Source organism: Bacillus salipaludis, from assembly GCF_004358205.1.
The window spans coordinates 461,374-519,044 of sequence record NZ_SMYO01000001.1 but is presented as its reverse complement, the minus strand read 5'-3'; the positions used below and the strand labels follow the sequence as shown (position 1 = coordinate 519,044).

51 protein-coding genes and 1 pseudogene (2 of these 52 only partly in view) are annotated in these 57,671 nt (G+C 37.6%); 35 read left to right on the top strand and 17 right to left on the bottom strand.

The annotated features are described in order from the left end of the window. The 4 genes from ltrA to E2K98_RS02450 all read left to right on the top strand — a co-directional run. On the top strand, positions 1-689 hold the 3' portion of the coding sequence (ltrA, locus tag E2K98_RS02465) for a group II intron reverse transcriptase/maturase (protein WP_133332702.1). 640 nt of this gene lie to the left of the window's left edge; the window shows 689 of its 1,329 coding nt (coding positions 641-1,329); its start codon lies beyond the left edge, outside the window; its stop codon occupies positions 687-689. Positions 690-1,372: 683 nt separating this feature from the next. After that, a complete protein-coding gene (locus E2K98_RS02460) occupies positions 1,373-2,734 on the top strand; it encodes a nucleobase:cation symporter-2 family protein (RefSeq protein WP_133332701.1) in 1,362 nt (453 codons plus the stop codon). A gap of 477 nt (positions 2,735-3,211) precedes the next feature. After that, positions 3,212-3,454 (top strand): RHS repeat-associated core domain-containing protein, encoded by a 243-nt coding sequence (locus E2K98_RS02455; protein ID WP_133332700.1) that lies wholly within the window; start codon positions 3,212-3,214, stop codon positions 3,452-3,454. A 335-nt stretch (positions 3,455-3,789) separates the two neighbouring features. Next, the gene (locus tag E2K98_RS02450; protein ID WP_133332699.1) at positions 3,790-4,449 is read left to right on the top strand and encodes a cysteine hydrolase family protein; all 660 of its coding nucleotides are present in this window, start codon (positions 3,790-3,792) and stop codon (positions 4,447-4,449) included. A 1,208-nt stretch (positions 4,450-5,657) separates the two neighbouring features. Here the strand turns inward: E2K98_RS02450 and E2K98_RS30710 are convergent. Continuing rightward, the gene (locus E2K98_RS30710) at positions 5,658-5,816 is read right to left on the bottom strand and encodes a hypothetical protein (RefSeq protein WP_165976148.1); all 159 of its coding nucleotides are present in this window, start codon (positions 5,814-5,816) and stop codon (positions 5,658-5,660) included. Positions 5,817-5,857: 41 nt separating this feature from the next. Between E2K98_RS30710 and E2K98_RS02445 the strand changes: the two genes are divergently transcribed. The 3 genes from E2K98_RS02445 to E2K98_RS02435 all read left to right on the top strand — a co-directional run bounded on the left by E2K98_RS02445 (position 5,858) and on the right by E2K98_RS02435 (position 9,003). Next, positions 5,858-6,043 carry a hypothetical protein gene (locus tag E2K98_RS02445; RefSeq protein WP_133332698.1) on the top strand — a complete coding sequence of 62 codons (186 nt, stop codon included), beginning with the start codon at positions 5,858-5,860 and terminating at the stop codon, positions 6,041-6,043. 367 nt (positions 6,044-6,410) lie between these two features. Then, positions 6,411-7,739 carry a nucleobase:cation symporter-2 family protein gene (locus E2K98_RS02440; RefSeq protein ID WP_133332697.1) on the top strand — a complete coding sequence of 443 codons (1,329 nt, stop codon included), beginning with the start codon at positions 6,411-6,413 and terminating at the stop codon, positions 7,737-7,739. 31 nt (positions 7,740-7,770) lie between these two features. Continuing rightward, a complete protein-coding gene (locus tag E2K98_RS02435) occupies positions 7,771-9,003 on the top strand; it encodes a PucR family transcriptional regulator (RefSeq protein ID WP_133332696.1) in 1,233 nt (410 codons plus the stop codon). 34 nt (positions 9,004-9,037) lie between these two features. Here the strand turns inward: E2K98_RS02435 and E2K98_RS02430 are convergent, their stop codons facing one another. After that, positions 9,038-9,766 carry a PucR family transcriptional regulator gene (locus E2K98_RS02430; RefSeq protein WP_133332695.1) on the bottom strand — a complete coding sequence of 243 codons (729 nt, stop codon included), beginning with the start codon at positions 9,764-9,766 and terminating at the stop codon, positions 9,038-9,040. 208 nt (positions 9,767-9,974) lie between these two features. Between E2K98_RS02430 and uraD the strand changes: the two genes are divergently transcribed. The 8 genes from uraD (at position 9,975) to E2K98_RS02390 (ending at position 17,554) form a co-directional block, all read left to right on the top strand. Continuing rightward, a complete protein-coding gene (gene uraD, locus E2K98_RS31565; protein WP_133332694.1) occupies positions 9,975-10,475 on the top strand; it encodes a 2-oxo-4-hydroxy-4-carboxy-5-ureidoimidazoline decarboxylase in 501 nt (166 codons plus the stop codon). A gap of 108 nt (positions 10,476-10,583) precedes the next feature. Next, positions 10,584-11,555 carry a factor-independent urate hydroxylase gene (gene pucL / locus E2K98_RS31560; protein WP_133332693.1) on the top strand — a complete coding sequence of 324 codons (972 nt, stop codon included), beginning with the start codon at positions 10,584-10,586 and terminating at the stop codon, positions 11,553-11,555. Next, complete coding sequence (gene uraH / locus E2K98_RS02415; RefSeq protein ID WP_026574601.1) at positions 11,552-11,905, top strand: hydroxyisourate hydrolase; 354 nt, start codon at positions 11,552-11,554, stop codon at positions 11,903-11,905. Before pucL ends, uraH begins: the two co-directional genes overlap by 4 nt. Positions 11,906-11,947: 42 nt before the next feature. Then, on the top strand, positions 11,948-12,466 hold the full coding sequence (gene tpx / locus E2K98_RS02410) for a thiol peroxidase (RefSeq protein ID WP_133332692.1): 519 nt from the start codon (positions 11,948-11,950) through the stop codon (positions 12,464-12,466). 221 nt (positions 12,467-12,687) lie between these two features. After that, positions 12,688-14,052, top strand: coding sequence for a glutamyl-tRNA reductase (hemA, locus tag E2K98_RS02405; RefSeq protein ID WP_235824698.1), 1,365 nt, complete (start codon positions 12,688-12,690; stop codon positions 14,050-14,052). Between the two features lie 72 nt (positions 14,053-14,124). Next, on the top strand, positions 14,125-14,415 hold the full coding sequence (locus E2K98_RS02400) for an IDEAL domain-containing protein (RefSeq protein WP_133332690.1): 291 nt from the start codon (positions 14,125-14,127) through the stop codon (positions 14,413-14,415). A gap of 199 nt (positions 14,416-14,614) precedes the next feature. Continuing rightward, positions 14,615-16,798 (top strand): catalase/peroxidase HPI, encoded by a 2,184-nt coding sequence (gene katG / locus E2K98_RS02395; protein WP_133332780.1) that lies wholly within the window; start codon positions 14,615-14,617, stop codon positions 16,796-16,798. 330 nt (positions 16,799-17,128) lie between these two features. After that, positions 17,129-17,554, top strand: a complete 426-nt coding sequence (locus tag E2K98_RS02390) for a Fur family transcriptional regulator (protein WP_235824689.1) — start codon at positions 17,129-17,131, stop codon at positions 17,552-17,554. Here E2K98_RS02390 and E2K98_RS02385 read toward each other — a convergent pair. Together E2K98_RS02385 and E2K98_RS31555 are read right to left on the bottom strand one after the other, a co-directional pair. Beyond that, positions 17,551-17,988: a hypothetical protein gene (locus E2K98_RS02385; RefSeq protein ID WP_133332689.1), complete on the bottom strand. Its 438-nt coding sequence runs from the start codon at positions 17,986-17,988 to the stop codon at positions 17,551-17,553. The genes E2K98_RS02390 and E2K98_RS02385 overlap by 4 nt on opposite strands. Positions 17,989-18,878: 890 nt before the next feature. After that, the gene (locus E2K98_RS31555; protein ID WP_235824697.1) at positions 18,879-19,058 is read right to left on the bottom strand and encodes a tyrosine-type recombinase/integrase; all 180 of its coding nucleotides are present in this window, start codon (positions 19,056-19,058) and stop codon (positions 18,879-18,881) included. A gap of 691 nt (positions 19,059-19,749) precedes the next feature. Between E2K98_RS31555 and E2K98_RS02375 the strand changes: the two genes are divergently transcribed. Beyond that, on the top strand, positions 19,750-22,932 hold the full coding sequence (locus E2K98_RS02375; protein ID WP_133332688.1) for a SpoIID/LytB domain-containing protein: 3,183 nt from the start codon (positions 19,750-19,752) through the stop codon (positions 22,930-22,932). 283 nt (positions 22,933-23,215) lie between these two features. Here E2K98_RS02375 and E2K98_RS02370 read toward each other — a convergent pair whose 3' ends face one another. Further along, entirely contained in the window at positions 23,216-23,959 is a 744-nt protein-coding gene (locus E2K98_RS02370; protein WP_133332687.1) for an SDR family NAD(P)-dependent oxidoreductase, read from the bottom strand. Positions 23,960-24,158: 199 nt separating this feature from the next. Here E2K98_RS02370 and E2K98_RS02365 point away from each other — a divergent pair, with 199 nt between their 5' ends. Continuing rightward, entirely contained in the window at positions 24,159-24,764 is a 606-nt protein-coding gene (locus E2K98_RS02365) for a TetR/AcrR family transcriptional regulator (RefSeq protein WP_133332686.1), read from the top strand. Between the two features lie 265 nt (positions 24,765-25,029). On the opposite strand, the gene E2K98_RS31405 is transcribed toward E2K98_RS02365, so the two are convergent. Beyond that, positions 25,030-25,311 (bottom strand): hypothetical protein, encoded by a 282-nt coding sequence (locus E2K98_RS31405; RefSeq protein WP_208025307.1) that lies wholly within the window; start codon positions 25,309-25,311, stop codon positions 25,030-25,032. 401 nt (positions 25,312-25,712) lie between these two features. Next, positions 25,713-25,838, bottom strand: a pseudogene (locus E2K98_RS02355) (excalibur calcium-binding domain-containing protein); the annotation flags it as partial. Between the two features lie 258 nt (positions 25,839-26,096). Here E2K98_RS02355 and E2K98_RS02350 point away from each other — a divergent pair. From E2K98_RS02350 to murI, 5 genes are all read left to right on the top strand, one after another. Next, positions 26,097-26,525, top strand: coding sequence for a MarR family winged helix-turn-helix transcriptional regulator (locus E2K98_RS02350; protein ID WP_133332685.1), 429 nt, complete (start codon positions 26,097-26,099; stop codon positions 26,523-26,525). Positions 26,526-26,730: 205 nt separating this feature from the next. After that, positions 26,731-28,365, top strand: coding sequence for an MFS transporter (locus E2K98_RS02345; RefSeq protein ID WP_235824688.1), 1,635 nt, complete (start codon positions 26,731-26,733; stop codon positions 28,363-28,365). A 41-nt stretch (positions 28,366-28,406) separates the two neighbouring features. Then, positions 28,407-29,042 (top strand): HlyD family secretion protein, encoded by a 636-nt coding sequence (locus E2K98_RS02340; RefSeq protein WP_133332684.1) that lies wholly within the window; start codon positions 28,407-28,409, stop codon positions 29,040-29,042. A gap of 91 nt (positions 29,043-29,133) precedes the next feature. Continuing rightward, on the top strand, positions 29,134-29,805 hold the full coding sequence (locus E2K98_RS02335; RefSeq protein ID WP_235824687.1) for a LysR substrate-binding domain-containing protein: 672 nt from the start codon (positions 29,134-29,136) through the stop codon (positions 29,803-29,805). A 39-nt stretch (positions 29,806-29,844) separates the two neighbouring features. Then, positions 29,845-30,642 carry a glutamate racemase gene (murI, locus tag E2K98_RS02330; RefSeq protein ID WP_133332682.1) on the top strand — a complete coding sequence of 266 codons (798 nt, stop codon included), beginning with the start codon at positions 29,845-29,847 and terminating at the stop codon, positions 30,640-30,642. 198 nt (positions 30,643-30,840) lie between these two features. On the opposite strand, the gene E2K98_RS02325 is transcribed toward murI, so the two are convergent. The 5 genes from E2K98_RS02325 to E2K98_RS02305 form a co-directional block, all read right to left on the bottom strand. Beyond that, positions 30,841-31,176 carry a L,D-transpeptidase gene (locus tag E2K98_RS02325; RefSeq protein ID WP_133332681.1) on the bottom strand — a complete coding sequence of 112 codons (336 nt, stop codon included), beginning with the start codon at positions 31,174-31,176 and terminating at the stop codon, positions 30,841-30,843. Positions 31,177-31,531: 355 nt separating this feature from the next. Further along, entirely contained in the window at positions 31,532-32,779 is a 1,248-nt protein-coding gene (locus E2K98_RS02320; protein WP_133332680.1) for an NAD(P)-dependent malic enzyme, read from the bottom strand. 138 nt (positions 32,780-32,917) lie between these two features. Next, a complete protein-coding gene (locus E2K98_RS02315) occupies positions 32,918-33,424 on the bottom strand; it encodes an acyl-CoA thioesterase (protein WP_165976147.1) in 507 nt (168 codons plus the stop codon). A gap of 177 nt (positions 33,425-33,601) precedes the next feature. Further along, positions 33,602-34,852 (bottom strand): 2-oxoglutarate dehydrogenase complex dihydrolipoyllysine-residue succinyltransferase, encoded by a 1,251-nt coding sequence (gene odhB / locus E2K98_RS02310; RefSeq protein ID WP_133332678.1) that lies wholly within the window; start codon positions 34,850-34,852, stop codon positions 33,602-33,604. An 80-nt stretch (positions 34,853-34,932) separates the two neighbouring features. Then, a complete protein-coding gene (locus tag E2K98_RS02305; RefSeq protein WP_133332677.1) occupies positions 34,933-37,824 on the bottom strand; it encodes a 2-oxoglutarate dehydrogenase E1 component in 2,892 nt (963 codons plus the stop codon). Positions 37,825-37,986: 162 nt separating this feature from the next. On the opposite strand from E2K98_RS02305, the gene E2K98_RS02300 reads away from it, so the two are divergent. The 7 genes from E2K98_RS02300 (at position 37,987) to E2K98_RS02270 (ending at position 44,593) form a co-directional block, all read left to right on the top strand. After that, entirely contained in the window at positions 37,987-38,886 is a 900-nt protein-coding gene (locus tag E2K98_RS02300; protein WP_133332676.1) for a LysR family transcriptional regulator, read from the top strand. 373 nt (positions 38,887-39,259) lie between these two features. Beyond that, the gene (locus E2K98_RS31550; protein WP_328591953.1) at positions 39,260-39,409 is read left to right on the top strand and encodes a hypothetical protein; all 150 of its coding nucleotides are present in this window, start codon (positions 39,260-39,262) and stop codon (positions 39,407-39,409) included. Positions 39,410-40,038: 629 nt separating this feature from the next. Next, entirely contained in the window at positions 40,039-40,500 is a 462-nt protein-coding gene (locus E2K98_RS02290) for a hypothetical protein (RefSeq protein WP_133332675.1), read from the top strand. Positions 40,501-40,746: 246 nt separating this feature from the next. Next, positions 40,747-41,637 (top strand): ubiquinol oxidase subunit II, encoded by an 891-nt coding sequence (locus E2K98_RS02285; protein WP_235824686.1) that lies wholly within the window; start codon positions 40,747-40,749, stop codon positions 41,635-41,637. Positions 41,638-41,658: 21 nt separating this feature from the next. Beyond that, positions 41,659-43,662, top strand: coding sequence for a cbb3-type cytochrome c oxidase subunit I (locus E2K98_RS02280; RefSeq protein WP_133332673.1), 2,004 nt, complete (start codon positions 41,659-41,661; stop codon positions 43,660-43,662). A gap of 4 nt (positions 43,663-43,666) precedes the next feature. Continuing rightward, on the top strand, positions 43,667-44,278 hold the full coding sequence (gene cyoC / locus E2K98_RS02275) for a cytochrome o ubiquinol oxidase subunit III (RefSeq protein WP_133332672.1): 612 nt from the start codon (positions 43,667-43,669) through the stop codon (positions 44,276-44,278). Positions 44,279-44,314: 36 nt separating this feature from the next. After that, positions 44,315-44,593 carry a cytochrome o ubiquinol oxidase subunit IV gene (locus E2K98_RS02270; protein ID WP_133332777.1) on the top strand — a complete coding sequence of 93 codons (279 nt, stop codon included), beginning with the start codon at positions 44,315-44,317 and terminating at the stop codon, positions 44,591-44,593. A gap of 488 nt (positions 44,594-45,081) precedes the next feature. Here the strand turns inward: E2K98_RS02270 and E2K98_RS02265 are convergent, their stop codons facing one another. From E2K98_RS02265 to E2K98_RS02255, 3 genes are all read right to left on the bottom strand, one after another. Then, positions 45,082-45,327 (bottom strand): hypothetical protein, encoded by a 246-nt coding sequence (locus tag E2K98_RS02265; protein WP_026574613.1) that lies wholly within the window; start codon positions 45,325-45,327, stop codon positions 45,082-45,084. Positions 45,328-45,353: 26 nt separating this feature from the next. Next, positions 45,354-45,794 carry a hypothetical protein gene (locus E2K98_RS02260; RefSeq protein WP_133332671.1) on the bottom strand — a complete coding sequence of 147 codons (441 nt, stop codon included), beginning with the start codon at positions 45,792-45,794 and terminating at the stop codon, positions 45,354-45,356. 351 nt (positions 45,795-46,145) lie between these two features. Then, the gene (locus E2K98_RS02255) at positions 46,146-46,730 is read right to left on the bottom strand and encodes a TetR/AcrR family transcriptional regulator (protein ID WP_133332670.1); all 585 of its coding nucleotides are present in this window, start codon (positions 46,728-46,730) and stop codon (positions 46,146-46,148) included. 276 nt (positions 46,731-47,006) lie between these two features. On the opposite strand from E2K98_RS02255, the gene E2K98_RS02250 reads away from it, so the two are divergent. Next, positions 47,007-48,461 (top strand): DHA2 family efflux MFS transporter permease subunit, encoded by a 1,455-nt coding sequence (locus tag E2K98_RS02250; RefSeq protein ID WP_235824685.1) that lies wholly within the window; start codon positions 47,007-47,009, stop codon positions 48,459-48,461. A 248-nt stretch (positions 48,462-48,709) separates the two neighbouring features. Here E2K98_RS02250 and E2K98_RS02245 read toward each other — a convergent pair whose 3' ends face one another. Then, entirely contained in the window at positions 48,710-49,585 is an 876-nt protein-coding gene (locus E2K98_RS02245) for an AraC family transcriptional regulator (protein ID WP_235824695.1), read from the bottom strand. A 202-nt stretch (positions 49,586-49,787) separates the two neighbouring features. Here E2K98_RS02245 and E2K98_RS02240 point away from each other — a divergent pair, with 202 nt between their 5' ends. The 5 genes from E2K98_RS02240 (at position 49,788) to E2K98_RS02220 (ending at position 56,950) form a co-directional block, all read left to right on the top strand. Beyond that, positions 49,788-51,038 (top strand): Zn-dependent hydrolase, encoded by a 1,251-nt coding sequence (locus E2K98_RS02240; RefSeq protein ID WP_133332667.1) that lies wholly within the window; start codon positions 49,788-49,790, stop codon positions 51,036-51,038. 102 nt (positions 51,039-51,140) lie between these two features. Further along, on the top strand, positions 51,141-52,367 hold the full coding sequence (dpaL, locus tag E2K98_RS02235) for a diaminopropionate ammonia-lyase (protein WP_133332666.1): 1,227 nt from the start codon (positions 51,141-51,143) through the stop codon (positions 52,365-52,367). 40 nt (positions 52,368-52,407) lie between these two features. Continuing rightward, a complete protein-coding gene (locus E2K98_RS02230; RefSeq protein ID WP_208025306.1) occupies positions 52,408-53,571 on the top strand; it encodes a M20 aminoacylase family protein in 1,164 nt (387 codons plus the stop codon). A 246-nt stretch (positions 53,572-53,817) separates the two neighbouring features. Continuing rightward, complete coding sequence (locus E2K98_RS02225) at positions 53,818-55,893, top strand: sigma-70 family RNA polymerase sigma factor (RefSeq protein WP_133332664.1); 2,076 nt, start codon at positions 53,818-53,820, stop codon at positions 55,891-55,893. 256 nt (positions 55,894-56,149) lie between these two features. Next, a complete protein-coding gene (locus tag E2K98_RS02220; RefSeq protein WP_133332663.1) occupies positions 56,150-56,950 on the top strand; it encodes a carbon-nitrogen hydrolase family protein in 801 nt (266 codons plus the stop codon). 66 nt (positions 56,951-57,016) lie between these two features. Here the strand turns inward: E2K98_RS02220 and E2K98_RS02215 are convergent, their stop codons facing one another. Continuing rightward, positions 57,017-57,671, bottom strand: partial view of a PucR family transcriptional regulator gene (locus E2K98_RS02215; RefSeq protein ID WP_133332662.1) — the 3' portion only. Its footprint extends 521 nt past the window's final position; only the last 655 of its 1,176 coding nucleotides appear in the window; its start codon lies off the right edge, out of view — the gene reads right to left on this strand; it ends in the stop codon at positions 57,017-57,019.

Sequence of the window (57,671 nt, the reverse complement as noted above, 5' to 3'; positions counted from 1 at the left end):
TAATATCTCCGATATTAGCCAATGTATACCTCCATTATGTCCTTGACCTATGGTTTGAGAAAAGGGTTAGGAAACAGTGCATGGGACAAGCCTACATAGTGAGATATGCAGACGATTTTGTTTGTTGTTTTCAATATAAATGTGAAGCCGAGCAATTCTTCCATTCTTTAAAGTTGAGATTAAAGAAATTTAATCTAGAAATAGCTGAGGATAAAACCAAAATCATACCCTTCGGGCGGTTTGCGGAGCAAAATGCAAATCAACAGGGAAGAAGTAAACCTGCAACTTTTGATTTCCTTGGATTTACACACTATTGCGGTAGGAGTAAACAAGGGAAATTTCGAGTAAAACGGAGAACAAGCAGGAAGAAAGTCCAAGCTAAACTAAAAGAAATTAAAGAATGGTTGAAAATTAACAGAAATAAAGACATTCATATGATTATGGATAGATTTAAACGCTCACTAGTAGGTTATTACAACTACTATTGCATCACAGATAATACCCAAAGTGTAAACAAATTCAGAGACAAAATCGGATACCTACTGTTTAAATGGCTCAATAGAAGAAGTCAAAGGAAATCATTTACTTGGGATAAATTCACACTCTTTCTTAATAAATATCCATTACCATACGCAAGAGTTAAGGTTAATATATACGACTTAAGAAAAGAAATTAGCTATATTTTGTAAATGATGACTAGGAGGAGCCGTGTGCGTTAATAGCGCAAGCACGGTTCTGTGAGGGGGGAGGAGTACAATCTACCGCAAGGTAGAAAGGCTCCCTTCTACTCGACTAGTGGAGTAAGATAATCTGTGCTCCTTAGGAGTTCAAAGCAAAAAATTAGCCCTCAATGAGAACTTCTGCTAGGTATAACCTTGAAAATAAAATCCCAATAGAATACTTCATAAGATTAAAAAAGGTCACAATAAACCTGAGAATTAAGCCTTGAAATAACAAATTAAAACACACTGTGAATTCATATGTGAAAACCAGAGTGTTTTATGTTGTTATTTGATTGTTTGCACTTCTAAAGTAAACCCGTTAAAATTCTACAGCGTTTTTTAAAATAATTATCAAAAAATTATAAAAGTTAATAATGTTGAAAATTATTTAAAATTCCCATATAATGTTCACATCATCGTATTTATCTACCTCACAGATTTAAATACTAGGCAAAGTAGAAAACGGTTTTTTTTAAAATAAATAGGAAACAGCGTTTCGTAATAAACAACAACTGCGATGATGCAATTAATGCCTATTTACTCCCTTAGATATTTACACAATGAGAAACATTTAGATCAAATTTACTATCTGCTACTCTGTTTTTTTGCCAAGAAAAATCTATCTTTTCTAATATTTAAGGAGGAAAATAATGAAAACGAAATCATCTATTGATGTAAACGCTGTCTTCAACGAAAAACTCCCGCTGGTAAAGTTATTGCCCCTCGGACTTCAGCATCTCCTTACAATGGTAGGATCCTTTATGGTTCCAGTTATTGTCGGTAGTTCAATTGGGCTCGACGCAAAAACCATTGCCTATTTGGTTTCCGCTATTTTACTTTCAAGTGGATTAGCCATCCTTATTCAGGTTTTTGGAATCGGTAAAGGAATTGGTTCTAGACTACCATTTGTAATGGGTTCATCGTTTATCACGCTTGGCCCAATGATCATCATTGGCAAACAATATGGACTTCCTACTCTTTTTGGCTCAATTATAGCGTCTGGAATTATTATTGTCCTTCTCTCATTTTTCTTTGATAAAATTCTATTATTATTTCCAAAGGTTGTTACAGGAACTTTCATTACCATTATGGGAATTACTCTTGCACCGACCGCCTTTAAAGATTTTGCAGGTGGTGAAGGAACTCCTGGTTACGGTTCTCCTATAAACATCATTATTGGATTAATTGTTTTACTCACCATTGTTTTGCTTCATAAGTATGGAAAAGGAATTATTAAAACATTGTCCATGCTGCTCGGAGTTGCGATCGGAACAGTAATTGCTGGATTTATGGGAATGATTAATACAAGCCCGGTATCATCAGCAAATTGGGTCCAAGTCATCACCCCATTCCACTTTGGAGTGCCAGTCTTCAAGGTAAGCGCTATTATTACGATGACCATTTTCTGTATTATTAACCTTATTCAATGTTTCGGTTCCTTCTCAGTATTAGATGAGGCTTGTGAAACTGAATCATCTGAAAAGACAATTGTAAGCGGATTAAGAGGGCAAGCAATCACTCAAGTATTATCGGGTTTGTTTAACTCTGTACCTCATGCATTCTTAAATGAAAACATTGGCGTTATGGCCCTAAGCGGTGTGAAAAGCCGTTATGTATCAATCACAACTGGATGCTCTCTTGTCATCCTAAGCTTTTTACCAAAATTTGCAGCTGCTATTACCATCATTCCGGCATGTGTCCGCGGCGGTGCGATGCTTGCAATTTTTGGTATGGTAACAGCAGCTGGGATTTCAATTCTTTCAAAAGTTGATTTCCATAAGACTCATGCAACACTTATCATCGGTACGAGCATGTCTGTTGGCGTAGGTTCAAACTTCCAGCCTGATGTATTTGCTCATATGCCAGCCATGCTTCAGATGTTGCTAAGCAATGGCCTATTCTCAGCAAGTATCATTGCAATCGTATTGAATCTATGTCTCAATTTCCAAACTATGTTTAAGTTGCCGCGTTTACAATCAGAGGAACAAGAGCTGATCCGAGAAAGCCCTTAAAAAACAAGGCCCTATTGCAATGGGGCCTTGTTTTTTAAAAATCCTTCTCGGTTAGGCCGAATAGGGGTAAGTCCGAGATAAGTCCAAAAATCGCCATATAGGAGTAATACCAGCGTCCGTGATACCAGGGACAAACGAATGTAAATAAATGGTAATCCGATATCGGAACAAAACCCTTTGCTTGTAATGCTAATTTGCACATAATTGAGTGATTTTTAACCTTCAAAATGGGCAAGTTCCGATTCCTAATTCAAATTCGGAACATCGTTAAATCGTTGTGGTTACAAGGTTTTGAATGCTACTTTGCCCCTGGTGACAGCTACGCAGGGCCTGGGCCATTGGGACAAGCCAAAAGCTTTCCTAAGAAACAGATAGCAATGGAACGCTGTTAGAAAATTATACGTATGATCAAAAAGGAAATAATTTAGTTTCCACCATCATGTGGACGAGTGAACAAGGTTTTACGTTTATTATCATTTGAATGGACATGGAGATGTCGCTTATTTATCAGATGGAAACGGTAAGGTGTTAGTACAATATACGTATGATGCTTGGGGAAACATCACAATCAGTACGGGAACATTGGCAGATCGAAACCCATACCACTACGCTGGATATCGTTGGGATAACGCGATTGGGATGTATTATTGGAATACCCGTTATTACAATCCTTCAACCATGCGGTTTATTAGCAAAGATCCGATTGACGGGATAAAATAGAAGAAACTCGTCAAAAAAATCTTTGCTTATCCAGAGCAAAAGGCTTCTATTTCAACAAACGGTCCAGAATGTTGAAGAACGTTATCAATAAAATTGGATATTTATGTTGAATTATCAGAGTAAAGATTGTGAATGTTTTCACTTAGATTAACGGGCAGAATTAGTTTAAGTACATTTCTTCACAAAGCTTTTTTATCGATTCAAATGTTTTCTGGTTTACCTGCTTATTGACAGATTAGATTTTTTTGGGGAGGGAATGGATTCGCACCATAACCGAGGTAATAGACCTAATTTGCATGTTGTAATATTGATAGCATCGAATAGGAATAATAAGCATGGTAAAGGGGGTGAAAAGGTTGGAAAAATTAAATGAGAACTTGGAACGGAAAAACACGACCGTCATCGTTGTGGATATGCAAAACGATTACTGCCATCCTGATGGAGCAATTGCCAAAAGCGGAAGCGACGTCAGCGCGGTCAAAAAAATACTGCCGAGCTTGCGCAGCTTATTAGATGGGGCAAGAGAGCACTCTGTTCCAATCATTTTTTTGCAGACGAATCATGAGAAGGCGACTGATTCTGAGGTTTGGCTTTCCCGCTTTCCGGATGGTGTCAACCCGATTTGCCAGACGGGGAGTTGGGGAGCGGAATTTTACGAAGTTGCACCGCAGCCGAATGACATCATTGTGAAGAAGCATCGTTACAGTGGATTCGTTCATACTAGGCTGGAGTCCATATTGCGAACTCTTAAAATCGAAACCTTGATTTTAACAGGCGTCAGCACGAATCTTTGTGTGGAATCAACTGCCAGAGACGGGTTTATGCTGGATTATCGAATTGTGCTCATGAAAGATGCCTGCGCTGCTTTTTCGCAGGAAGAACACGATATGACCTTAAAAACCGTAGATACCTATTTTGGAATGGTGGCAGATACGGAACAGGTTGTTTCCTTTTGGCGGATGCACGCTCCCCAATCCCCCCAGTTTTTGACCTAAACGGTTGATGGACAAAAAAACGACCATGCTTATTTTGACAAACCCGAACAATAAAAACAGTGGTAGCCTAGGATGAGAAAATAAAGTTCTAGCCTGTCGCTGTTTTATTGATTATTGATGCATCCCTTTTTCCTTTTGAACAAACGGGTTTCCAATATTAAATAGTATAAGAATATTATTAGTAGGCGATACCTACACGCTATTTTATATTAGCGCGTGCTTTTATCTGTTTAAAAGTAAATTCTGCTGTATCCGGTACGGATATTTCAGCTGCACCCTCCGGCAAAAAATTTCGGTCTATTCGATATTTACCTACCCTTAGGATTAATTTATTTTGTTTCATCGTTTGCTGCTTTAAATTTTTTCCTCGCTAAAAATTTGAAAATAACTCCTTACTTCATCTAATGTGAGTGAGGATAGACCTCTGGGGGAATATCCTTAATTCGATCACACATCATAATTCCTTCCGTTATAAGCCAATTAAAGAAATTACAAAAATCTCTTACATAATTAAATAAGGTAATAGAAGAGCCAATATCTTTTTTAGCATCTACATACCGCCTGTAATTTCCAAACAAACATGAAATTCGAAAGAGAAGGGTAAATGGATTTTGGTTTTCACTTTATAACAGCTAATAGATTGATAGACCTGAGCCAGTATCCCTTGCTTTCTTGTTCCGTAATTTTTAGCTCTATTTAGGTGCTTCTTTTGAAACTGTTTACCCGAATACGATCGTTGTTAGGTTTAACGCAATCCATAGCCTGACTTTTACTTTTCGTCACTCATATATCCTATTCTGTATTAGATTACGACTTTGAACTAAGGAAAAGAAGGTGAATCCTTTTCATTATTGTGTCAACTGACTGAAAGTACTAGCGGACTTTTGTTCAATTTACGGTAAATTTGATTCATAATTAGTAATCTCTGTAAAGTTAATTTCATGAGTTTATAAAAATTAAAAACCTAAACTTTACAAAGTTATTCAAGGAAAGTTGAAAGGAAACTTTCTGAAGTGTACGAAAAAACACTTTAACTTTTTGTAATAATTATTAAATAATAATCAGAAAAATCTTGAAATTAGGGATTTTTGGTGCTAATATTATAAATATATTTTGGAACAATGTTCCTTAATAGGCAACAAATAGCGTATCATTACATTTTGGGAAGGGGGAAGTAAATTGTCCTACATTAAAAGACAAATTGTTGGTCAGAGGATTTCAAATAGAATGAATAAATTAACGGCAATCTCTGTGCCTTCAATCGGTGTAACTTGATTGTCTTTTACAAAGGAGTTTCGTGAAGGCAAGGAATTAGTTAGTAAATGGATGACGGAAGCAGGCATGACGGTACGAATTGAATCCTGCATAGGGTTTTCAGCATCCTGGGTTTGGTTATCCGGGAAGTGAAGTGAATGTATTAGAATTAACAGAGCATTTACAGGTATTATTAGAAATTGGTTATATCAGTGAGGGCTCACAAAATGTTGTTGTCTTTGAAGTAAAACCGGTGGAAATGAAAATTCGGATGTGGAAGGTGCACAATCCAAACGGCTTTTGTCCAAGCCTGGGCAAGAGTTTAATGCATTGTTCTTAGATTTATTCTTAATAAAAAACGATTGTGAATTATAAAAAAGGGAGGAATTTTGGCAAGCTACGCAGAATGATAAATTAAATCTTTTTTTGACAGCGTTTCCACGGGCATCTCAAAAATAATGTAAATTTTTGATTAAAAGGGAGTAAATATGTCTATCTATGAAGCTGTTGTATATAAAGATAAAGAATTAATGTCAAAGGTGAATTCTTAAATCAATCTCAAATGTGATTCATAGTTTTGATTTTGTTGCCAAAATAATTCTGAATATTATTTATATTCCGTAAGTAGTTTGTTGTTTAATGAATAGTTGCCCCGGCTTTGTGAAAAATGCAACTCCAATATTTTCTTATATCAAGGAGGAACATGGATGGGAAAATTAAGCTTCGGTAAAACAATTGCGTTAGGATTTCAGCATGTTTGTGTTATGTATGGCGGTGCTATAGCAGTCCCATTAATTGTAGCCCATTCACTTGGATTGACACAACAACAGCTTGTTTATCTTATTTCGTTTGATTTATTGTCATGCGGTATTGCGACTTTAATCCAAGTAATTGGTTTTGGGAGTATCGCCGGTATTCGATTACCCGCTTTAATGGCCGTATCCTTTATCGTTCTTGATCCTGCCATAGCAATTGGCAAGGCATATTCGATAACAGGTGTATTCGGGGCAGTTATGGTTTCAGGAATAGTAATTGCCCTTTGTGCCCCGTTTATTGGTAAGTTGGCAAAGTTTTTCCCTCCTATTGTTTCGGGTTCTGTGATTCTGATAATTGGTATTACCTTAATGCCTGTTGCGATGGCTAATGCTGCTGGCGGTCAAGGAGCTGAAAATTTTGGGGATCCAAAGAATCTGCTCATCGCTGCATTTACCTTACTCTGCTTTTTAATTTTCAACACATTTTTTAAGGGATTTTTAAAGTCAATTTCTGTCTTAATTTCGATGATCATTGGTACAGTGGCAGCTAGTTTCTTTGGAATGGTGAATTTTTCAACAGTAAGTACAGCAAAATGGTTTAACATTGTCACGCCATTTTATTTTGGAACACCTACATTCCACCTTTCTGCCATTATTACAATGGTTATTATCTCCTTTATTATTGCGATTGAAAGTATTGGCGTATTTATGGCACTTGGTGAATTTTCAGAAAAGAAAATTGGCGAAGCCGACATTAAAAAAGGGCTGCGTGCAGAAGGAATTGGCGCATTTATTAGTAGTATCCTAAATTCCTTCAACCATTCGACTTTTTCACAGAATGTCGGGTTAGTTATGCTTACGAAAGTAACAAATTTAAGTGTTTTGGTTGCTTCCGGGATTATCCTTGTATTTTTAGGTCTAGTCCCAAAAGTAGGAGCTCTCACCACTATGATTCCTGCTCCTGTTCTTGGTGGGGCCATGATCCCGATGTTTGGCATGCTAATTGCAGCTGCATTAAAAATTATTGGGAAAGCGGATATGTCTTTGCCATCTAATCAAATTACAATTGCTATTGGCGTTGGTATCGCATTAGCAATAAAAGGTGTCCCCACTGCCTTTACTCATCTTCCACAAACTCTTCATTTATTAATTGGGGATGGCGTTGTAGTTGGTGCATTAGTTCTTGTTATATTAAACGCATTGTTAAATGGTAGTTTGCAAGAAGGGCATTTTCATGGATTCGAGAAAGTAGAAGCAGAAGCCATATTGGATGCTGAATAGAACAGGTTTTTATAAAATGGAGGCGTGAACAATGTCATTTCTGGTATCTGATTTTTTAAAGCTGCAGGTAATTGGTAGCAGCCGTATTGTAGCAGGGGATCGAGGGGGAAATAACAGCATCCGTTCTGTGAGCATTATGGATGCTCCCGATACATCATGGTTAAAACGAGGGGATTTGCTGCTAACTACCGGGTATGTATTTAAAGATCACAAGGATACTCAGATTAAATTGCTCAATGACCTCGCCGGGAAACATTGTGCCGGTTTGGCTATTAAAGTAAAAAGGTTTTTTTCTGAAATTCCAGCAGTTATGTTACAGGAGGCAGATCGCTTAGGTCTGCCTTTAATAGAATTATCGTCTGATATTGTTTTATCTGATCTGCTTCTTTCGGTAACGAAAGAGATTGTGAATTATGAAGATTTGTCTAATAAGAAAAATTCTTTAGTCTCACTAATAATGGGCCATCCACTCGAGCATGGAGATCTAGAATTAATCTCCCATCAATATAAGTTCATGCCTAACTCCAATTATATTGCGATGATGATATCAGTTAATCCCTATAATGGAGATAAATCGGTTATTAGTCAAACCACCTTTGCTCAAATGGCAAACGAGATTGGAAACAAAGTAAATGCAAAGTTGCTAATGATTCCTAACAATAAAGATTTTGCAGTGATTTTAAATCCTCTTAATCTAAAAAAACCGCTAGAACTTGCCGCTATTGCAAGAAAAACTGCAAGACTTCTGGGAAATCAAATTCAAAAGAAATTTCCCAAACAAGTGATTCAAATCGGAATAGGTTCACCATGTATACAACTCTCGAGAATACATAAAAGCTATAAGGAAGCTAAGGAAGCTGTTCATTTTGGAAAAACAAATTCAGACTACAGGAATTTGGCCATTTATGAATACGCTGATTATGCACCTGAAGGTTTATTTCAGCAGTTATCAGATGACGTGTTAAAAAACTATGTTAAAAGTACACTGGAAGTGCTAACTACATATGACCAAGAAAATAACTCGAATCTGCTGCAGACCTTAGAGGCATTCCTGGAAAGCGGCGGCAAGCTGGCAGAAACTGCGAATGTTCTTTTTGTACATCGAAACACGGTGAAATTTAGGATTTTACGAATTGAGGAATTATTGGGTAATGATCTAAATGAAAGCAAGACGGCATTTCGCCTCCAATTAGGGTTGCGAATTGCAAGGATGCTCGACTTGCTGCCTTGTTCAAATGAAGTTGAAATAAAGTCAATGATTTAAAGATTTTTAGGGCCGGAATGATTCCCGGCCCTTTTTATTTTTGTCCGGAATATTGGTAACTCCATAAGGCCAACTGTAATTTGAAATTATTCTCTCCATTGTTAAAATCCATACCAAGAAGTTCTTTAATTTTTGGCAAACGCTGGTGTACGGTGTTGCGGTGAATACCCAGTGTATGAGCCGTTTCTGTCGGTTTTAGACAGCTATTCAGGTATACCGATAGTGTTTTGATGAAATCCGAATGATTCAACTGATCATATTCAATTAATGGAGACAGTAAGTGAGTATAATAATTTTCTAGAACATCTTTTGGAATATATCGCAGTAACGAATAGATTTCAATTTCTTTTTCCTCTTCCATCGTCTCTTCGGACTGAACTGCTAATATTCTCCTTAGTACTGCAAGAACTAAATCAGCTATCGATTGTTCATCTGGAATTTGAAAGATGGGAAAAGAATATTCATCCGCAATAGAAATCATCTCAGAAGGCAGTGAGCGTTGTAAATGGTTGGTTTTGATTCCCAGTCCTGCACACTTCCGTCTTGCTAGATCCTGAACCAATTTAATTAATGAAGCTTCTTCATTTTTGAAAACATACCCCGTAGTTAAGACCAAATCTCCTTCTTTAAGCCAATGAATAACGTCAGGGGCGTCGAAACTATTAACTGATGTTATATAGTTGGAAATTCCATTAAAACCTGCAGCGATCTTACAAGTGTTTAATGGAGGGCTGCTTAATGCTTCTGCTAAAGTCAACTTCATGGTTCCACTTCCTTTTATAAGAAGTTTCTAATTATCAATAGTTTACCTTATAGTGTGCTCAGAGCACAATGGAAAGTAGTCAGATTTGTCAGGTTCGGCTAATGACCATAATAATAAATCCTATTAAAATTAAATTAATCCTTAATAACTATTAAATGAGTAGTTTATTAGGAGAGAGGGGGTCTCTAAATAGAAAGGAATGAAAAATATGAGCAGGAAGCTGGCAAAAATGAATGAACTTGATCAAGCTGCTTTTACCGAAGCTCTTGGGTGGGTTTTTGAACATTCACCGTGGGTAGCGGAAAAGGCTTGGGTAAATCAACCGTTTCATTCTATATCTGAACTGCATAGGACGATGGTTCATGTGGTTCAGGAGGCTGATCTAAATGAAAAACTTGCTCTCTTGAGGGCACACCCTGATTTGGCAGGGCGAGTTCAAATGGCAGATGCATCAGTTAAAGAACAAGCGGGTGCAGGCCTTCATCAGCTTTCAAGAGAAGAACATGAGGAATTTCTTTTACTCAATAAGACATATACAGATAAATTCGAATTTCCTTTCATCATGGCAGTAAAAGGCCAAAACAAAGAATCCATAAAGCAGATGTTGAAAAAACGGCTGCAAAATGGACCTGAGGCTGAACTTAAAGAAGCTCTGGAACAAATCTATAAAATAGCTTTGTTTCGCTTAGAGGATTTTCTTAACGCCTAGCTTAGAGGTAATAACAAAATGCCAGAGCTTTCTTCCATTCTTTTGTAAATGAACGGGCTACCGTTGATTTAGATTTTAAATGATTTAAAAATAGAAGGAGGAGTTTTTATGAGTTCAAAGGAAAGAGTTATGTATTATGGTAAAGGTGATGTATTTGTTTTCCGGACCTATCAAACCCCGCTTGAAGGTATTAAATCAATTCCTGAGTCAGGCTTTACTGGCCGCAATAACGTTATTTTTGGAATGAATGCTAAGATTGCTCTTGAAGGGGATTTTGAGGAATCATTTACGAAAGCGGACAACAGCCGTGTTGTTGCTACTGATTCTATGAAAAACTTTATTTTGCGCCAAGCAGCACAGTACCATGGACCGACTTTTGAGGGATTTTTAGCATTTGTTTGTAATCGCTTCCTTAATACTTATGCACACCTTACTGCTGTTGAAATTACTGCCGATGAAGTTCCCTTTGAAACTGTAAATGTTGCCGGACAAGATCAATTGGAGGCAAGTCCGCTGGTTTACAGACATTCAAGAAATGAATTAATAACGACTACTGTAAAGGTACAACGGACTGAGAAAGGAAATAAAATTGTAAAGCAAGAAAGCGGTATTAGGAATCTTCACTTGATTAAAGTATCCGGCAGTTCATTCTACGGTTTTATTCATGATGAATATACTACCTTGCCGGAAGCAAAGGATCGTCCGCTTTATATCTATTTAGATATCCATTATCGTTACAACAATAACGAGGATGCAGTTTCAGACAATCCGGCTGTTTATGTTCCAGCTGAACAAGTTCGTGATATTACTGCTTCTGTTTTCCATGAGGCAGAAACAAAATCCATCCAAGATTTAATATACCGTGTAGGTTTACGTATTCTTCAACGCTTCCCGCAGCTTGCAGAAGTACAGTTTTTATCTAATAACCGTACATGGGAAACGATTGTTGAAGTTCCAGATTCTAATGGTGCTGTATTTACAGAGCCAAGGCCTCCGTACGGTTTCCAAGGTTTTGTTGTAGACCGTCAAGACCTTGAGAATGAAGGATTAGAAGTTTCTCCGGAAAAGGTAGAGGCATGAGCGGCAGATTAACCACCCATGTTTTAGATTTGGCAAAGGGTATGCCAGTAAAAGGATTAAAGATTGATCTCTGGAAACTTGAACCGGAGCGTACTTTTATCAAGTCAGTAAATACGAATAGTGATGGCAGGGTGGATTCCCCCTTATTAAACGATAATCAACTAACAACCGGGGAGTATGAATTACTATTTTATGTGGCTGATTATTTTCGATCTCAAGGTGTCGATGTACCCGAGCTGCCCTTCCTTGATAAAGTCCCATTAAGGTTCGGTGTTGCTGACCCGGACAGTCATTATCATGTCCCGCTGTTAGTTGCACCAGGCGGATATAGTACCTATCGCGGCAGTTGATTAATAAATCTTCTTTACGGTTTGAAATGGAGGACAAAGTTTATGATAACAGAACGCACTCGAAGAGCCACATTAGCAGGTAATCCCGTTACACTTATTGGACCAGAAATTAAAGTCGGTGATAAGGCACCAGACTTTGAGGTTTTGGCGAACGACAGGTCAAAGGTAACTCTTTCAGATTCAAATCATATGGTACGACTGATTAGTGTCGTCCCATCCCTTGATACCGCTGTATGCGACCAGCAGACTAGACGCTTTAATGAAGAAGCGGCAAATCTTGGTGAAAACGTCGTCGTATTAACAATAAGTGCGGATCTCCCGTTTGCCCAGAGCAGATGGTGCGGTGCACAAGGAATACAAAATGTCCAAACGTTATCTGATCATCAAAGTATGTCATTTGGCAGTGCATATGGGACCTACATGAAGGAGCATCGTTTGGACAGCAGGGCTGTCTTTGTTGTAGATTCCCAAAATATTGTGACCTATGTGGAATACCTTTCTGAAGTAACGAATCATCCAAATTATGAAGCGGCTTTAACAGCGGTCAAAGCTGCAAAATAGACTTTAGTAACAATACTTCTCAATTAAATTACGAAGAAACACTTGGAGTAAAATTTATAATTTTAATAGTTATCTATTGAAAATTAACTGAATTTACCAAAAAGTTATAAAATTTATGAGTGCGGTAAATATGATTCTAAGTTTACCGCACTTCCTTCCAATATTTATGATCTTATCTTTTTCCGGAATGGTTTAAAAATGGAGTGGTACATGTGGAAATAATGGTTTTAGGCATGAATCATAGCACAGCACCTGTAAAAATTAGGGAGAAATTTAAAATACAAAAAGAGTCTTATTCCAATTTTATTGAATCTCTGTATCGAACTGAGGGTCTTAAAGAGTGTGTAATTTTGTCAACCTGTAATCGAACTGAAATTTATGCAGTTGTAGATGAAACACATATGGTTAAGCATAAAATCATCCAATTTCTTACCGATTCTTTTGAGGCAAACAAATTACAGATTACAAATAATTTATATTTAAAAGAAAATGATGAAGCTGTAAAGCATTTATTCCGCGTTATCTGTGGTCTTGATTCTATGGTTCTAGGAGAAACTCAAATTTTAGGACAAGTTAAAGAAGCTTATACTAGAAGCCACAGTCATCAAGCAACAGGTACTATATTTAATAAATTATTTAACCAAGCCATTACATTTGCTAAACATGTTCATTCCGAAACGGATATCGGCAGAAATGCTGTTTCTGTTAGTTATGCTGCAATAGAGTTAGGAAAAAAAATTATTGGTTCTTTACATTCCAAGACTGCTGTTATTTTAGGTGCAGGTGAGATGGCAGAATTAACGGTAAAACATCTTCACGCAAATGGAGCAGGTAAAATAATTGTTGTGAATCGAACATATGAACGAGCTAAGAAATTGGCAGAGAAATTTGGTGCTGGCACCAAAACAATGGACCGAATTCACGATGTACTAATCGAAGCTGATATTATTATAAGTTCGATTGATATGAAAGAACCTATCATCACTGCAAAAGATATGGAAACTATTAACCTAAAAAGAACACAACGCCCTTTATTCATGATTGATATTTCTGTTCCAAGAAATATTGATCCGAAAATTAATAACCTGGATCATGTTTTCTTATACGATATCGACGATTTGGAAAGTATTGTTGAAACCAATCTAGAAAAAAGAGCTCAAGAACGTGAAAAAATCAACGATATGATAGATCAGGAATTGCTGACCTTTAAGACGTGGTTAAGCACATTGGTCATTACACCTATTATGGCTGCCCTTCGTTCAAAATCATTAGGAATCTATGAAGAGGCTATCAGTCAAATTGAAAATAAGTTACCAGGTTTAACTGAAAGGGAACGAAAAATTATTCGTAAATATTCAAAAAGCATCGTTACCCAAATGATGCATTCACCATTAATTGGAATGAAACAGATGGTTGCTACTAATTCAAACCAAAAAGAAATTTCAGACCTTATTATTCAACTTTTTTCTTTAGAGGAAGAAGTAGACGAACAATATAATGCGAGAAAATTTAATTCAAAGCCAAACCACCTAATTAATGTATTACATCCTTCTACTACCTTTGGGAATATTCCTGTCCACTCTTGAATAAATGTGGAATAAGGATGATATATATAAGAAAAAGATGATCATATAAAAAGGTATTAGGGGTGATTTGCAATGGAAAAGAAAAAACCGTATAAAAGCACTTCATATAGTGAGATTATGAAATCGCTTAATTCATCAAAGAAAACTCAAGATGTGAATTCAAATCTTGATATGTATATACAAATGGTCTTGGATGAAGCAATGGTCACCCGGCAAATTACGCTCCTAGAGGAAAAGATTAATGATGCTCTTACATCAATGGATAAGCCTTTATTTCTGGAATTGTCCGCTACGTATGAAAAATTAAGACACCAACAACAAAGCTTAATTGAAAAAGGTAGGCATATATTAAATAAACTATGAATATTGCTACTTTAAACTATCATAAGTATTATTTATAATTTAAATAGTTAACTGAATTATCTGAAATGAAAATAAATTAAATTTATTATATATTAATATTGATTTTTAAATGATTTTAATTTTTAATAGTTATATAGCATATTTTAATCGCTATCAAAAATATTACGGGGTGAAAAAAATGACTAAAGGGGAAAAAAATATGGACACGAAAGACACTACTAACATTGGAAAGTGCCCGTTTCATCATGGCGGTGCAACTTCTAACAAATCTAGTAATATGCCAAATAGAGACTGGTGGCCAAACCAGTTGAATTTGAAAATTCTGCATCAGCATGACAGAAAATCTAACCCTATGGGAGAAGAATTTAATTATGCAGAGGAATTTAAAAAATTAGATTATGATGCTCTTAAGCAGGATCTTAAAGTGCTTATGACAAACAGCCAAGATTGGTGGCCGGCTGACTATGGACATTATGGTCCATTCTTTATCCGTATGGCTTGGCACTCAGCAGGTACATATCGAACAGGTGACGGCCGTGGTGGTGCTGGAACTGGCAATCAGCGTTTTGCTCCACTGAACAGCTGGGCTGACAACGGTAACCTTGATAAAGCCCGTCGACTGCTATGGCCGATTAAGCAGAAGTATGGCAACAAGATCTCTTGGGCTGACTTAATGATTCTAACTGGGAATGTTGCGATCGAATCAATGGGCGGCAAGACATTTGGTTTTGGAGGCGGACGTGCCGACATTTGGCATCCAGAAGAAGATATCTACTGGGGTTCTGAAACAGAAATGCTAGGTGATAACCGTTACACAGGTGATCGTGAGCTTGAGAACCCACTTGCTGCTGTTCAGATGGGTCTAATTTATGTAAACCCTGAAGGACCAAACGGTAAACCAGATCCGCTTGCAAGTGCTCGTGACATACGTGAGACCTTTGCGCGTATGGCAATGAACGATGAAGAAACAGTTGCACTAGTTGCTGGCGGTCATACTTTTGGTAAGGCACATGGTGCAGGAGATGCTGCTCATGTTGGTCCAGAACCAGAAGCTGCTCCTATTGAAGCACAAGGTTTAGGTTGGTTAAGCACACATGGATCAGGTAAAGGTCATGACACCATCACGAGTGGTATTGAAGGTGCTTGGACTGCTAATCCGACACAGTGGGATAATGGGTACTTTGATCTATTGTTTGGATATGAATGGTGGCTTACAAAGAGTCCTGCAGGTGCATTTCAGTGGCTTGCAGTAAATCCTGATGAGAAGGATCTTGCACCGGATGCAGAAGATTCATCAAAACGAGTTCCGACGATGATGACCACTGCCGATATGGCTTTACGTTTTGATCCAATATACGAAAAGATTTCTCGTCGTTTCCATGAGAATCCGGAAGAATTTGCAGATGCATTTGCCCGTGCATGGTTCAAACTAACACACCGTGACATGGGTCCAGCTTCAAGATATCTTGGCCCGGAAGTTCCAGAAGAAGAGCTTATCTGGCAAGATCCTGTACCATCCGTTGATTATGAATTAACGTATAATGAAGTAGAAAAGATTAAAACGATGATCCTGGATTCAGGTCTTACAATTACCGAGTTAGTCACAACGGCTTGGGCTTCAGCAAGTACCTTCCGTGGCTCAGATAATCGTGGCGGCGCAAATGGTTCTCGCATCCGTCTTGCTCCACAAAAGGATTGGGAAGTGAATCAACCGGAACAACTTACAAAAGTGCTTAGTGTACTAGAGGACATTCAAAGTCATCTAGATAAAAAAGTCAGCTTGGCCGACTTGATTGTACTAGGCGGTAGTGCTGCAGTAGAGAAAGCTGCTCAAGATGCAGGTTTTGACGTAACGGTTCCTTTTGCTTCTGGACGCGGCGATGCAACACAAGAGCAAACTGATATTGAAAGTTTTGCAGTCTTAGAGCCTATCGCGGATGGTTTCCGCAACTATCAGAAGAAGCAGTATAGTGTAAGTGCAGAAGAGATTCTAGTAGACAAGGCACAACTACTTAACCTTACTGCACCAGAAATGACTGTACTTGTTGGCGGTATGCGTGTTCTAGGTACAAACTACGGTGGTACAAAACACGGCGTTTTCACTGATAATGTGGGTACACTTACAAACGACTTCTTTGTTAACCTGCTTGACATGGGAGTTGAGTGGAAGCCTGTAGAAGGTGGTATATATGAAGGACGTGACCGCAAGACAGGTGAAGTAGTGCGTACAGCAACTAGAGTTGACCTAGTGTTCGGTTCAAACTCCGTTCTACGTGCCATTGCAGAAGTTTATGCTCAAGAAGATAACAAAGAGAAGTTTGTGCATGACTTTATAGCCGCCTGGGTAAAGGTAATGAATGCAGATCGTTTCGACCTTAATTAACGGCTACGACGGGTATTAATGCAACAAAGCCCAATAAAAGTTAGTAAATATTATCCCTGTTATTCCCAAGGTGACCGACAATTTTAGTCGGTCTCTATTTCGGTGTAAAATCAACATGGAAATTAAATTACCTGTTTTGATCCATACACAAAAAAGAGATCCTAAAACACATATTAGTGCTGTTGTCTAATTTGGATGACAGCATTCGTGTTTTATAAGGGTAATGATTTTGATTGTTATTCTCGATTCTATCGGGCCCTTCTATAAAACTTATAATATTCTCGAATTTACCAACATGGTGAATAAAAAAATGCAATGGAGATGTTGTAGATGATGAATCATCCACGTGTTCAACAAGGTTCTGAGGTATTAAAAAATAATGGATTAAAGCTAACCCCACAGAGATTAGCCATATTAGAGTATATGGCCACTTCTAATTCTCATCCCACCGTAGATGAAATCTGTAAAGATTTAAAGGAATTTTTGCCTAGTTTAACGCCAGCCACGATATATAGTAACTTAAAATGTTTTAAGAAATATAATCTAATAAATGAATTGTCCTTTGGGGAATTTGCTAGTCGCTTTGAATGGGCTACTTCCTTTCATTACCATGTTAGATGTAAATTTTGCGGAAATCTTGCTGACTTTTATTACCCAAAATTAATTCAAGTAGAAGAATTCGCCAGAATTAATTTACAATTTAATGTAACTCATCACTTTTTTGAATTACAAGGAATTTGCCCTAAATGTATTTAAAAAGGGGTGTTTGAAAGTGAACGATCCTTTGTCATGTAGACATTCCATTCAGTAAAGAATATCATTATTTCTTTTGACAATGCTTCTTCAAAAGTAAGCCCTCCACCAAGTGTTATCATCTTCTCGGTGAACAAAAAGCGAAACGTACTTAACGCCCGAATACGAATGTTAATCATGTGAACAGATAATTCTTTGTTGCTGCGTTTTCGATGTTCATCCTCTGAGTATGGTATACGTTCGGTTCGAAGATACTTGATATAACTTCGTATTTTATCCGCTGTAGTTTCGATAACGTCCATAACATCTCCTGAAAGCAATTGACGGAAATACCTCATTACTTCTTGATAACCATTGATTGTTCCTAGTCTTAATCCTTTTTCTTTCTTTGCACGAATGGAAAATTTCGAACGCTTCATCAAGGGAATATAGGACATGTCTATTCTGTGAGACTTCAGATGAGGATATAATACCTCTTTCACCAATAAATTTACGTTTCATACGATTTCTAATTCCACCTCAGATTAGAGCCGAGGAGTACTACGGTACAGAAATCTGTCCTACAGTCATAAAAACTACATCCTACAGACTACAACCGGATAGCACGCAAGATTCCGGTTCTTGAAATTCGGGTTCGAGTCCTGACGAGGGCGTACAACAATGCTTGTGTTTATTGAATTTCCAATGAATACAAGCAGGTGAAGGAAAACAAGGATTCTTATTATTCACTACCGTTTTTCTAACCCATTTTTGCTTAATTGAAGTAGTCACCAGTACTCGATACATGTGGTATGTAGGAACAAGTGATGCCTAAACTTAATTGTTAGAAATCTTTAACATCTTTAAATTCACTTAAAACAAATACAAACTAAATAAACCCTTGTAATATTAGATTGATTTTTGTCAAAATCTTTATTTGATTATAAAAAAAGACCTTTTTTATTGTTAACTTTGAAGATAAAGAAATTGTTTCCCAATAAAAAATTTTATTTATTTTCCGTTCGTTTATCTAGGAGTTCAGCAGCTAATCTCGCTTTTTCCCTCGTTTTATTTATGTTAAGCAAAGAAATGTCCGACGAAGTATGTCCAAGTTGAGACATACTAAATGGAATATTGCCATTGGTTTGTTTAGCAAGGTTCGTCGCGTATGTATGTCGCAGTTATGAGGTGACATCCTTTTGTCAAACGACTTTGTGTATTTATAAACAAGATTTCCTATAGCACGATTCGTAAGGGGTTTCGGTTCTTTTTTGTACAGCTTTAGTTAAACATATTCGTTTTCACAGTTCCCGGCTTTATATCTTTCATTTCTAATAGACAGATACTTTTATAGATCCTCTAAGCTTGAGGGAGTTACAGAAACCGTATCTTTTTTATTACCTTTACGTACTACACTTATCTCTTTAGAAGTGAAATCGATATCTTTAATACGTAAGTTAGATAACTCATTTACTCGAATACCTGTCCCCAAGAATCGAATGGGCGGGATTGGTCTAGGATTATCCATTGTCCGTGAAATCATTCTCCGGCACGATGGGAAAATCGGTGTAGATAATCCAGTAGAAGGGTATACATGTTTCTAGATGAATTACCTTTGATTGAAAGTAAGATGCGGTAAGATTAACCGGCTGGCATTATGGAGTTGATGAATCAAAAGCTAACTCCGATTTTTTTAATATCTTCCACAAGCTTAATTATCATGGTCTCTATTCATTTTAGCTTGATAATCTGGCTAAGTAGAGGGGACTTCGTTTGGATATTTTTTATTAGTTTTGCCAATTTGCAAAAATTTCTGATCCTCTTGTAGACAAGAATTCTCTAATCTAGATTAGTACTAGATGTAGTGGATGTGTACTGTCTTTCTGTCATTGGTTTAGCTGCTGAGGAAGTGCATCCAATGAATCCATTATCCGCGGTAAATCCAGATTTTGACCAAATTTTTAAACGCTAAGTCAGTAACAGTTAAAATGAAAAACTCTTAAAAAAAGAAATCCCCTTCACGCAATATGGAGGGGATTTCTTTGTTACTAGGTCACGCACTTAAAAGATTAAAAGGAAAAGCAAAAGTATGAATCCGAGTCGTCTATTTTGTAATGATATATCTAAGTCTGAAAAATTAGGTTTTTTAGGAAAATTGAGGATATATGCTAGCAAAAGATATATTATTAATCTAAGAAACTATTAGAAAGGGTTTTTATATGAGAAAATTATTAATCTTTTTAATTGTAACCGTTGTCTTTCTTGGCATTGTTCCTAGTTATAAAGATGCGGCAACGATTGCTACAGAGCCACACGTTCAAGTAAAGCTAGTGAAATATTTAGGTAATCAGTCAAGTATTTCATTAAAAATAGTGGGAAACTACTATTTAAATGGGGATTCCACGAATCTATTAACCAGCGATCGAAGTTATACGGTGAAGGTAGAGAGTGAAACGCTTGCCTTATATGATGGAACCACGAGATTAGCCACCGGGAGCGAATTATCGATTACTCCGGTTAATAGTATTGACCATGCAGTGATCAACAATCGTGAATATGCCGGGAGTTTTCTTTTTACAGTGGAAAAAAATCAATATGTAAGACCGATTAACACCATTAATCTTGAAGATTATGTAAAGAGTGTGGTCCCGGATGAAATGCCTGCGCTTTGGCAGATGGAGGCCTTAAAGGCACAGGCAGTATCAGCGCGAACCTATGCGTATTTTCGTTTGAATCAGGTGATCAATGATACTACCACTTTTCAAGTATATGGGGGCGTGACAAGCTTACATCCTAGATCATCTGAGGCAGTTGACGCGACAGAAGGTGAAATCCTAACCTACGATGGGAATATCATTGATGCTGTTTTCTCTGCCTCTAACGGAGGAAAAACGGAAAAACTATTTAATGTCTGGTATCCAAAATCCCTTCCATATTTTAAGGTTCAAGCCGACGAGTACGATACGGCCAATACCTGGGATGCTACCTTGCATAAACAGCAAATGGATGTCACTTCATTGGACCTCAAAAATCCAGACAGCTGGTGGGATTCTAAAAATGAAAAAGATGCTTTGTACGCGAACAACATTAAAAAGTGGATGATGAATAATCTATCAGGATTTAGTGGTAAACAAATCAAAATTGTTTCTATCCCTAAGGTTTACTTTTATTCACCTACCGAAAGCGGTCGATTTACAAAAAGTGATCTTTCACTCGAATTTTTTATAAAAGACGTTTTCAATTCAAATGGGGAGCTTGAACTTCAAACCGCAAGTATTAATAACCAGCTTGCAGACGATATGCGTACCATCATCGGCACAAACGACCCTGCGAAGCCCGGTTCAAGAGACTTGAAGAGTAATTTGTTTTCCATCAACGAAACCAACGATGCTTTTGTGTTTTCAGGCTCCGGGAACGGACATGGTGTTGGTTTAAGTCAATTTGGTGCTAATCGCCGTGCTGCTGCCGGTATCCTGTATAAGGACATTTTATCCTTTTACTATCCAGGCACTCTCTTATCCAAACAATACGCGATCCCACCTGGACCTGCTACAGTAAACGATGTAACAGATAAAGATACTTCTGTGACTGGTATGGCGGAAGCGGGATCAACAGTAGAAGTAAAAGTTAATGGAAACATCATTGGTTCTGCGAAAGCCGGTACAGATGGAAAATTTACAGTGGGCATTCCGGTTCAAGTAGCAGGAACGGAATTGGTCATAACAGCAACTGACATTGCAGGAAATGTAAGTGAAGATGCGAAGATTGTGGTAAAAGATGTCACCTCCCCTGAAAAACCAAAGGTAAATAAAGTAACCGATAAAGATACTTCTGTTACTGGACAAGCAGAGGCTGGAGCCAAAGTAGAAGTGAAGGTAAATAGTTCAGTAAGCGGCTCTGGAATAGCAGAGGAAGATGGCCAATATAAAGTTACTATTCCATCACAAAAAGCTGGTACGGAGTTAGTGATTGTTGCAATAGATGCAGCTGGTAATGTTAGTGAAAAAGCCATTGTAGTCGTTGAGCCCTCCGCACCAACGGGTTTATCGGTTTCATCCAACTCATACAACAGTCTTAAAGCGAGCTGGAAGGGACCAAGTGATATATCGGGGTATGAGATTTGGAGAGCTTTATCTAGTTCAGGACCATACACGAAAGTATCAACCACTACGAAAAATACGTTTACAGATTCATCTCTAAACACTGGCACTACGTATTACTATAAAGTCCGTGCGTATAAAACGGGTACAATAACAGCATACAGTGGTTTTAGTTCGATGGGATCAGCAAAACCAGTCCCTGCTGCACCACTGTCCGTAAAAGCAAGTTCTTCTTCTTACTCTAGTATTAAAACTAGCTGGGCCACAGTTAGTGGGGCGAACGGGTATGAAGTGTATCGATCTACATCAAGTACGGGTACTTATTCACTAGTAGGGATAACACCATCCCCTAGTTATACGAATGGCGGGCTCACCACAAATAAAGCCTACTATTATAAAATTAGAGCTTACCGAACAGTTGGACAAACGAAAGTTTATAGTAACTTTTCATCCATCGTTAGTACAAAACCAGTCCCTGCTGCACCATTGTCGGTGAAAGCAAATTCTTCTTCTTACTCTAGTATTAAAACTAACTGGGCCGCAGTTAGTGGGGCGAACGGGTATGAAGTGTATCGGTCGACATCAAGCACGGGTACTTATTCACTAGTAGGGACAACATCATCCACTAGTTTTACGAATGGCGGGCTCACCACAAATAAAGCCTACTATTATAAAATTAGAGCTTACCGAACAGTTGGACAAACGAAAGTTTATAGTAACTTTTCATCCATCGTTAGTACAAAACCAGTCCCTGCTGCACCACTGTCCGTAAAAGCAAATTCTTCTTCTTACTCTAGTATTAAAACTAGCTGGGCCACAGTTAGTGGGGCGAACGGGTATGAAGTGTATCGATCTACATCAAGTACGGGTACTTATTCACTAGTAGGGACAACACCATCCCCTAGTTATACGAATGGCAGACTCACCACAAATAAAGCCTACTATTATAAAATTAGAGCTTACCGAACAGTTGGACAAACGAAAGTTTATAGTAATTTTTCATCAATCGTTAATACAAAACCAATACCCTCTGTTCCACCTAATTTTAAGGCAACTAGGTTAAGTTCGAAGAGTATCAAGGTAACATGGAATTCTGTATCAGGAGCAAGCGGATATGAAGTTTACAGAGCTACCTCCAGTAAAGGATCATATCGTTTGCTAAAAAGCACCACTTCTTTAAACTATACGAATACAGGACTAGAAAGGGGAAATACCTACTATTATAAACTACGAGCATATAGAATTGTTGGTAAATCCAAAGTATATAGTGGGTGGACAGCCATCAAAAGTGCAAGACCATAACCACCATTTGGGTGTGTGGTCCAAAAAGATTGCTAATTGATACAAAGAAAGAGGCCGGATTCGGCCTCTTTTATTTATTCAGGGTTTTTTTTCTGAAATATCAATTATTCAATTTTTAAAAAGTAGATTTACAACTTTTAGGTGATTAGGAAAAAAGCCCAATTTATAGTTTGCAGAACCATAAATTAGGCCTTAGATTAATAAAAAATTTTAAGCTTAACCACCGTTAATAGGAATAACGGCTTCATTGATGAAGTTAAACTTCTGCATGTTAAATTATTTTTTATTTAGCTGTGTAACCACCGTCTACTAAGATTGTTGTACCAGTTACAAAGTCATTTTCAGCTAAGAAAACTACTGCATGTGCAATTTCCTCTGGTTTTCCTAATCGGCCAATTGGATGCTTATCAACTAAGCCATCGTAAAATTCACCAAGAGCTTCTTTGTTAACTAAACCTGATTCAATAAATCCAGGAGCAACTGCATTTACACGTATATTACGATCCGCATATTCTAAAGCTACTGATTTAGTAATTAAATTGACAGCACCTTTACTTGCTGCATATGGAATAGAAGTTGGTTCTCCAACACTTCCCAAAATGGATGATGTGTTAATAATAGAACCACCGCCAGTTTTAAGCATCTCACGAAGTGCATACTTTATACCATAAAATACGCCATCTTGGTTGACGGAAATGACCCTCTTGTAATCTTCATCAGTTAATTCATGAGTTGGTTTTTGGATTCCAATACCTGCGTTATTAAAGATTACATCTAATTGTCCAAACTGTTTTACCGTTTCAGATACAAGATTTTCAACTGATTTCTCATCGGCAACATTAACTGAGACAAATAATACATCGTCATATTTCTCTTTTAACTCTTTCTCTACTACTTTTCCAGCTTCACTATTGTAATCGCCAATTACCACTTTAGCCCCTTTTTCTAGAAAAGCTTTAACAGTAGCTAATCCAATACCAGAAGCACCACCAGTTACAATTGCAACCTTACCATTTAAATTAGTCATAATCAAAGACCTCCCATAACATTTTTATTACAACTCATTATTAACAGTTAACAGAAGCTGCCTAATGAAAATCTGTACTAATTTGTTCACAATTTAATTTTACTCTTCTGTTCACATTTAACAATCATTAAGATATCATTAAGTGTCTACTAGTTAGACACTTATATAAAATCTGTCTAATTTTGAGGGAGTTTTTTTCATGAATAGTGAACAAAATACCACATCTCAACGACAATATCGGACAAGAGAACATTTAAAGCAAGCATTAATTGAACTCATAAAAGAGAAGGGGTATCACTCCGTTACTGTAAAAAACATTGTCGACTATGCCGCTTATAATCGCAGTACGTTTTATATCCATTATCAAGATAAGATTGAATTGGCTGAATATCTACTCATTTCCATGTTTCAAGGGCTAGAAGCATCAGTAGGAAAACCATATGTACCTGGTCATAAAGTTTTTACGGAAAACCTAAATGCACCATCTTTTAATATTGTTTCTTATATCTATATCAACCGGAATTTTTTTGAACTGATTAACTATGATGACACGCTACCTGGATTACACACCCGGTTCCCTCAAACGATCTTAAAAATCTATAAAGAACAATTTAATTTCCAAACAATAAACAATATACAAGTCAATATGGATTATTTTAAACGGTATACAGCCTATGGCTTTTACGGACTCCTTCAGAATTGGATTCATAATGGCTTCAAAGAAACTCAAGAGGAATTTATCCAAGAAGTTATCGATCTTACGAAAACACATATTTATTCATTTAAGTATATTGGAAGTAATTAAATATGAGTTGTATTCAAAAAAGACAAGAGGAAAATTTTAAATGCAAAAAATGTTTGGCTATGGGTTTAATAGGCTATCAGTGGTATTATATATTTGATTATTTGTGGTTTTAAACGGTTTTCATAAATGCGGGATTTTTCTTGTTAAAATGACAAGAACTCCATAAGGAGTCCTTGTCATGTAGCAATTTATCTAGAAAATTAGGGGTGTTTAAATCATACCAATATTATCCAATGTTAAAAAGAGGAAAATGGATTAGATTTTTCTAGGTAAAATTAACTTGATAATTTAATGCTGAGGATCGATAAGTTATTGAGAGAAAATTATAAATGATGCTATAGTTAAACCAATTTAAGTGAGATTTGTTATATGCTGGAAGTTTGAGGTGTTTTTTTTCTTGGATGGTTTTGTTCAGGTCTTTCGCGTAATCTTTCGCATTTGCATATTCCTCACTAGAAGGGCCTCCAGCACCGCCAATCCACAAAGCAATGATAGCGGTTAATACATACCTCCATCTCTTTTTTAAGAATCCTAATACTGCTTTCATGTTATTTCTCCCCTTTTATCTATTTGAATTACATAATCTAAATAATACCAAAAAATAGTACTGGGTATTTAAAGCTAATTAATTGTACATAAAAAAACTCTTCTTCGAGAGGGGCTTTTTTCCATTCCCAAATTGTCACCAGCATGACACAGACAAAAAAAGTAAATCCCCTTACAATAATGGAAAACAAATGGAAAGGGGACACGATGGAAAAGTTATATGTTATTTACAAGGGCAAAGAATACATCATATTACATCAATATTCTTCTGGTTATTGTGAAATCGTCAAAGAAGGAGACAATAATCATAATGTTAAATTAGTTCATTTCTCCGAAATAATCTTGAAGGAGAAAGTAAATTAGCCCTTCTCAATCGAAAGGGGCTATTTTATTTAATTATCTTTAACATGTATAGTTATCATGATCTATGTCCATTTTTGTTTGATAAGCTGGGTGAGTGGATGGTACCCTATTAGGATATTTCTTCCTTAGCTCTGTACAGTTTGCAAAAATTTCAGTTCCACCAGAAGAAGGATCCGGAGCCAGTAGCCCCCTTAATTTTGGGTATGATGCAAAGTTTTTAGACCGATTTAGTTTTGTTGATTCCCCTTTGGCCAGCGATCTTTACGACCTCTGGCTCAGGTTACCTTGAAGCTGCATGTGGTGGAGCCAAGAGCGGATGACATTACACTTTTCTAAAAGATTTACTATAGTATATTTGTTATTATAAAATTAATTTGACTACAATAAGTACAACAGTTTTACTTTATAAGGGGGAAGGACTTTTTGAATCAGGACTCACTGCAATCTATTGAATATGAAATAGCCTTGTTAGTTCGGCTTACAACAGCATATAGTCCTAAACTAGGTGACTTGGATCGATCAGAGTATCTTATCTTAAGTGAAGTTAATGAAAATGGACCCTTGGCAATTAATGTAATTGCCGAAAAACTAATGTTAAACATATCTACAGCGAGTAGACAGGTTGGTACTTTAGAATCCAAACAATATATTAAGCGTTTTCCAGCTCCCGACAATGGAAGGATAAGTCTTATAGAACTTACGAATAAAGGACAAGAAATCCTCAATATTGTTCAAGAATCTCGTTATAACTTTTATTCAGAAGTACTCCAAAACTGGTCTAGAGTGGAATTAAAACAACTTGAAGATAATTTAATTCGATTAAATAAAGATTTTAAAAATAGAAAAGGATAATTTCATTTAAAAAATGGGGAATATAGAAAAATAAGGGATTGTGACAAGGCGTCACGGTCTTTTTTGTTTTAATAGCTATTATTATATAAAATTTTTACATTGTTTTTTTTTTGAAATATATTGTATAATACAACTTGTATTATACAATATAGTGATAGTAAAAATGTTAATAAACAATTTTTAAAAAATGAAGGGAGGAAATTGGATGAGTCAGCAGATGAATCCGGCAGCTTCCGATATTGAAAAGGTTGCTGTCCCTCAATATTTGATAATATCCATCTTAACGATACTGGCGATTGGTTCACAGTATTTTTCTAATTTGTCTTACATTCTAAACCAAGGTATTATCCAAAATGGACTGAAACTAAGTTCCAATCACTTACTATATCCATCTACATTATCGAATTTGGCATTTGCGTTAGGTGTGCCATTTGGTCCAGTACTTTCAAGGAAATTTGGATTACGACGAAATTACTTACTGTTTATTTTTATTTTTTTATGTGGATCCATCATTTCTACGATCTCTCCTGGTTTAGTCATTCTGATTGTAGGAAGAATCATTCAAGGCCTAAGTGCAGGTATTCTTTTCTTAACCATTCTGCCTGCTAGCCTAAGGTCTTTCCCTAATGCGATCCGAAATACCTTTTTGTTTATGGTTATTACAGGATTATTTGGATCAAGTGCAATTGGAGCTCTATTCGGCTCCATCTCATTACGAACGGATGCATGGCGTTGGTTGTTTTTTCTAAATATAATCGCATCACTATGCTGTTTAATTATTGGTTTTTTCGGTTTACCTAAACATGAAGAGCATGGACATGATCATAGTCATGTCGATAAAACAGGAGTGTTTTTGTTTAGTCTTTTAATGATTGCATTAGCATTTCCACTATGTAACCTTTTAGAAAAAGGATTTACCTCTTTATATGTTTGGCCATTTTTTCTTGCAGGGCTCATATTGTTAATTTTATTTATCTATGTGGACGTAAAAGCAGAGACACCATTGGTTCCATTTAGCACATTAAAGGCTTCCAAACCTATTTCTGGAACCATTATGGCTGTTGCATCTCATATCTCTCTGATCGTTGCGATTGCAGGGATTAACGGATTTTTGCGAAATAATATGAACCTTCCCTTTTTATATCTAAGCCATTTTTATTTTTGGTTCTTTGTGGGAATCTTGTTTACCGCCATATTTAAAACCCTATTTTATGATAAATTAGGTGCCGGCATACTAGGAATTATCGGGTCCATTGCCGTTTTATATGTGAGCCTCAAGTGGATGGTGATTAATTCAGAAACGACTTTACCATCATTGTATTTTCAAGTTGCGTGTCTTGGAGGCGGGATCAGTATGACTCTCGTTTCAGGTGCTCTTGGAACAGCATTAGCCGGTGATATTCATAAGGCATCGATGAGGTCTACAACCTTGCACTCAATCCGAAATTTTATCGGTGCTGTTATATCACCAATAATCGGATGGTTTTTAACCAGACAAAATGCGCAAAATTATGAAGATATTAGAGGGCAGATAGACCCAAATAGTTCTGAGTATAGATGGGAAATGACAAAACTAATTCACTCCTTCACGGGAGAACACTTATCTTTATCAGAGGCAAAAAGTACAGCAGCGTTTGAACTAGTCGTAAATTCTAAAATGACTGCTGTATTAGGGGCCTATCATGATTTGTTTACGATATTACTTGTACTAAGTATCGTCATGCTTGTTGGCTCAATCGGAAAAACTTGGACTGGAAAAGGACGGTCATTGGTTAAGAAACAAAAGAGAATGCGTATACCAGCTCCAAAAGAAAAAGATGGAATGGAGACATCGGCTTAAATAGATTTTAAGTATATAAATTGTAAGGAGAGATTTGAAACATGAGTAAAGGTCGTTTATTACTGATAAATATTATAGGTATGGTTGTCGTTTTGGCATTAATTGCATCAGGTGTATACTTCTACTATGAAAAACAGAATTATGTAAAAACAGAGGATGCTGTTGTATCAGCAGATATTTCACAAGTTGTAGCAACCAATTCTGGCTTGTTGACAAATTGGAATGGTAAAGAGGGTAAGATTGTCTCTGATCAAGAAAAATTGGGCAAAATTTCAAATGGTCAACAAGCACTTCCAGTAGAGAGCTTGGCAACAGGAACTATCATCAAAAATGAAGCTAAGACGAACCAAATGGTACAAGCTGGTCAGGTTTTAGCTCAAACAGCAGATATGAATAGTTTATATATTACCGCCAATATTGAAGAAAATGATTTAAACGATATTGAAGTTGGCGACAGCGTTGATATTACTGTTGACGGTGATTCGGAATCATTATTTAATGGGAAAATCGAAGAAATTGGTTATGCGACAAATTCCGTTTTTTCTGTACTTCCGTCTCAGAACTCAAGCGGCACTTATACAAAAGTAACACAAAAAGTTCCTGTGAAAATTTCTATTGAAAATCCTTCAAGTAAGGTCCTGCCTGGTATGAATGCAGAGGTCAAAATTTCGATATAATACAGCAACCTTAAAAGAAAGATCAGATCTTCAAACAACCCTTTTCTATAGACATAATCGTGGATCTGCATTTACAACCAAAGGAAGCCTGTTGTTAACATATGCGGAAAAGATATTCAATCTTATCGAGGAAACTAAAAATGTGATGATGGATGATCAAACGCCAAGCGGCCCTTTAATTATTGGTTCAATGGAAACAACCGCAGCGGTTCGCTTACCAGTCCTATTTTCAAAGTATCATAAAGACTTTCCAGAGGTAGATTTAACTTTAAAAACAGGTTCTACTGAACAAAATATTCAAGCTGTTCTTCAGTATGAACTTGATGGAGCATTTGTGGCTGGACCTATCAATCACCCAGATCTCATTCAGGAAGAGGTATTCGAAGAGGAACTAGTTCTCATCACGGATACAGCTCATCCACCAATATCTTTAATCAAAGATATTCGAACAAGGACGGTTCTTGTTTTTCATATGGGATGTGCTTATAGGGAAAAGTTTGAACAATGGTTACACCAAGAGAAGATGATACCCAATAAGATAATGGAATTTGGCACTGTGGATGGAATATTAGGCTGTGTATCTGCTGGTCTAGGTATAAGTTTGCTCCCCTGCAGTGTCATTGCAAAACATTTACAAGAAGGAACGCTTAAACAACATTCATTACCGAATCTTTATGGAAAAATGAAAACAATGTTTATTTATCGAAAAAAAACGTACTTGCAACCGTCTTTATTAAAATTTATTGATATGTTAAAAAATTAGATGGACTTATAAAATTAATTGAAAAGAAGAGTGAAAGTAATGAGAATTGGTTTTTTTGATTCAGGCATAGGTGGAATGACTGTATTTCATCAAGCATTGAGGATTTTACCGAATGAGGATTACATATTTTATGCAGATACTTTACACGTTCCATATGGTGAAAAACCAAAAGAAGAGGTAAGGAAATATATTTTTAATGCAGTTGATTTTATGGCTAATCAAGGAATTAAAGCATTAGTCATTGCTTGTAATACTGCAACCAGTATTGCAGTAGATGATCTTCGCCAGAAGTATGATTTCCCTATTTTGGGTATTGAACCAGCGGTAAAACCTGCTGTTCAAAGCTGTGAGGGAAAACGAAAAAAAGTATTAGTGTTGGCAACTAATTTGACTCTCAGAGAGGAAAAGTTTTATAACCTTGTGAGAAGTATAGATCATCACGATATTGTTGAAAGTCTTCCTCTTCCTGGTCTTGTCCAATTCGCTGAGAATTTTGAGTTTAGAGAAGAGATAGTTGTACCATATTTAAAAGAAAAACTATCGTCGTTTGATTTAAAGCAATACGGCACGGTTGTTCTTGGATGTACACATTTCCCATATTTTGAAAGTAGTATTAAGAAAATATTTCCTGAAGAAGTGGACATTATTTCTGGAAGTATTGGAACGGCAAAGAACTTAAAAAGAATTCTAGAAGTAAGGAATCAAATTAACGATGGAAAAGGAGATATTTTATTTTTTAAATCTGGTAATAGAGTAGAAGATAAAGAAACTTTATCTAATTATAATGAGTTATTGGTCAAGTTAGATAGGATAAATTCTTTAACAACGGGTGTTTAAATCAAAATAATCTGTTTCGACATCTTATTTGAAAATAAGTTTGTTAAATTTTATACATAAACAAACGGATGCGTTTCTTCAATAGGTGGAAACGCATTTTCTTATTCTAGTAACGGGTAGATTAACAAAAGGTGAAATCCTCTCTTTTTTATTGCACTTGACCTAAACTAGAAAGTAAAAAGGGTAAAAATTTTAGAGTCATTTATGAATAAAAACCCTCGTACCAATTGGAACTAAAGATGATAATTCTAGAACATCATGATTAAACATTCTAATACATCCATGCGAGACATTCTTACCTATAGAAGATGGATTATTTGTTCCATGTATACCGTAATGAGGTCTTGATAATCCCATCCAAAGTACTCCAAATGGTCCGCCAGGATTAGGATCCTTGTTGATAATCGTGTATGTTCCTGTAGGTGTTGGTGACAATATTTTTCCAACAGCAATTGGGTAAGTTTTTAAAAGCCTGTGACGATCAAAAAGTTTTAGTTGGTGTTTTGATGTTGATACATCTATCCATTTTGCCATGTAGATCAACTCCATTTTTTGAATATTGTATGAAGTAGAACACCGATAAGTTAATTAACAATAATTGGTGGACAGTTAATAAAAAAAACCAATGTAACTTCGCTACTATTTATATAACATTATTAGAAAAAATAAAAATTGCTCACTTAGCCCGTATAAATAACTTCCAATTTTTCCTTTATTTCTTTTTCAAAGCCTTTTTCTTATATGAATTACAGTATATTTTTGAAAACAAAAATAAATTAACTAAATAATTACATTGATTCATCTTTGCTGTTGTTACCATGAAAAAACAAATAAAGCTTACCTTAGTATTCATCAACACAGCGAATAAGGTAAGCTTTGGTTTATAGATTTATAAAAAAGCAGGTTGTTTTTCTTCTACTAGTGTTAATAGACGCTTTTTTACCTCTTCAACATTTACATTTTTTTGTGAAACACCCGTTTCCATTGCAGCATTAGCAACAGCTGCTGCTACATGGGCAGCTACCCGGCGGTCAAATGGATCTGGAATTACATAATCAGCATAAATTTCATCATCTGAAATTAATCCAGCAATTGCATACACGGCTGCCAACTTCATTTCTTCATTGATTTCTCTTGCCTGAACATCTAATGCACCACGGAAAATCCCGGGAAATGCCAAAACGTTATTGACTTGATTTGGGAAATCAGAGCGCCCCGTACCAACTACTAGTGCTCCGGCTTCTTTTGCATCCTCGGGCATGATTTCTGGTACTGGATTGGCCATGGCAAAAATAATTGGATCATGGTTCATGGAACGAACCATTTCTTTCGTCACAGAACCAGCAGCTGATACGCCAATAAATACATCCGCTCCCAGAAGAGCATCCGCTAGTGTCCCTTGTTTTCGTTCTTTATTAGTGATGCGGGCCATTTCTTCTTTGAATAGATTCATTCCGAAAGTACGTCCTTCATATATAGTCCCTTTTGTATCACATAAGATGACATCCTTTACCCCCATATGAAGCAAGAGCTTAACAATAGCTACACCTGCCGCACCGGCACCGTTTATTACAACACGTATATCTTCAATGTCTTTGCCAACGAGTTTAAGAGCATTGATTAATCCTGCAGCGGTTACAATGGCTGTTCCATGCTGGTCATCATGAAAAATGGGAATATCGCACGTTTTTCGTAATAGTTCCTCGATCTCAAAGCATTGCGGTGCTGCGATGTCTTCCAAGTTTACTCCGCCAAAAGTTGGTTCTAATAGTTTAACGACCTCAACAATTTTATCGGTGTCCATCGTATCAAGGCAAATTGGAAATGCATCTACATCGGCAAACGATTTGAATAACAATGCTTTTCCTTCCATAACCGGCATCGCGGCTTTCGGGCCAATATTTCCAAGACCCAAAACGGCTGTTCCGTTCGAAACAACTGCAACGAGATTCCCCTTCATTGTGTAATCAAATACTTTGCTTTCGTCTTCATGTATGTCTAAGCAGGGCTCTGCAACACCTGGTGAATAAGCAAGACTTAAATCGTTTGCATCACTTACTGTGACTTTAGAGTAAACACCAAGCTTTCCTCGTTTTTCTCTGTGCATCTTTAATGCTTCTTCACGTAAAGTTGACATACAATGTTTCTCCTTTTGTTTAAGTTTTTTGGTTATAGAAATAAGAAGAAGGCCTACACTTTTTTATTGCCATCAAAATTGTCAGAACATGATAGATTTCTAAAAACTTAATCATATCGATCATATGATGTGTCAGTACTAGTGCTGATGCATTGTTAAAAACGCTGCTAATTCTTTACTTTTCTGCTTTCTCTCTTTACGTACTCTTGCCCGCTCGGGGGCGGTTTCATGTAATTTTATTTCTTCTTCTGTTTCAGGAATGACTTCCGGAACACGCGCTGGGCGTTTATGCTCATCAAGCGCGACAAATGTTAAGAGGGCAGTTGCTGCGATTTTACGCTTACCGCTTTTTAAGTCTTCCGCTATAATTTTCACAAATACTTCCATTGATGAGGTGCCTGTCCATGTCACATAAGATTCAAAACAGACGGAATCTGTTGTTCGAACTGGATGTAAAAAATCGACTGAATCCGTTGAAGCCGTTACACATTCTCTTCGACTGTGGCGCGCCGCGGAAATGGAGGCAATTTGGTCTAAATCACTCATTAACCGGCCACCAAATAATGTATTGTGATTATTTACATCGTTAGGGAATACACGACTTGTTCGTATTACTCTTGATTCTTTACAATATTTAGCTTCCATTGACAAATCCCCCGAAATATATCAAACTATTGGCGTTTTATTTTTTTATCATTAAAGAGTTATTACCATCACTATTAAATCGTTAATAGGGATAAGAGTGCATTTCTTTGAGGAATTTTTTAGCTCCCCAGGAGGAGAATCCCTACTGAGAAGCTTCTAAAAATCCTTGATTAAAGTTCAGCTTTCTAATAATAAGGATTCTGGATCTTCCAACAACTCTTTTACCATAGCCAGGAAGCCTACAGCTTCTTTCCCATCCACAATTCGATGATCGTAAGATAGGGCAACATACATCATTGGACGGTTTTCAATTCGTTCACTATCAATTGCTACTGGCCTTGTTTGGATCTTATGCATGCCGAGAATTCCTACTTGTGGGCTATTCAAAATCGGTGTGGACATTAAAGAGCCAAAAACCCCACCGTTAGTAATCGTAAATGTTCCACCTTGTAAATCATTTAAAGTAAGGGCGTTTTCACGAGCTTTTGTACCAAGATTACCAATTTCTTGTTCGATTTCGGCAAAATTTTTCTGGCTCGCATTGCGTACAACTGGAACGACCAAACCTTCTGGCGCTGCAACTGCAATTCCGATATCGTAAAACTTCTTGATAATTAATTCATCGCCTTGAATTTCGGCATTTAAAAGTGGGAATTGCTTTAAAGCTGAGACCACGGCTTTTGTAAAGAACGACATAAATCCAAGGCGAACACCATGTTTATTGAAAAAGGCATCTTTCCGCTTATTGCGTAAATCCATAATAGCGGACATGTCAACTTCGTTAAATGTTGTCAACATCGCTGCAGTATGTTGGACTTCTACAAGGCGTTTAGCGATGGTTTGACGCCGGCGGGACATTTTTACTCGTTCTACTGGTTTATCAAACTCTTCATCAATTTTTTGTACAGTGGGTTTTGGACTTGCTTTTTCCAATTTTGGCTCTTCCTTTACCTTAGGTGTATGCGAATAGGCTTTTACATCATCTGGCCTAATTCTTCCTAGCGGGTCATTACTGCTTACTTGGTTTAAATCGATTCCAAGTTCTCTTGCCAATTTTCTTGCAGCCGGTGAAGCAATCGGCCTTGTGGCTTTCGGTAGATCTTTCTCTGGCTGGGCGTTTTGTTGATTTAAAGTTTCTTCTACCGGTTTTTCAGGAGCAGCTGTTAGAACTGGTGGAATGGCTCCCTCCGCTATATACTCTTCGATAATAGCAATTACATCGCCTACTTCTACCGTATCGCCAGGTTCCTTTAATACTTTTGTAACTATACCGGAGTTTTCAGCGTTTAATTCTATATTAACTTTGTCTGTTTCCAGCTCTACTAAACTGTCTCCTTTGTTGACTTTATCACCAAGATTAATAAGCCATTGTGAAATAGTTCCTTCTGAAATGGATTCTGCCAACTCTGGTACTTTAATTTCAATCATGTTTCATATCCTCCTATGTTTTAGGTTAAGTCTCTTATTAAATTAGTATTTTAACTTTGGTATCTAGCTGATAATGATTGTTAGCTTCTAATTAACTCTTTTTCTTGTTTCTTTGTATCTACTAGACTCTGATAGTTCAAAGCTTGTTGGATAATGAGATCTTGTTCCTTCCTATGAACGATTGAATCACCGACTGCAGTACTTGAACGTTCCGGCCGTCCAATGTAACCGAATTTCAGTCTGCCGGAAGTAAGGTCAAAAAGGGTAGGGGCAATATAATGCCAAGCTCCCATATTCTTTGGTTCTTCCTGTACCCAAATGATTTCCTGCAAGTTCGGATAACGCTTTATGATTTCTTCTACTTTTTCCTTCGGAAATGGATACAATTGTTCGATGCGAACGATGTGTAACTCGTCCAAGTTTCGATTTTCTTTACGTGAGTCAATTTCTACAGCTAGATCGATAGCCATCTTTCCTGTAGTTAACACTAATCGCTTTACTTTTTCTGTCCTTTTTCCGAGTTGAGACTGTTCCACAACCGTTTGGAAACTGCCTTTGCTTAAATCAGTACCAGGAGAAGCGACCAGCGGGTGACGAAGCAGACTTTTTGGAGTCATAATGACTAATGGTCGAACAAACTCTGTTCCTAAGATGGATGCCTGACGGCGCAAAATATGAAAGTATTGGCTAGCACTTGTCAAGTTTGCTACCGTCCAGTTGTTTTCTGCTGCTAACTGTAAAAAGCGTTCAAGACGGGCACTAGAGTGCTCGGGCCCTTGGCCTTCATAACCGTGAGGCAACAAAAGGATAAGCCCTGATTTTTGCCCCCATTTTGCTCTTGCTGATGAAACAAATTGATCAAAGAGAGGCTGTGCTGTGTTAGCAAAGTCACCGTATTGTGCTTCCCATATTACAAGTGTTTCAGGGGCGAATACGTTATAGCCATATTCAAAACCTACGACAGCCGCTTCTGACAGCGGGCTATTATGAACTGCAAACGAAGCTCGTGCTTGTGTCAGATGTTGCAAGGGTGAATAAGTTCTGTTTGTTTCAATGTCATGCAAAACAATGTGACGATGAGCGTACGTTCCACGTTCAGAATCTTGTCCCGTTAGACGGATGGGTGTGCCTTCCGTTAACATTGTCGCGAATGCCAGCGCTTCTGCAACCGCCCAATCTACTTTCCCGTTTTCATTAAGTGCTGTTTCACGGCGCTCCAGTATCCGCTTCAATTTTGGATAAACTTGAAAACCTTCCGGCCATTTCAGCAATTCCGTATTTAATTCACGAAGGGTATCAAGCAACACACCTGTCTCTAATAGTGGAATTCCTTTAGCGATAACTCCCGGAACCTCTACATCAGCAGATGGCTCATCTTGCTTCCTCTTTGACGCTTTGTCATACTCGGCTTGAAGCATTTCTTGCACGGTGTGATTGATTTCTTCGACCTCTTTTTGATCGAGAATGCCTTTAATTCGCAACTGTTCGGAATACAATGCTCTTACCGTTGGATGGCTCGCGATTTTTTTGTACACCTGCGGCTGGGTGACCGCTGGATCGTCCATTTCATTGTGGCCAAAACGTCGGTATCCGACTAAATCAATCAAAAAATCCTTTTGGAATCGAGCACGGTATTTATATGCAAGACGAACAGCTGCCAGACAAGCTTCCGGATCATCAGCATTTACATGCACAATCGGGATTTCAAAGCCTTTTGCCAAGTCACTCGCGTATCTCGTAAAACGAGAATCATGACTATCTGTCGTAAATCCGACCATGTTGTTCGCAATGATATGAATGGTTCCTCCGGTTCGATATCCTTTTAATCCACCTAAATTCAGGGTTTCTGCTACAATGCCCTGGCCCGGAAAGGCAGCATCACCATGTACTAGTATCGCGAGCGCTTTCTTAACATCCCGCTTAGGATATCCTGCTTTTTGTCGTTCTTCTTGTGCTGCTCTTGTAAACCCTTCTACAACCGGGTCGACAAATTCAAGATGACTTGGATTATTTGCTAAGGTGATACGTGTGCGAACATTACCGGAACCCTCCACAAATCGATTACGGCCTAAATGGTATTTCACATCTCCTGTCCAACCCTCACTAATGTCGACTAAATCTTCCGACGGTCCCTGTTGTTTGGCAGACGAGTGCTGGAACTCTGAGAAAATCTTGTTGTATGGTTTGTTTAACACATGAGTCAGGACACTTAAGCGACCGCGATGCGCCATTCCAATCAAGACATTGCGGGCTTCATCGCCTACACCTTCGTACACCACTTCATTCAACATAGGTACAAGCATGTCTACACCTTCAATAGAAAACCTCTTTTGACCGACAAAGGTTTTATGTAAAAATTGTTCAAATCCTTCGACCTCTGTCAAACTTTTTAACAGGTTTGTTTGTTCTTTTTTAGATAAGGAGCGATGCAAGGGACCTGTTTCTACTATCTGAGTTAACCATGCTTTTTCGTCCATATGATCAACATGGTTAAATTCGTAGGCTAGTGAAGATGTATAAATATTTTTTAGTTGGGTTATAGCATCCCATGCGGTTTGAACGCCTTCAGGTGCCTCTTCCCAAACAAGCTTAGCAGGAATCTCTTTCAAATCATGGTCACTTAGCCCATATTTTTCTGGATTAAATAAATTATGATTTTGTTCATTCACCTCTAATGGGTTGATGTTTGCTACTAGATGTCCATGTGAACGAATGTCTTCTAGTAGTTTTACAACTTTCATAACTTTCTCTATACTCGCTGATTTACTAGGAACAACAGATTCATGTTCGACGTTCTCTTTCATTTGACTTGTTTCAAGAGACGGTGATCCATATTTAATAAACAGCTCTTTTAATTCTGAATCAACGGTATCTAACCCGTTAATATATAGTTCATATTGTCCTATCACATAGCCAAGGTTTGGACCATTAAATTTCTTCCATGGATTTGGCTGAATTTTCTGTTCTCCCATTAAAAATACCCCCATGATTGAGTTTTTTATGATTTATGAGATTTAAAGAAGTAATTAACAATTGATTAAGGATTAGGATAATGCAATAATGAATTTAAATAAAATTTCAAAAAATTATATTAGTTTATAAAAAATATTTATATCAGATTATTAGGTGGGACAATGGATTACCGTGATTGGGAAATACTGAAGGAACTTTATAATCAAAAAAATCTTACAAAAACAGCTCGATTATTATTTATTACTCAACCAGCTTTAACTAGTCGGTTAAAGCATATGGAGGAAGAACTTGGTGTTAAAATCGTAACCCGTGAAAGGCGTGGAGTGCATTTTACCCCACAAGGAGAATATCTTGTCCAAAGTGCTGAGGAGGCCCTTGCTCATTATCAAAAAATAAAAGAAAATGCTCAAAATATGAGTAATAGCGAAAGTAATAAAGTGGTAGGTACGTTGAGATTGGGGGTATCCAATTTTTTCGCGAATTATGAACTTCCTCATATTTTGAAACTATTTAAAAGGCAATATCCCCATGTGGAGTTCAAGGTGATTACGGGATGGAGCAGAGACGTAACCCAACTTATACACAGTAAGGATGTTCATATCAGTTTTGTTCGGGGAGACTATGGATGGAGGGGATTATCGAAACATCAATTATTTGAAGAAACCATTTGCGTTGCTTCAAAGGATGAGTTTGAAATTATGGATCTTCCCCGTCTCCCTAGAATTGAATATAGAGGGGATTACTTATTAAAATCAGTAATTGATCATTGGTGGGCTGAAAATTATGCGCAAGCGCCTTTTATCAGTATAGAAGTCGACCAAGTTGATACGTGTAGGGAAATGGTTATAAATGGTTTAGGATATGGTATCCTTTCCAGCAGGGTACTTAGCGGGATAGAAGACTTATCCAAAGTCCAATTAACGGATCAAGAAGGAAAGCCTATATTGCGAAGAACGTGGATGTATTATCATAAGGAATCCTTAGAATGGAATGTCGTTAAGGCATTCGTACATTTTATAGAAAATCATGATTGGACATGTTCTAGTGCAAAGATAAAATAAAAGTCAAAATTAAGGACTCTTATGGTTATTTACCTAATAAAAGTCCTATTCAAGCATTGGAAATAACCCGTAAAAGGTTTGGAGATGGATTCTATTTCTGGGGTAAGTGCTCTTACGTCAGCCCTAATTATAGGATCTAGGTATGAACATTTGAAGAAAAAACACAGTCCGCATAATGTTGTTTTATTCTAATCGGTGCTGCAGCACTATGGCTTGGGTGGTATGCAGGCAGTGTTTTATGTGAGAATGACGTAACAAGCTCTTGCTTTTGCGAATACTCAGGTGACATCAGCTGCTGGCGGCTTATGTTGGCTTTTAATAGAATGGAACGTTCCGTAAACGGCGAACATTAGTCGGAGCAGCTACAGGTTTAATCGCTGGTTTCGTAGGTATTAATCCTGCTGAGGAGGTTGTAACCGTTCCTTCAGCCATCATGATTGGTTTGCAATCAGCACCAGTAAGTTATTATGGCATGAATTTTATAAAAGGAAAATTCAAACTTTGGAAATATCCAATGATATAAAATGCAACGTAGAAGGTATAACTGAAAAAAGTATCAGTACAGCAATTAAATATTTTCCTTAAAACAAGCACTTTTTTTAGATGCTTGTTTTTTCTTTCATTGGGGTACCACCACATGCCCATCTAGCTAAACATTAATGAATGTGTAGAATGGAGCCGTTTCTGCAAAGAAAAGTCTCTGCTTCTAAAGAAAAGCATGCAAAATAAGCATGGAATAGGCAATTTTTTCAAAATTAGGTTTCCTTCTTTTGGCACGTGGTATATTGATAGACAACAATAAATTTATCAAATTACAAAATATTTGGTTTAAATTGAGCTATCAGTAAAATTTAGCAACTTAATCGAATATAAATTCGAGCTTGTGAAAATTTGTTCTTAAAGTAATTGGAGGTTAGTTGCTTCAGATGCCGTAGAGGATGAAGGATGCATTTTTAAAAAAACTATTGATTTGTCCCAAATGAAAAATGTGAGTGAATGAGCTAACCAACTGCTTGTACAATTGGGGAATGAAAAGGATTTTTTCCGCATATGGATTATCAATAAAGATCGACATAAAAAGGGGGACTTACATTTCGTTTTTTAGTTCGTGCTGCAGAAAATGGTTTAATTAAGAATTCGAGGGGGAATGGTGTGAAACCATTTGATGAAAACGTATATAAATTTCTAATGCCCTTATTTTTTTCAGGGGTTGTCTTCTTTTTGAGTTTCTACTTCTGTATATTAGGCGTTTCCCTTTATCTTTATTCCCTTCCTATCTATGCATTTTTACTGCTTATCTCTTTATTTCTGTTTTATCAAACCGATAAAAATTTACATGAATTCATGAAAAATGGAATCACAACCTTTACTCACTATACCTTTTATCATCGCTGCATTGGTATTTATTTAATGTTATCGATTGTATTATTTGGGGTATCCATTGCCTATATTCCTTTTTATTACAATGGAGGATTTGTCTTTGTTTGGTACTGTGCCCCTATGTCGATTCTTTGCTTCATTAGTTTTATACAATCTCAAAAACGAATAAAACGTTTAAAAAAGACCCTTGAACATAATGATCATCCAGAAGACATGGATCAACTTAAGTTATAACTTTCACTATTTGAAGTGTCATAAAAGAAAAAGCCCTATCTGACAATAATCGGATAGGGCTTTTTCTTATGGAAATGGTGTTGATTCCTTTTATCCATTCGAATGATGTGGGGAAGGGTGGACATTTTGTCACTATTTTAACCCGAAACCATGTTTTGGAATTATGCAATCAGAGTTGGGTACTCTATTAACTATTCACAAAGTGTTTAAGTTAAATACCACAACAAAATCGAAGGGGAAATGAAAGTGAGAACATGGAGTCAATATTCGATCTTGGGTTTGTTGGGCACATTGCTTCTGGCTGGTTGTGACAAAAGTAAATTCATTGTTCTTGACCCAAAAGGACCCGTCGGCCAAACAGAGTTAGACTTGATTGTAATCTCTGTCATTTTATGTGCAATTGTAATTATTCCAGTCATGGTAATCTTTGTTTACATCATTATTCGTTATAAAGATAGGCCTGGAAACACTGCACCTTATCAACCTGAATGGGCTGACAGTAAAGTCTTGGAAATCGTATGGTGGGGAATTCCTGTTGTGATTGTGGCTATTCTTGGGATTTACACAGCTAAAACAGCCATTAAAGTATCGAAACCCCCTGTTACAGATGTGAAACCGATTGTTGTCCAAGTCACATCATTGGATTGGAAATGGCTGTTCACCTACCCTGATAAAAAGGTTGCGACTGTCAATTATGCGGTCATTCCTGCTGGGGTTCCGGTTCAATTTGTTTTAACCTCCGATGCGCCAATGAATTCATTCTGGGTACCGCAGCTTGGAGGACAAGAATATACGATGCCTGGCATGTCAATGGGATTGTGGCTTCAGGCAAACAAAATAGGGGAATATTTCGGAACCGGGGCCAATTTTACCGGAACAGGATTTGCTCATATGCAGTTTAGGGTCAAAGCTGTAAGTCAAGCGGATTTTAATACATGGGCAGCCGGTTTGAAAAAAAATTCTCCTGTTCTTACAAACGCTGGGTATCAGGAATTGTCCCAACCAGGCAATGTGAAAGAATTAAGTTATTCTTCCTATCCGAACAAATTATACGAAAACATCGTGAACAAAAATGGCGGAACCCTTCATCATCATATTCACAATTACGGTGAAGACACGATCATGCCAAAGAAATAGTAAACAGGAGGAAAGATTTCCATGAATACATCGCATTTTTTTGTGACCGGCGATCCGATGATTTACGGTGCGGATGTCTCCATCATTTTGGCTATCGTAGCGATTATCTTCTCGCTTACCTATTTTAAAAAATGGGGCTGGCTTTGGAGGGAATGGATCACAACGGTTGACCATAAAAAAATCGGGATTATGTATCTTTTATCTGCGCTGCTAATGCTCTTCCGCGGCGGCGTGGATGCCATTTTAATGCGGATTCAGCTGGCTGTGCCGGATAGTAAATTTTTAGCCTCTGACCACTATAATGAAATATTCACAACACATGGGACAATCATGATTTTATTTATGGCCATGCCATTTATGTTTGCTTTATTTAATATCGTCGTTCCATTGCAAATTGGTGCCCGCGACGTCGCTTATCCCTTTTTAAATGCTGTCAGCTTTTGGCTGTTCTTTATTGGCGCCATGCTCTTTAATATCTCGTTTGTGATTGGCGGTTCAGCAAGTTCAGGCTGGTTATCGTATCCGCCTTTATCGGAAACCATGTTTAGTCCGGGTCCCGGGCAAAACTTCTGGATATGGGGAATTCAAATTTCCGGTATCGGAAGTCTGGCCACAGGAATTAACTTTGTCGTCACCATTTTAAAAATGCGGGCTCCCACAATGCGGCTAAGGGATATGCCTTTATTTACATGGTCCGTGTTAGCTTCCTCAATTGCCGTTTTAGGTGTATTCCCGATTCTTACTGTCACATTAGCCATGTTAACGATTGACCGTTTACTTGGCGGGCATTTCTTTACGATGACGGCCGGCGGTAACCCGATGATGTATGTCAACTTGATTTGGATGTGGGGTCATCCTGAGGTGTATATCGTTGTCCTGCCTGCTTTCGGGGTATACTCCGAAATTGTTGCCACATTCTCTAAAAAACGTACCTTTGGCTACAGTTCCATGGTTTATTCCATGATTGCAATCGCTATTGTTTCTTACTATACATGGGTTCATCACTTCTTTACGATGGGAGCCGGAGTAGACGTGAACATCGTCTTTGCTATATGTACGATGATTATCGCGATTCCAACGGGGGTAAAAATATTCAACTGGCTATTTACTATGTACCGCGGCCGAGTCCAATTTTCTCAGCCGATGCTTTGGATGTTTGCGTTTGTACCCTGTTTTCTTGTCGGCGGTGCGACGGGGGTCATGCTGGCGGCAGCACCTGCAGACTATCAATATCACAATAGTTACTTTTTGATTGCCCACTTCCACCAAGTGTTAATCGGTGGGGTTGTGTTCGGTTACCTGGCAGGCATGTACTATTGGTTCCCAAAAATATTTGGATTTGAATTAAATGAAACGCTAGGAAAATGGGGTTTCTGGTTGTGGCAAATAGGTTTCTATGTATGCTTCATGCCGCAATATGCTCTTGGCTTTATGGGGATGACGCGCAGGATTTATACGTATAACCAATCTGCCGGTTGGGATATGGGCTGGGCTCCCCTCAACTTCATCTCTTCGATTGGCGCATTCCTGATGGGGATTGCCTTCGTCATTCAAGTTTGGCAAATTCTATACAGCGTTAAATATGGTAAACGTGATGTAACCGGAGATGCCTGGGACGGTCGGACATTGGAATGGTCGATTCCGTCACCGGCTCCTGCTTATAACTTTGCCATCATCCCTGAAGTAAGGGGAGTAGATGCCTGGTGGTACAAAAAAGAAGAAATGCGGCAGGAAGGATACAAAGAAGAAAAACCGAAATATGAACCCATTCATATGCCGAAAAATTCCGGTATTCCTTTTATCATGTCGTGCTTCTTCTTTATTGCCGGATTTGGCTTTACGTTCGAATGGATGTGGATGGGAATCATCGGATTAATCGGTGTCGCAGCAACTTTATATGCCCGTTCATTCCAATATGATACGGATTATTACATTCCAGTGGAAGAGATTGAACAAACGGAAAAAGCGTTAAGGAGTCACAACCATTCCGTCGATGTTCCAACTGGAGAAACTTTTGGGAGGTAGTTATATGTCACAGAGCGTGACTGCTCATATGTCAGGCCATGGTACCGACCATGGCCATGCAGACCAGGAGGAATTAAAGGTTTTAGGATTTTGGATTTTTCTTGTAACCGACTGTCTCTTATTCGCTACATTTTTCGCTGCTTACGCTGTTTTACATTCCCATACAAATGGCGGTTTTACAGCAAAGGATTTTGATATTCCCGGCTTTATTGCTGAAACTTTCATCTTGTTAGTCAGTTCCTTTACTAGCGGTATTGCGGTCTTAGCCATGCATAAAGGTAAGAAAAAGGCTTTAATTGGCTGGCTGATTGTAACCGCAGTCTTAGGGGCAACGTTCGTAGCCCTTGAGATCAATGAATTTGTAAGTATGGTCGCAGGAGGAGCTAGCCTTACCAAAAGTGCGTTCCTTACATCCTTCTTCTCTCTTGTAGGAACCCATGGAGTGCACGTCTCGTTTGGGATTCTATGGATGATTGGGCTGCTGATTCAGATTGCAAAAAGAGGGATTACACCTGTTACGACGCGGAAAATTTCAATCATTAGTTTATATTGGCATTTTTTGGATGCTGTTTGGATTTTCATCTTTACCGTTGTTTATTTAATGGGGGTGATGTAATTGTCCGCTCATGAACACGCTGAACATACCGGATCAATGAAAGCGTACGTTATCGGTTTTCTTTTATCAATTATTTTGACGATCATCCCACTTTTTCTCGTATTAAACCATTTGATGGGGAAAACAGCGCTTATGGTCAGTATTTTGATTGCAGCTGTTTTACAATTTGTCATCCAGCTTTTCTTCTTCATGCATATTCGTGATGGTGAAGCACCAAGATACAATGCAGCCGCACTCGTTTTAGGGATAATTTTCGTTTTGACCATTGTAATTGGATCTATGTGGGTGATGTCATTTAATTATGTTGTTCAATAATGACAGGAAAGAGCTTTAGCGCGTGGTGAAGGAAAGGAATACGCTGTGCGATGCAGAAATGGGATACAAAGCATGGAAGATAGGAGTGAAAAGATGGATAGTTACGGGCTTTATATCATTTGTGGTTTGTTTGCTCTGACACTTATTTTCATTACCGTTATGTTTACGAAATCTATGAAAGAATAACCTGCATGAAAAAAATGACTATCTTACGGGATAGTCATTTTTTGTGGTTTATGAAAGTTTTCGACTTCGAGAACTGGCTAGCGCAAGAAGCCAAGCACCTTGTGCTTTTATAGGAATGTGTATTATTCATTCATCAACCGATAAAACATAAAGGAGGAGATGCCTAATGCTGCAGCAAATAATCCGACATAGGTAACGGTATAATAATAATACGGATCCATTTTTACCACCTTTCTACTCTGCGATAGTTAAAGAAACCAGCTTCCAATGGCTGTTATCGGTAAGTAAAGGAGAGGTGTCCTTCAGGTATTATTTTTAGGTTTGTAAGAACGATCTCTGCTTTGGGTCGAGCCAAAAATGGCACCCATAATAAAAGTGAATCCCGCACCAACAAAAAAGCCAAGTGCGATGTTAAAGTGGAAATTTTCATCCATTGTCCATGGAACTCCATCGACTGTCCATGGGTGTCCAGTGAGAAATTCATAAAGCAAAAACAGAATTCCGATGGCTACTTCTACGATTGTCAATTTAAGGGTTAATCTTCGCATATAATTGCCTCCATTACAAATTAAGATTATTGTGTTGAAATGACGGAAACACCCAAAATGGGAGCAATTGTTTTGAGGTTTTTCCGATTTTCCTTAATGAGATTTGGAATTTTGGATTGATTCTTGTTGGAAATGGCCTCCGTTAGCTCATCAAATTTTCTGTCCACATTGTCTGCATAGGTTTTGCCTTTTTTCACTGTTAATGGAGGCAAAATAGCGTCGTGAAATTCATCGTAAAGGTTTCGTGAAAGAGTTGTGGCGTTATCATAATCTCCTTTTGCGACATACTTCTCAATGGCAGAAAATCCATAAAGCAAGTCTGAAAAGGGCGCAGTTAAGGAGCGTTGGGAATAACTGATTTTTTGTGTTTGTATCTCGTTCATACTTCTGTTTGGTGAATCTCCACAACCTGCAAGACCTATTGCTGTTAGTGTTCCCATCGTCACCATAAATATTTCTTTTCTCATTCTCTAACCCCTTTTTTAAAAGTCCTGTTTAATAATATTCCCATCAAATAATTTTTTTAATATACCGAAGGAGAGTTGCACAAAATTTATGGAGAGAGACGGTCAGAGAAAAGGGGGTTGGATCAAACCAAGCCGAGTTTTCTTTGCGGAACAAGAAGATGTGCTTGAATTACTGTTTTTGTGGATATGATTGTTTTTTAACGGGGAATATATACGAAGAAAGGCGTATTGTCTAGCTTAGATCAGAGCTAAAACTAAAGCGGTTTTAAGAATGAAATAAAAAAAGCATGGCTATGTTTACGAAAAGACATAGCCATGCTTTTAAATAAATATAAGGCATTTACCTATAGTTTACTCCTTACCCAGTCGAAAAAGTCTAGACAACTGCTTAGCCAGAAATTGCGGTGTATAAGGCATATCGTTACGCAGCCAAGCTACAATCGTACCTATTAAAGCTGATGAACCGTACCAGATAGCAATATCCCTTGGAATGTTATTACTAGTCTCCAATTTGTTGTTAGCCGTTTTCTCAGTTATTGCTTTCGTGAGAATAGTTAACAAGCGCTCTGTAAAGATGGGGGATCGTCTGGAATTAAGAACTACCTTGTAAAATTTGTCATTCTCTGCAATATACTCAAGCAGGGTTTCTAGCTTGACAAAATCGATGTTTTTATCAGAATTTTGGTCATATGTTGTACACCCCATTATCGATTCAATATCCTCAGCCATTTCCTGTGCCATTTTCTCCAGCATGTCCGGAATATCTTTATAATGAAGGTAAAACGTCACACGGTTAATGGTTGCGCGTTCAGCAATCCGATTAACCGTTATTTTATTGATATCGACCTCTTGTAGTAAATCTATTAATGCTTCCTTAATTAATTGACGTGTGCGAAGGATACGAGGATCTATTCGTGGATTTTCTTGGTCTGCCATCTCTAATCACCTTTCCTACTGAATGGAAATTTACAATAATTTAAGTTCTGTCTATTATTTATGACTTACACAACAAAAATGAAATAAATGATAACTAAATTACACATCGTAAGAAATTGTCTGTTGTCAGATCAACCATCTCATTATAAAGTAATTTATACAATGTTAATTATTAAACACATTGTAAAAAAAGTCTATGATGATTTCAGAAGGGATAGGGGAATATTGAATAGTCATCCAAAAATCGTCACAAATTCGTTAAAAAAAGGACCTATAATGTTTATTATGATATTAGGGGCTTTCCTTGCAACCTTAAACCAAACACTCATGAGCGTGGCTACTCCAGAGTTAATGGTTGAATTCAAAATAACAGCAGCAACTGCCCAGTGGTTAACTACGGGTTACATGCTCATAAATGGTGTCTTGATTCCCATAACGGCCTACTTAATGCAGCGGTTTTCCACACGTCAACTCTTTCAAGCTTCCATGTTCGTATTTTTAGCAGGAACCATTGTTTCAGCATTAGCAACTGGCTTTCCTTTACTATTGACCGGACGCATGATACAGGCGGCTGGAGCAGGAATCATTATGCCGTTGCTTACGAACGTCATTCTTACCATTTTTCCTCCTGGAAAAAGAGGAGCAGCCATGGGCATGGTCGGGCTTGCCATCATATTTGCACCAGCCATCGGACCGACTATTGCTGGCTATATTATTGAACACTACAAATGGGAAACCATGTTTTACGGGATGATTCCATTTGCTGTCATCGTTATTGGTCTCGGATTTATTTATCTCCGAAATTTATCTGAGCCAATCAAAACAAAACTTGATATCCTAAGTGTCGTACTCTCCACCATTGGTTTTGGTGCCTTGCTATATGGTTTCAGCCGAGCTGGGAGCCTTGGATGGTCAGACATTGAGGTACTTAGTACAATAGCTGTTGGTATCATAGCCCTTGGACTCTTTTCATGGAAACAGTTGAAATCGCAGAATCCACTGCTTGACTTACGTGCGTTCAAGTACAATATGTTTTCCTTAACAACGATTATTAATATTGCGGTTACTATGGTTATGTATGCAGATATGATGCTACTTCCACTTTACCTACAGAACGTCCGCGGTTATACAGCAATTGAGTCCGGTCTGCTTCTACTTCCAGGAGCGCTAATCATGGGATTCCTTATGCCGGTTACAGGTAAGCTGTTCGATCGCTTTGGTGCAAAATGGCTAACTGTTATAGGAATGATTATTACCATTGCCACGACAATGGGCTTTACCAACTTGACGGACACGACAAGTTATCTGTATTTGGTTCTTATGTCAACGGGGCGCCGAATTGGAATGGCCTTGATGATGATGCCTTTACAGACCGCTGGTTTGAACCAACTGCCCCAGCAATTAAATGCTCATGGAACGGCTATAAGTAATACCGTTCGACAAGTGGCAGGAGCTGTCGGGACTTCGCTTCTCGTTACTGTTATGTCTGACCGGACAAAAACACATCTGCAGGATATGATTCCTTCAGCAGCATCTAAAGGCTTGAATCAAGCACAGGTTATTAAAGAAGCCACCATACAGGGCATTAATGATGCATACCTTGTTATTATTGGGATTGGCGTCATCGGATTACTTCTATCCTTATTTATTAAAAAGGTAAAACAAGCATCCGATTTAGAATTTAAAGCGAGTTTGGAAAAGGCTGCAACAAAAACGTTAAGTACAAACTAATGTTAATTTTGTTTGCGTGAGTTACATTGGTTGTAGAGAAAGTAAAAGACAGTTTCAAATCCTAACATCTTGTGGATTTGAAACTGTCTTTTTGATTACCTTGTTCTCGGTGTTCCATCAATACCTGAAAATCTCCCGGTCATACATATTGATTCAATTCCACGAGTCTTCTTTAAAGATTCAAAGGTTTTCCCTATTTTGGATCCGTAGTATTCATGAACATTTTGTTAGTCGAATCTAGCTCGTTATTATGCATTTTCTTTTTTGTAGGCTAATGGAGTCATGTTCATGGAATCTTTGAATTTATCAATAAAATAGCTTGTACTATTAAAACCAACTTGATAAGCAACTTCAGTAATATTAGAATCACCTTGCTGCAGTAGATATAAGCTCTTTTGAATACGATAATCTATAACATAATTTAATGGTGTACATTTTAAAAACCTCCTGAAATAACGACAGCATTCAGAACGGCTCAGCTGACCAGCCCTGGCAATATCCTCTAATAAAATTTTTTCTGCATAATGCTCATGGATCCAACTTAACATTTGCTTCATTCTTTGACTCTTTACTATTTCAGTCTGAACATATTCCAGCTTAAAACCATTATCGATTAAGTTTTTCCAAATTAATGATAGTTTCATCGTAATATCGATTTCATAGTATTGTTGCTTTTGTTCAATACAGTGATAAATTTCTAAAATGGCATCTAAAATGCTTTTCCCCCAAAGCTCATTTGCATTTACATATAAGTAGGGTAAATTGGTCGCTTGAACATAAGGTTTTACATATGTGGTATAGAGTTCTTGTGATAATACAAAATAAGGAGAAACATTTAAGCAAATATAGATACAATCCGACAGCTCTTTATCCTGTGCCATGTGCAGGCATCCACTATTAATAAAAAGTCCATCTCCTTCTCGAACCACTTTACAATCTTCATTTACTTGAAAAACCGCTTCCCCTTTTACGATCAACACAAATTGAATTTCGTCATGCCAATGAAGTGGAATATAGCCATGTATATTTTGATTAATGGTGGTTTTATAACATGCAATTGGCATAACGACTGTATGGTGTTTGGTTAGTTCTTTTAAACTTCCATCAATCATGAAGTTTTTCATTTGCATAGCCAACACCTCAATATATTTATATTTTTCTATTCAATATTAGTATTAATGGTACAAATACTCAATTATTATAACATTATAATTACATTTTAATAATGTGACTCACCAATGATCAGCCTATTTACTTTATGTTTAAACAAATTTATTAATTTGTTTGTTTCCAAGCTATTTTACATGTTGAAAAGGGGAAATGAGCATGACAGTTATTAATTTAAACCTATCAATCAACTCTGAACGCTTACTTAACCGTATTCAAGAACTTGGCCTAACTGGTCTAGACAATGACAACAAAAGGACGAGATTAGCTGCTTCTGATGCAGAGAAAGCGGGGCGTGATCTCGTAGTCACTTGGATGAAGGAAATAGGATTGGAAGTTGAAATCGACAGAATCGGTAATATCTTTGGTATTTTGTATAGTACTGAAAATAGAAATGAAGCACCAATATTGCTTGGCTCGCACATCGACACAGTTATTAATGCCGGTATGTACGACGGATGCTATGGTGTTCTTTCAGGGCTTGAAGTAATAACCACTTTGCAGGAGACAGGTTTTGTTCCCAATCGTCCAATTGCAGTCGCAGCATTTACCAATGAGGAGGGAGTGCGCTATCAGCCTGACATGATGGGATCTCTTGTGTATGCTGGCGGGCTATCAGTTGAGGATGCTCTTAAATCGGTTGGTACGGATGGCACTTTATTAGGGGTGGAGCTTGAACGTATTGGATATTCCGGTTCAAAGGAGCCGGGCTATTTGAAGCCACACGCTTACATTGAGCTTCATGTCGAACAAGGCCCCATTCTAGAAAAAGTGGGTATTCCAATTGGTGCTGTTGAGAATCTTCAAGGTATTTCTTGGCAGCGTATTACAATTGAAGGTGTTGCCAATCACGCTGGTACTACACCAACTGATATGCGGTGTGATGCAGGACTTGCAGCGGCTCGGGTAATTACCTATTTACGTGATCGTGCGATAGCTTCTAATGGGCAAACTGTTGCAACAGTTGGAACGATTAGTTTTAAGCCAAATGCTGTTAATGTCATTCCATCATTGGCAACGTTCACTGTTGATTTGCGAAATCCAAACGAGAAGAGATTGAAAGAGGAAGAGCAGGCACTTGCAAACTACCTCGAAGAATTGGCGGTAACCGAAGAAGTAACCATTACATCGGAACAATTAGTACGTTTCCCTCCAGTCACTTTTGACCAAACAATCGTAAAACTAATAGAGCAAGTTGCAGGAGAGCGAGGACTCCAATCAAGACGAATGACATCTGGTGCGGGACATGATGCTCAAATGATGGCTCGCGTTTGCCCTACAGCTATGATTTTCGTCCCAAGTATTGACGGTATTAGTCATAATCCTAAGGAGTATACAAAAGATCCCGACTTGATAGCTGGAGCAAATGTATTGCTTGATGTCGTTTGCGAACTTGCAGGCAATCAGTAAAAAATCTATAAAGACAAACAAAAAAGCATGGCTTAAAGATTTAAGGTGTCATTCAAATTTAATTAGGATACCTACAATAAAACCTTTTTTAAGGAGATAAAAATGGGGAATTTAACAGAAATTAAATATATTGTAAATGAAAATGCAAGAAAAGCAGATATGGAGAAAGCAACTGTAGAATTTATTAATAGTGAAGTAATTGAAAAGGTAAGAAATTTTCATAAAAGCTTTCCAGAGTATAAAGTAACTCCACTTCACAGCTTAGATAAATTGTCTAAACAATTAGGATTTGGAAATATTTGGGTCAAAGATGAATCTTATCGATTTGGACTTAATGCTTTTAAAGTATTAGGTGGTTCATTTGCTGTAGGAAAATATTTAGCAAAAAAATTAAATGTCGATATCTCTGAGCTTTCTTTTGAAAAACTAAGAAGTAAAGAAGTAAAAGAAAAAATTGAAGACATTACTTTTGTAACAGCAACTGATGGAAATCACGGAAGAGGAATCGCTTGGGCAGCAAGTCAGCTTGGACAAAAATCGGTAGTATTGATGCCAAAAGGGTCTTCAGAAATAAGATTAAATAATATAAGAAAAGAAGGAGCAGAAGCTTCTATTACGGATCTTAACTATGATGATACAGTTAGACTGGCAAGCCAGAAGGCTGAGGAAAATGGCTGGGTCTTGGTACAGGATACGGCTTGGGATGGATATGAAGAGATTCCAACTTGGATTATGCAGGGTTATGGAACAATCTTGGATGAAGCTGTGGAGCAGATTGGCGAAGCTGGTGTTGAAATACCAACGCATGTGTTTTTACAAGCCGGAGTTGGCTCCTTTGCAGGTAGTATGCTCGGATATCTAGCTGGGAAATTCGGAGATCAACGTCCTATGACAGTTATTGTCGAACCGGATAAAGCGGCCTGTATATACAAATCTATGAATATTGGTGATGGAAAACCCCATTCAGTAACGGGCGCTTTGAATACGATTATGGCAGGCTTAGCCTGTGGGAAACCAAGTACAACTTCTTGGGGGGTTTTAAAAGATTATGCTGAGGCCTTTGTTTCTTGTCCAGACTATGTGGCCGCGCGAGGTATGCGAATTCTTGCAAACCCATTGGGCAGTGACCCTCAAATTGTTTCAGGTGAATCTGGTGCAGTTGGTTTGGGATTAGTTAGTCTATTGGCTGAAAACAAAATGCTCAATGTTATGAAAGAAATGTTGAAACTGAATCAAGATTCGAAGATTCTTATTATCAGCACAGAAGGTGACACGGATCCGGAGCATTATAGAAAAGTAGTATGGGATGGGGCATATCCATATGCATAGTCAATTTTAAAATAATAGTCTCTGAGAGGGTGATATGAATATGGCCGATGAAAATTTTGAAAAGCAGCTTACGGAATGGCGGCACTATCTTCATGCGCATCCCGAAAGTGCTTTCGAAGAAAAAAATACTTCTGAATTTCTTGCTACAGTACTAACAGATATGGGATTAGAAGTTCACAGAAATATTGGTGCTACTGGAATCGTTGCCAATCTTACAATAGGCGATGGGAAAGGTATTATAGGTATTCGATCAGATATAGATGCTATTAACCTAACTGAGGTGGGGGAACATCCATACACCTCCCAGAATCCTGGTAAAATGCACGCCTGTGGTCATGATGGTCATATGGCCACCGTATTGGGCGCAGCTAAGTTATTAACAGAGCGGAAAAATTTTAATGGAACAGTTAGATTTATTTTTCAACCTGCAGAGGAAACTGGTAAAGGCGCTTTTGCCATGATGCAAGACGGACTTTTTGATCGTTTTCCGGTAGATGAGATTTATGGAATGCACAATATGCCAGGCATGCCTGCGGGTTCCATTGCAACTCGTGTGGGCGGAATAATGGCCAGTGAAGATAACTTTGTCATCCGTATTAAGGGACAAGGCTCACATGCTTCAAACCCTCATATGGGGAAAGACCCGATCGTTATTGCGTCTGAAATTATTATTGCTTTACAAACCATTATCTCTCGTAATATGGACCCGAATGTTCCTGCTGTAATTTCATGTACTGAATTTATAACAGATGGGATTCGTAATGCGATACCTACGAATGTAGTGATTAAAGGGGATACTAGAAGTTATACCCCAGAGGTATCAAAGTTGCTGGAAGATAGAATGCGAACGATTAGTGAGGGAATTTGCAAAATAAATGGAGCAGAATGTCAATTTGAATATACCCATGAATTCGCACCAACAGTTAACTGGGCAGAGTGTGTTGATATAGCGGTAATAGCAGCCCAAAATGTGGTTGGTGAAAATAAAGTAGATGGAAATTGTCAACAGTGGATGGCTTCTGAAGACTTTGGTGCGTTTTTACAGAAGATTCCTGGTTGCTTTGTATTTATAGGAAATGGTGATGATTCTGATTTAATTGGCAATGTTCCACTTCATAACTCACGATATGACTATAATGATAAGATATTAAAAATTGGTGCGGAATATTTCGCTGAGTTAATTAAAATACGCTTGCCAAAATAAATATTTTATAATTGTTGATTTCCGCTCTAATCAACTTTGTTCTTTAACATAGTTAAGTTTTAATGCTGCCGAAGGGTCAAACCCCTTTGGCAGTATTTTTTACTTTGGATTGCATATCCGAGATTATTTCAATCTATCCGAGGTTAAAAAGCTGAGAAGTCCGTGTCGAAGCTGCCGATATTGTAAATAACTTCCTCCGCTTGTATTATTAGGTATAAAGAGAATGTTAAAGAGGGGAGCACATTTATGATCCCAGCAAAAATCGATTCCATTTCAATCACTCCGAAAAGAGAAAAAGGCGTGGAATCCATCCTTGATTGGTTCGAACAGCATAAACAATCGTTCTATTTACTTGGTTGGTCCTATCTTAGGAATCAAAAGCAAGTGGAAGAGGTTTTTTTTCGGTCCATTTTAAAAGTCCACAGGGAGCTACTACGATTTAAAAATGAATCATCATTTGAAACATGGGTGACATCCATTTTCATACATACCTGCCGGGAGCTTTCTTATGATAGAAGTTTACAAGTTTCAGAGGGAAGTGAATTGCGTCCAGATTTATTTAAAGCACTTGATCAATTGAAAGAGGACGAGAAAGAAGCGATGGTCCTTACCTATGTAAAAGGAATCTCTCAGGAGGAAGCGGCAAATCTTCTCCAAGTTTCAGTAGAAAAGTTGAAGGAGCTTTTGTTTTCCGGAATTCAGTCACTTAGAAAAGAAATGGGGTACGGATCACACATTGGTGGCTGTAAAGAGTATCATAAGGAATACATCGATTACTTAGGAAGAACACTAGAGCGGTCGAAAAAGATTGAGCTAGAGATACATATTTATCATTGTCAAGACTGTCAGGAGGATTTGGCAACATTCCAGGATGTCATGTTAACCATGTTAAATCTTACTGAAAAGGTGGAGGATTACCATGTGCCATTTGATTTCATGGAGAATGTCCAAGCGATGCTGGCAGATAAGGATAAGCACAGACAACTAAAAAATAAGAAACATAAAAGAATGGGAATGGTTTTTGCTAGTATTTTCGCTTTATTAGTGAGTGTAGAAGTTTTTACAGGGGCTTTTACCAATCTTTACTATACATGGACAGAAGAAGATCATGAGTTGCGTGCCTATTTGCAACAGGACATGAGTGAAAGGTTGAACCTGGAAGCAGAAAGTAATGGGGTGAAAATTAAAATCAAGAGTGTTATTGCTGATGATTTTCAGACGCTTGTTTTTTATGAAATAGAAGATACGGATGAAGACAACCAATATCTGATGAATTATGATGAAGGGGTTTCTGTGGAGAACCAGTATGAAATCATGAGCCGTACAGCAAATCCAAGGTACGATGCTCCTGACCTTACAACAGATGTAAATAATAAAGAAAAGACCGTGTATCAAGGAAAGATTAGTTTGCTGCCACTCTCCAAGGAAAAGGGGACAATCAAACTGAAGATCACAAAGCTTATTAAATTGATTCGTGATTCCTCTGATCGAAATAGGTTAAGGGTTTCCGATAATATGGAATATAAAACAGGGGAGTGGAACTTCGAGATCCCTGTAACAAAACAGCGTTCCGTGCAATATGCATTGGATATAGAAAAGGAAGTCGAGGGAATCCCGGTTCGATTTGATAAACTGACCATTGCTCCAACAGCAACGATTTTGCAATACAGTATTAAAAATGACCAGCTGAAGAAGCGGATAGATGCTCTTAATTTTGACCATCTAGAAGTGAATAATAAGAAATTAAAACCTGATTTGTATGGCGGCTCATTTTTAAATCCAATTCAAGACATGAATATGACTACTTTTCAAACCAACTTTGGCCCCCTTTTTGGAGAAGAACCAAAAGAAGTAAACGTTCAATTACAATCTATAAATTTAACGATTGAAGACAGAAAAACCATCGAGCTGGATGCTGCTAAAAAATATCCTCAATCTTTTGAATATGCAGGCAGTACCATCTCTATTGACAAGTTGGAAGTTGGAGCTTCTACCAACATGGTCATAAGCAATCATAAAGTTAAAAATCGGGCGTATGAGTCGCTGCAATTCGATATTATCGGTGAAAATGACAATCATCCTGATTCAATTGAGATGGAATCTGAGGGAGTACTCATTGATAAAAATGGGGTAGTATACGATATGAATGTAACTCCTTTCTCGTATGAAGAAATTGAGCAGCCCCGTTATTTCGTTACCGTTCAAAGGATGAAGTTACAAAGTAACAACACTGGAAAAAAAATGATTCCAAAACGGATGGAGATTGATGGATATAATACAACAAAATATTTAGATGATGTTGTGAAAATTTCGTTGGAATAACATCGGCTTGTCTTGTAATTGACAGTACAATTCCAAGAATACTAATAAAGTTTATTTTAAAATCGATAAAGCACTTGCGAATGGTTGTGTAATCAGCATCTGTGAGTGTTTTTTTGTGGGGAATTATTGAACTTGATTGTATTTTTCATAAGTTTCATGATTTATAAGGTAAAATTTAAACTATTATCAATTGTTTGAAAAAGGGGTGGAACATGGCTAAAATAGAGGTATCGTTATTTTTTTAGGAGGTACTTTGATGAGAGTAGCTATTGCCCAATTATCCACCAGTGTTGATAAAACTGCTAATTTAGAAAAAGCAGTTCAATATATCGCAAAAGCAAAAGGTTTGGGTGCGGACTTGTGTTTATTACCCGAATTCTATATGGCACTTGCCACCCCTAAGTCTGGCGTTTTGCCGGTTGAAGCAGCAGAACCATTGGATGGTCCTTTTGTCTCTGGGCTTAAAGAAGCTGCAAAGGCAAACGAAATCTATGTTGTTTGTGGAACGTATGAATCCAAGTCGGATGATCCAAAACGTGCATATAACACTACCGTAATGATCAATCGTTCTGGGGAACTCATCCATTCATACAGAAAAACACATTTATACGATGCCTTTAGTTATCATGAGTCAGATACCGTAATCCCAGGGGATAATCATTATAAAATAGTAGAAACAGAGTTTGGAAAAATTGGCTTGATGGTTTGCTATGAATTACGATTCCCTGAAATCGCAAGACAGTTTGCCCTTCAGGATGCGGATATTCTGTTTGTCCCGGCAGGATGGGTGGCAGGGCCAATGAAAGAGGATCATTGGCAGACGCTTATTCGTGCAAGAGCAATTGAAAATACTATGTTTGTCTGCGGCGCAAACCTTGTTGGCGATATTTTTACAGGGCGCAGTGTGATGGTAGATCCAATGGGGGTCATCACAGCAAGCGGCGGCGAAGAAGAAACATTAATTTTTTCAGATATAGACCTAGATCGGATTCGCCGGGTTCGCGAAAAACTTCCAAGTGTAAAACACCGAAAGCCCGAATTTTACCAGAGTCATTAAAAATTAAAGAAAAAGGCGTTTTCCGCAGGAATCCGCCTTTTTTCTTATTATAGCCATGAAGGAAAATCAAGATCTGACCAACTTATAATTTACTAATTTATAAGCCAAAATCGCCAAATATAATTTTGTACAATCCTCGAATGAACTCAAATTAGCCCCGGTCTTTTTTTCAATCTGCCCCAATCTATATTTTAGGGTATGACGGTGAATATACAAATCTTCTGCCGTGTTTTTGATATTTTGATTAAAATACAAATAGGCTTCAAGTGTAGTGATTAAATCCACACCACGTGTATCCAATAAGTTGCCTAGATATTGGTGGTAAAACTCTTCTAAACTCACTCCGGAATTTTTCATTTCAAGCAGCAGCTGATACAAACTAAAATCATCATAATGAACGATTGGCTGCGGTTTAAATAGAATTTGCGATAGATAGGAGGCTTGTTCTGCTTGCCTGGCACTTTCCGCCAGTATATTGAGGTTAGCAGCCGTTTTTCCAATTCCAATCGAAATGGGTACCCCCTCACAACTAGGTTCCATACTTTTAAGAAATTCTTTCGCTATTTCACTGATATTCCACCTATCGCTTACCTCAAGTAAAACTATCATACTATCTGATTTTGTCCGTATAAGACAGGGGATTTTCTTGTTTTTCAAAATGGATTGAATTGCTTCAATTAATTGCTCCTTTACTCCTTCATTGATTAAGCCAGCAAAATGG

Bases quoted from the DNA above. Each gene is read 5' to 3' on its own strand.
- E2K98_RS02460 (WP_133332701.1), top strand. From the start codon at position 1,373: ATGAAAACGAAATCATCTATTGATGTAAACGCTGTCTTCAACGAAAAA.
- E2K98_RS02450 (WP_133332699.1), top strand. From the start codon at position 3,790: ATGGTAAAGGGGGTGAAAAGGTTGGAAAAATTAAATGAGAACTTGGAA.
- E2K98_RS30710 (WP_165976148.1), bottom strand. From the start codon at position 5,816: ATGCAGGATTCAATTCGTACCGTCATGCCTGCTTCCGTCATCCATTTA.
- E2K98_RS02440 (WP_133332697.1), top strand. From the start codon at position 6,411: ATGGGAAAATTAAGCTTCGGTAAAACAATTGCGTTAGGATTTCAGCAT.
- E2K98_RS02435 (WP_133332696.1), top strand. From the start codon at position 7,771: ATGTCATTTCTGGTATCTGATTTTTTAAAGCTGCAGGTAATTGGTAGC.
- E2K98_RS02430 (WP_133332695.1), bottom strand. From the start codon at position 9,766: ATGAAGTTGACTTTAGCAGAAGCATTAAGCAGCCCTCCATTAAACACT.
- uraD (WP_133332694.1), top strand. From the start codon at position 9,975: ATGAGCAGGAAGCTGGCAAAAATGAATGAACTTGATCAAGCTGCTTTT.
- pucL (WP_133332693.1), top strand. From the start codon at position 10,584: ATGAGTTCAAAGGAAAGAGTTATGTATTATGGTAAAGGTGATGTATTT.
- uraH (WP_026574601.1), top strand. From the start codon at position 11,552: ATGAGCGGCAGATTAACCACCCATGTTTTAGATTTGGCAAAGGGTATG.
- tpx (WP_133332692.1), top strand. From the start codon at position 11,948: ATGATAACAGAACGCACTCGAAGAGCCACATTAGCAGGTAATCCCGTT.
- hemA (WP_235824698.1), top strand. From the start codon at position 12,688: ATGGTTTTAGGCATGAATCATAGCACAGCACCTGTAAAAATTAGGGAG.
- E2K98_RS02400 (WP_133332690.1), top strand. From the start codon at position 14,125: ATGGAAAAGAAAAAACCGTATAAAAGCACTTCATATAGTGAGATTATG.
- katG (WP_133332780.1), top strand. From the start codon at position 14,615: ATGGACACGAAAGACACTACTAACATTGGAAAGTGCCCGTTTCATCAT.
- E2K98_RS02390 (WP_235824689.1), top strand. From the start codon at position 17,129: ATGATGAATCATCCACGTGTTCAACAAGGTTCTGAGGTATTAAAAAAT.
- E2K98_RS02385 (WP_133332689.1), bottom strand. From the start codon at position 17,988: ATGTCCTATATTCCCTTGATGAAGCGTTCGAAATTTTCCATTCGTGCA.
- E2K98_RS31555 (WP_235824697.1), bottom strand. From the start codon at position 19,058: ATGGATAATCCTAGACCAATCCCGCCCATTCGATTCTTGGGGACAGGT.
- E2K98_RS02375 (WP_133332688.1), top strand. From the start codon at position 19,750: ATGAGAAAATTATTAATCTTTTTAATTGTAACCGTTGTCTTTCTTGGC.
- E2K98_RS02370 (WP_133332687.1), bottom strand. From the start codon at position 23,959: ATGACTAATTTAAATGGTAAGGTTGCAATTGTAACTGGTGGTGCTTCT.
- E2K98_RS02365 (WP_133332686.1), top strand. From the start codon at position 24,159: ATGAATAGTGAACAAAATACCACATCTCAACGACAATATCGGACAAGA.
- E2K98_RS31405 (WP_208025307.1), bottom strand. From the start codon at position 25,311: ATGAAAGCAGTATTAGGATTCTTAAAAAAGAGATGGAGGTATGTATTA.
- E2K98_RS02345 (WP_235824688.1), top strand. From the start codon at position 26,731: ATGAGTCAGCAGATGAATCCGGCAGCTTCCGATATTGAAAAGGTTGCT.
- E2K98_RS02340 (WP_133332684.1), top strand. From the start codon at position 28,407: ATGAGTAAAGGTCGTTTATTACTGATAAATATTATAGGTATGGTTGTC.
- murI (WP_133332682.1), top strand. From the start codon at position 29,845: ATGAGAATTGGTTTTTTTGATTCAGGCATAGGTGGAATGACTGTATTT.
- E2K98_RS02325 (WP_133332681.1), bottom strand. From the start codon at position 31,176: ATGGCAAAATGGATAGATGTATCAACATCAAAACACCAACTAAAACTT.
- E2K98_RS02320 (WP_133332680.1), bottom strand. From the start codon at position 32,779: ATGTCAACTTTACGTGAAGAAGCATTAAAGATGCACAGAGAAAAACGA.
- E2K98_RS02315 (WP_165976147.1), bottom strand. From the start codon at position 33,424: ATGGAAGCTAAATATTGTAAAGAATCAAGAGTAATACGAACAAGTCGT.
- odhB (WP_133332678.1), bottom strand. From the start codon at position 34,852: ATGATTGAAATTAAAGTACCAGAGTTGGCAGAATCCATTTCAGAAGGA.
- E2K98_RS02305 (WP_133332677.1), bottom strand. From the start codon at position 37,824: ATGGGAGAACAGAAAATTCAGCCAAATCCATGGAAGAAATTTAATGGT.
- E2K98_RS02300 (WP_133332676.1), top strand. From the start codon at position 37,987: ATGGATTACCGTGATTGGGAAATACTGAAGGAACTTTATAATCAAAAA.
- E2K98_RS02280 (WP_133332673.1), top strand. From the start codon at position 41,659: ATGAATACATCGCATTTTTTTGTGACCGGCGATCCGATGATTTACGGT.
- cyoC (WP_133332672.1), top strand. From the start codon at position 43,667: ATGTCACAGAGCGTGACTGCTCATATGTCAGGCCATGGTACCGACCAT.
- E2K98_RS02270 (WP_133332777.1), top strand. From the start codon at position 44,315: ATGAAAGCGTACGTTATCGGTTTTCTTTTATCAATTATTTTGACGATC.
- E2K98_RS02265 (WP_026574613.1), bottom strand. From the start codon at position 45,327: ATGCGAAGATTAACCCTTAAATTGACAATCGTAGAAGTAGCCATCGGA.
- E2K98_RS02260 (WP_133332671.1), bottom strand. From the start codon at position 45,794: ATGAGAAAAGAAATATTTATGGTGACGATGGGAACACTAACAGCAATA.
- E2K98_RS02255 (WP_133332670.1), bottom strand. From the start codon at position 46,730: ATGGCAGACCAAGAAAATCCACGAATAGATCCTCGTATCCTTCGCACA.
- E2K98_RS02250 (WP_235824685.1), top strand. From the start codon at position 47,007: ATGTTTATTATGATATTAGGGGCTTTCCTTGCAACCTTAAACCAAACA.
- E2K98_RS02245 (WP_235824695.1), bottom strand. From the start codon at position 49,585: ATGAAAAACTTCATGATTGATGGAAGTTTAAAAGAACTAACCAAACAC.
- E2K98_RS02240 (WP_133332667.1), top strand. From the start codon at position 49,788: ATGACAGTTATTAATTTAAACCTATCAATCAACTCTGAACGCTTACTT.
- dpaL (WP_133332666.1), top strand. From the start codon at position 51,141: ATGGGGAATTTAACAGAAATTAAATATATTGTAAATGAAAATGCAAGA.
- E2K98_RS02230 (WP_208025306.1), top strand. From the start codon at position 52,408: ATGGCCGATGAAAATTTTGAAAAGCAGCTTACGGAATGGCGGCACTAT.
- E2K98_RS02225 (WP_133332664.1), top strand. From the start codon at position 53,818: ATGATCCCAGCAAAAATCGATTCCATTTCAATCACTCCGAAAAGAGAA.
- E2K98_RS02220 (WP_133332663.1), top strand. From the start codon at position 56,150: ATGAGAGTAGCTATTGCCCAATTATCCACCAGTGTTGATAAAACTGCT.